The sequence below is a fragment of the Chromobacterium sp. FG89 genome, assembly GCF_057808735.1.
Genome location: NZ_JBMDIQ010000031.1, coordinates 1 through 55473, shown reverse-complemented (window position 1 = coordinate 55473; position 55473 = coordinate 1). Strand labels below are relative to the sequence as shown.

Genomic DNA, 55473 nt, shown 5'->3' with positions numbered 1-55473 from the left:
AACGAGATTCGGCGGTTGAAACGGCAACAACGCTTGATCTCTCCCCCTCACGGGAGAGAGGCTTTGGATGGCGACGTTGACGAGTGACTTTAATCAAACGAGATTCGGCTATTGAAACGGCAACAACGCTTGATCACTCCCCTCTCCCCTCGCGGGAGAGGGGCTGGGGGAGAGGGGCCGACCATGAAAGAGCACCATGTTCAATAAAATACTCATCGCCAACCGCGGTGAAATCGCCTGCAGGGTGATCAAGACCGCGCGCGCGCTCGGCATCGCCACCGTCGCCGTCCATTCCGACGCCGACGCCGACGCCCGCTTCGTCAAGCTGGCCGACGAGGCCTACCGGCTGGGGCCGGCCCCGGCGGCAGATTCCTATCTGCGCGGGGACTTGATCCTGGACATCGCCCGCCGCAGTGGCGCACAAGCCATCCACCCCGGCTACGGCTTTCTGTCCGAGAACGAGGACTTCGCCGCCGCCTGCGAGGCCGCCGGCATCGCCTTCATCGGCCCGCCCGCCTCCGCCATCGCCGCGATGGGCAGCAAATCCGCGGCCAAGGCGCTGATGGAGCAAGCCCGGGTGCCGCTGGTGCCCGGCTATCACGGCGAGCACCAGGAGCCGGACTTCCTGCGCGGCCAGGCGGACGCCATCGGCTACCCGGTGCTGATCAAGGCCAGCGCCGGCGGCGGCGGCAAGGGCATGCGCATCGTGGAAGCCTCCGCGGACTTCGAAGCGGCGTTGGCCTCCTGCCAGCGCGAGGCGCGCGCCAGCTTCGGCGACGACAAGGTGCTGGTGGAGAAATACCTGCCGCGCTCGCGCCATGTGGAAATCCAGGTGTTCGCCGACAGTCACGGCCAATGCGTGTATCTGTTCGAGCGCGATTGCTCAGTGCAGCGCCGCCACCAGAAAGTGCTGGAGGAAGCGCCGGCGCCGGACTTGCCGCCGGCCACCCGCGAAGCGATGGGCGCGGCCGCCTGCGCCGCCGCGCGCGCGGTGGGCTATGTCGGCGCCGGCACCGTGGAATTCATCATGGAAGTGCTGGCCGACGGCCGCCCCGGCCGCTTCTTCTTCATGGAAATGAACACCCGGCTGCAGGTGGAGCACCCCGTCACCGAGATGATCACCGGCCAGGACCTGGTGGCCTGGCAATTGGCCGTCGCCAGCGGCCAGCCGCTGCCGCTGTCCCAGGAGCAGCTCAGCATCAGCGGCCACGCCATCGAGGCGCGCATTTACGCTGAAGACCCGGACAAGGGCTTCCTGCCCGCCACCGGCACCCTCTACCACCTGCGCGCGCCGGCGGAATCCGCCGTCGTGCGCATCGACACCGGCGTCGTCGCCGGCGACAGCATCTCGCCCTTCTACGACCCGATGATCGCCAAGCTGATTGTCTGGGGCGAGGACCGCCGCCAGGCGCTGCAAAGGCTGGACGCGGCGCTGGCCGATTACCAGGTGGCCGGCGTCACCACCAACATCCCCTTCCTGCGCCGCATCGTCCAGCACGCCAGCTTCGCCGGCGGCCAGGTGGACACCGGCCTGATCGCCCGTCACCACGACGCGCTGCTGCCGCCGCCCGCCGCGCCGGACGCGGAGCAATTGGCGCTGCTGGCGCTGGCCGAGGCGCTGGCCGCGCCCGGCGGCTTCCCGGTGGCCGCCGGCTGGCGGCTCAACGGCGCGCTCAGCCGCAAGCTCGTGTTCCACATCGCCGGCCAGGACTATCCGGTAACGCTGCGCCATCTGGGCGACGGCTGCGAGATCGCCGCCGCCGGCAGGCTGTTCTCCGCCAGCGGCCGCCTGGACGGCGGAACGCTGCGCGCGCGGCTGGGCGATCAACAACTCGAAGCCGTCGTCGCCCGCAGCGGCCCGCAACGGGTGTTGTTCGCCGCCGGCAGCCGGCTGGAAGCGCAGTGGCTGGACCCGCTGGCGGTGGCCGCCGAGGAGGTTCACGGCGAAACCCATTTGAAAGCGCCGATGCCGGGCCGCATCGTCGCCCTGCTGGCCGCCACCGGCGTCAAACTCAACAAGGGCGACCCGCTGCTGATCCTGGAGGCGATGAAGATGGAGCACACCATCCCCGCGCCGGCGGACGGCGTGGTCAAGGCTTTCTATTTCGGCACCGGCGAGCAGGTCAACGACGGCGACGAGTTGGTCGACTTCGAAGCGGAGTGACACCTATGGACCCTATCATCATCAATCATCCCGGCCTGAATCTGGCCGGCTACAGCATCGCCACCCAGATGGAGAACGGCGACAATCTGCGCCAGATTCCCGAATTCTGGGGCGAATACACGGCCACGCTGCGCCAGCCACTGCTGGCGGCGCTGGGCCGCGCCGACGCCGCGGAATACGGGCTGATCCACGACTTCGACCCGGACAGCGGCCGCTTCGGCTATATGATAGGGATGGAGTGCGCGCAGCCCTTGCCGCTGCCGCCCGGCTGCGCGCGGCTCAGCACGCCGCCGACCAAGTGCGCGGTGTTCACCACCCAGCCGGCCGGCAGCGACGCCGAGTTCGGCCAGGCGATCCAGGCGGCCTGGCGCTACATCATGCAAGACTGGCTGCCGGCCTCCAAGCAATGGGAGCAAGCGCCGCTGGGCTCCTTCGAGCGTTACGACGGCCGCTGCGCTCCGGGGCTGCCGCAACGCCAGATGGACATTTACATCCCGGTGCAGCCGCGCCGCCGCTAACGGAGAGCCGAAGTGCCGCAAGTGAAGATAGTGGAAGTGGGTCCGCGCGACGGGCTGCAAAACGAAAAACAGCCGGTGAGCACCGCCGTCAAGCTGGAGCTGATCCGCCGCCTGGCCGCCAGCGGCCTGCGCACCATAGAAGCCGGCGCCTTCGTCTCGCCCAAATGGGTGCCGCAGATGGCCGGCAGCGCCGAGGTGCTGGCCGGCCTGGACCTAGCCGGGCCGGTGTCCCACCCGGTGCTGGTGCCCAATGAGCAGGGACTGGACGCGGCGCTGGCGGCCGGCGCGCGCGAAATCGCCGTGTTCGGCGCCGCCAGCGAAAGCTTCAGCCAACGCAATATCAACGCCAGCATCGCCGAAAGCCTGCAGCGCTTCGCGCCGGTGATGGCGCGCGCGCAGGCGGCCGGCGTGCCGGTGCGCGGCTATGTGTCCTGCGTGGCGGGCTGTCCCTACGAGGGCCGCATCGCGCCGGCCAAGGTGGCGGAGGTGGCCGCGCGGCTGCTGGACATGGGCTGCTACGAGATTTCTCTGGGCGACACCATAGGCGTGGGCACGCCGTCCAGCGTGCTGGCGATGCTGGAAGCGGTGAGCAAGACTGTGCCAATGTCGCAGCTGGCCGGCCACTTCCACGACACTTACGGCATGGCCATCAGCAATATTCATGCGTGTTTGCGCGCAGGAATGATGACATTCGATTCTTCGGTTGCCGGTCTGGGCGGCTGCCCTTATGCTCAGGGAGCTTCCGGCAACGTCGCCACCGAGGACGTGGTCTATCTGCTGCAGGGCGAAGGCTTCGACACCGGCGTCGACCTGGCCGCGCTGGTGGACACGGCCTGGTTCATCGCCGGCGCGCTGGGCAAGCTGCCGGCCTCCAAGCTGGCGCACGCCGTCGGCGACAAGCGCCGCGCCAGGCCGGAGCAATAACAAGCCGCCGCCCGTCCATGGGCCGGCGCGCGGAGAAAATATCAGGAGAAAGCATGACCCCCGACACGCCCATCTGGACCCCCTCCGCCGGCCGCCTGGCCGGCGCCCACCTGACCGCCTTCGCCAAGCTGGCCGAACTGTCCTACGACCGCAAACTGAACGGCTACGCCGAACTGTGGCGCGCCAGCGTGGCCGACCCGGCGCGCTTCTGGTCCTTGGTCTGGGATTACTGCGGCGTGATCGGCGACAAGGGCGCCACCGCGCTGAGCGACGGCGACAATATGCTGGCCGCCCGCTTCTTCCCGGAGGCGCGGCTGAGCTATGCCGAAAACCTGCTGCGCCGCGACGACGACGGCGACGCGCTGGTGTTCTGGGGCGAGGACAAGCTGCAGCGGCGCTGGAGCTGGCGCGAGCTGCGCGCCCAGGTGTCGCTGCTGCAACAAGCGATGCGCGGCGCCGGCATTCAGGCCGGCGACCGCGTGGCGGGCTTCATGCCCAATATGCCGGAAACCATCGCCGCGATGCTGGCCGCCAACAGCCTGGGCGCGGTGTGGACCAGCTGTTCGCCGGACTTCGGCGCGGACGGCGCGGTGGAACGCTTCGGCCAGACCGAGCCCAAGCTGCTGTTCTGCCCGGACGGTTATTGGTACGCCGGCAAGGCGGTGGACATCCGCACCAAGATGGCGGCGCTGGCCGAGGCGCTGCCCTCGGTGCGGCAAATCATCGTGGTGCCCTATCTGGGCGAAACCGGCGTGTTCGCGGAAAACGTGCCCAAGGCCATCACCCTGACGGACTTCACCGCCGCGTATCAAGCGCAAGCGCTGAGCTTTGAACGGCTGCCCTTCCGGCACCCGCTGTTCATCCTGTATTCCAGCGGCACCACCGGCAAGCCCAAGTGCATCGTCCACGGCGCCGGCGGCACCTTGCTGCAGCATCTGAAGGAACAGCAGCTGCACGGCGATGTGCACCATGGCGACCGCCTGTTCTACTTCACCACCTGCGGCTGGATGATGTGGAACTGGCTGGTGTCCGGCCTGGCGTCCGGCGCGGCGCTGATGCTGTTCGACGGCTCGCCCTTCGTCGGCGAAGGCCGCACGCTGTGGGACTACGCCGAGCGGCAGCGCTTCACTCACTTCGGCACCTCGGCCAAATACATAGACGGCCTGCGCAAGAGCGGCATCGCGCCGGTCCGGGAATGGAAGCTGGATTCGCTGCGCGCGGTGTTCTCCACCGGTTCGCCGCTGGTGGCGGAAAGCTTTGACTGGGTGTACGCCAACATCAAGGCCGACATCAATCTGGCCTCGGTGTCCGGCGGCACCGACATCGTGTCCTGCTTCGCGCTGGGTTGCGCCAGCCTGCCGGTCTACCGCGGCGAGCTGCAATGCCGCGGCCTGGGCATGGCGGTGGACATCTACAACGAGTACGGCCGGCCGGTGCGCGGCGAAAAAGGCGAGCTGGTGTGCACCCGCCCCTTCCCGTCGATGCCGGTGGGCTTCTGGAACGATCCCGACGGCGGCAAATACCGCCAGGCCTATTTCGGCCGTTTCGACAATATCTGGTGCCACGGCGACTACGCCGAACTCACCGCCCACGACGGCATGATCATCTACGGCCGTTCCGACGCGGTGCTCAATCCCGGCGGCGTGCGCATCGGCACCGCGGAGATCTATCGCCAGGTGGAGGCTTTCGACGAGGTGCTGGAAAGCATCGCCGTCGGCCAGCAGTGGCAGGACGACGAGCGCGTGCTGCTGTTCGTGCGCCTGCGCGCCGGCGCGCGGCTGGACGAAGACCTGCAGCAGCGGATCAAGGCGCAGATCAAGACCGGCGCCAGCCCCCGCCACGTGCCGGCCAAGATCATCGCCGTCGCCGACATCCCCAAGACCATCAGCGGCAAGATCGTCGAGCTGGCGGTGAAGAACGTGATCCACGGCCAGCCGGTCAGCAACCTCACCGCGCTGGCCAATCCGGAAGCGCTGAAGCTGTTCGAGAACCTGGACGAACTGCAAAGCTGAGCCCACGCGCGGCCCATGAAAAATCCCCGCATTGATTGATGAATGCGGGGGTTTTTAGCCTGCTTAACAAAACCCGGTTTTACCGCTGGGGCAAGGCGCGCCACGCAGCGTCAGGGGGTTTGCTCGCCGCTCTTATTGCTCATGCGGATGAATGCGCCGCAATAGCGCGAACATCATGTTCTGCTCGCGCGGCCGGGAGCCGTACCACAGCACTTCCCAACCCGGCTCGGCGATGCCCTCGTCCTCCGAGCGCACCACCAGCTGGTAGTCGCAGGGCGAGGCGTTGCCCGCCGGATAGGACACCAGGTCCAGGCCGGCGTAATAGCGCCAGCTGATCAGCGCCAGCTGATTGCGGCTCTCGGTCGCCACGCAGGCGGCGTTGGCCGGCAGCGCCTTCATCATCCGCTCCACCACCGGACGGTAGCTCTTGGCGGCGTCGAACCACGGCAGCCACAAGGTCATGCCCAAACCCCACAGCAGGGTCAGGCCCGCCGCCCAGTTGCTGATGGCCTGGCGGCCGCGCAAATGCTTGCGCGTCAGCGCCCACAGCCATACCAGGGTGGCGATCACCGCGCACACCGCGGCCAGGCTGGACACGTGCTCCTGATAATACGGGCTGAAATACTGGGCTCGCCCGGCCAGGCCCCGCGGCCAGCCGAAGTTCATCGCCGCCCAGCCGGCCCACACCAGGATAGCGAAGAAGCCGAAGGTCATCAGGCCGAACCAGTTGAGGAAGGCCGCCGCGCCGCGCTTGAGATTGTCCAGCTCCACCGCCGCCAGCAAGGACAGCGGCAGCAGCAGCGGCATCGCGTAAGTCATATTGGGACGGCTGGACAAGGTCAGCAGGATCAACACCACGGCGAAGAACATCAGCGGCAGTTGCAAGCGCGCCTGGTCCAGCCGTTCCCGGTTGCGGTACAAGGTCCAGCCGGCCAACGGCCAGGCCGGGAAGGCAAACCACAGGGCGTTCAGGCTGTAGTAGCCGAAGTCGTGGAACAGCTGCACCCGACCAAAACCGTTGAGCTGGCCCAGCGAGTACTCGTTCCACCACAGATTGAACGCGTCCGGATGGCTCTTGGCCAGCGCCAGCGGCCACACCAGGGAGGTGGGCGCGGCGATCAGCAAGGCCAGCAGCACGGTGATCGCGTATTGCTTGCTGCGCCAGGCGGAGAAGGCCGGCAGCAGCAAGACCACCATCCACAGCAGCAAGAGCTCCATCAGGCTGGCGCTGAGGAAGATGGCCGCGCTGGCCGCGCCCAGCAAGGCGCCGGCCAGACCGGGCGAACGCAGGGTCAGCGACAGCGCGTAGAAAGCGGCGGCGAAGCCGGCGAAACCGGCCACCACCGAGGTCAGCTGATGGCCGGTTTCCACCAGGCCGACGCAGCCTATCAGCACCATCACCACGCTGCGGCCGTGACGACGGCCGATCAGATCGCGGCCGGCCATGCCGGCCAGCAGCAAGGCCAGCGCCATGAACAAGGGCGTGGCCAGCCGCGCGGCATCGTGCGCCGCCAGCAGCCAGGGAGACAGCAGCTTGACCATGAAGGCCGCCACCCAGTAATACAGCGGCGGGCTATCCAGATAGGGCGCGCCTTGCACCGTGGGCAGCAGCCAGTTTCCGGTGTCCAGCATGCCCTGCACCGCCGCCAGCACGAAGGGCTCGTCCGGCTTCCACGGATCGTGGCCCAAGATGCCCGGCCACAGCCAGACAAAACACAGCAGCAGCAGAATCCACGGTTTTTCCGTGGGCTTGGCCAGGGTTTGGGATTGTTCCGAATAAGTGAGCATGAGTCTCGTTCAAACAGTTTCAGGGGAGCTCGAAAGATCTACCGCGCAGCCCGAGCGCTGCGGCGCGCCTTGCTCTCGAACCGCTCGCGACGGTTGTTCGAGGCCCCTTTCAATCAGCCGACGGCAAAGCGCCGCGCAAGCGAGCGATCAGAATGCGCCAATCCACCTTGCGCTTGGCGATGGAGTTGCGCAACTTGTTGCGACGGCGCTGGCGCTTGTGATCGGGATCGGCCTGTATCGTCTTCAGCCTCGCCTCATCCCAGGCGAATTCGCCGCAGTACTCGGCCTGGCGCGCCACATCCCAGTCCGGCGCCATGCCGGCGAACACTTCAGCCAGGTAGAGCGGCGCCTCGTAACTGTAGTTCCAGTAGTGGTGCAGCGCATCCCCCAGCGCCAGCGGCTGGCGGCCGTCGCAGGCCACCAGCGACCACGCCAGTTGCTCGGTCCAGTTGCGCGCTTCCACGCGCGGCAGCAGGAAATCGTTGATGTGCAAGGCGGTTTCAAAGAAGGGCACCATGCCGGCGGAGGCGCCGACCACGCCGGCGTTCCACATCGCCAGGCCCTGGGTGTCGGCCACCCCCATCTTGCGCAGTTCGGCGCCGTGCTTGTCCACCGCGGCCAGATAGTCCGGGAAGAAGCCGGGACCGAACACGCCCTCGTTGACGTGCATGCAGCTGGCGTTTCCTGCTTCCAGCCGGGCGAACAAGTCGTCCGGCACCCGCAGCCAGCGGGTATCGCAGTCCACGTACAAGACGGCGGTGCCCAGTTCGCGCGCCGCCTTCAGCATCACTTCCAGCTTGATGCGGTGCACATAGTCGAACTGGCCGCGATACGCCTGCAACTGCGCCCGGCTCAGGGTCTCGGTGCGGACCAGGGGATGCGCGGGCACGCTGTCCGGCGCGTCGGTGTACACCATGATCTTCACGTCCTGCCGCTGCTGCTTCAGCAGCAAATGCAACAGGCTCAACACGGAAAAGCGGGTCTGGTCGTAGTATTTCTTGCCGCCGTGGGACAGGTAAACGATGTGGATCGCCATGGCCTCAACCTTGCAGATATAGGTACGCGCGCCGCCGGCCGGAATCTGCCAAACCCTGCCGCCGCCGCGCCGGAATCATAGAAAAAAGGCAGCCTGAGCTGCCTTTTTCTGGGTGTCCAACGTATCCTCGGCGCTTAGCGCTTGAAGAAGCCGCCGAACTTTTGGTTGAACTTGTCAACGCGACCGGCGGTGTCGACGATCTTTTGCTTGCCGGTGTAGAACGGGTGGCAGTTGGAGCAAACTTCAATGCCGAACGCGTCCTTGGACATGGTGGACTTGGTCACGAACTGGCTACCGCAGGAGCAGGTAACGGCCAGGTCTTTGTAAGTCGGGTGAATATCGGTTTTCATGTGTCTTCCTTTCAAATCGGGTACAGGGGATTTGCCTGTACTGCTTGCGAAACTATCGATTATCCGCGCTTTGCCGCCGCTTGACAAGTGCCAAATCCACTGTCAACGGCGGCTCCTGCGGCTCAGGCGCGGCGCCAGACCGTGCCCTGGGCGCTGTCTTCCAGCACGATGCCCTTGGCGGTCAACTCATCGCGAATGCGGTCGGACTCCGCCCAGTTCTTGCCGGCGCGCGCATCCTTGCGCGCCTGAATCAAGGCTTCCACCGCCTCGGCCGACAACTCCTCGTCGCCGGCGCCGCCCTTGAGGAAGTCTTCCGGGTCGCGCTGCAGCAGGCCCAGCACGCCGCCCAGATCCTTCAGCAGGCGCGCCTGACGCGGATCGCGGCTCTTGTTGACTTCGCCGGCCAGCTCGAACAACACCGCCACCGCTTCCGAGGTGTTGAAATCGTCGTTCATCGCGGTCTGGAAGCGCGCGGCGAACGGGTCCTTCCAGTCTATGCCGGCGGAGGCCGGCAGCTCCAGGCCGCGCAAGGCGGTATAGAGCCGGGTCAGGCCGTGCTTGGCGTCGACCAGGATGCTGTCGGTGTAGTTCACCGGGCTGCGGTAATGACTGCGCACGATGAAGAAGCGGATCACCTCGCCGTCGAAATGGCCCAGCACGTCGCGGATGGTGAAGAAATTGCCCAGCGATTTGGACATTTTCTCGCCGTCGACATTGATGAAGCCGTTGTGCAGCCAGTAATTGACGTACTGGTGGCCATGGGCGCCCTCGGACTGGGCGATTTCGTTCTCATGGTGCGGGAATTGCAGATCCTCGCCGCCGCCGTGGATGTCGAAATTCTCGCCCAGATGATGACAGCTCATCACCGAGCACTCGATATGCCAGCCCGGACGCCCCGCGCCCCACGGGCTGTCCCAGGACGGCTCGCCCGGCTTGGCCGCTTTCCACAGCACGAAGTCCAGCGGATCGCGCTTGTGCGGGTCCACTTCCACCCGTTCGCCGGCGCGCAGCTTGTCCAGGGTGCGGCCGGACAATTTGCCGTAGCCCTCGAACTCGCGTACCGCGTAATACACATCGCCGTTGTCCGCGGCGTAAGCCTTTCCGTTGGCGATCAGCTTTTCGATCATAGCCACCATGCCCGGCACATGCTGGGTGGCGCGCGGCTCGAACGTCGGCGGCAACAGGCTCAGCGCGGCGGCGTCCTGGCGCATGTCGGCGATGGTCTCTTCCACCAGCTGCTGCGGCAGAATGCCGCGCTCGGCGGCGCGCTTGATGATCTTGTCCTCGATATCGGTGATGTTGCGCACATAGGTGACGTCGTAGCCGGACGCGTCCAGCCAGCGATAGATCACGTCGAAGGCCGCCAACATGCGCGCGTGTCCGATATGACAGAGGTCGTAGACCGTCATGCCGCACACGTACATACACACCTTGCCGGGCTCGATGGGTTTGAACTCTTCTTTCTGGCGGGTCAGGGTGTTATACACGGTCAACATGATGGAAACCTATTGGAGGTTGGGTCAAAAAAGAACGATTGTAACAGAGCCGTCAAGCCCTCCGCATCGTGATTGCGACGCGCCGCGCGGCCGGCGGTGCGCTGGGCCGCCAGATGGCGGATAATGGGCTTTTCTCCCTAGCCCTGGTCCGCCATGAGCCATACCCCGCTTTCCGACGCCGACTACCAACGCCTGGCCGCCACCCTGAACCGCTTCCTGCCGCAGCAAGGCATGAATCTGGAACATCTGGACGGCTTCTTTGCCGCCCTGCTCTGCGGCCCGGAACCGATCAAACCGACAGAATGCCTGCCCGCCATCATCGGCGACGCCTTCGACGACGATGCCGCCTTTCCCAGCGACAAGGCGCTGGAACAGTTCGCCAAACTGCTGATGGGGCATTGGCTGGACGTCTCCGCCGCGCTGCGCGAGGACGACGCCTTCCAACCCTGGCTGGAAGCGGACGCCGCCGGCGAGATCCGCGGCAACGACTGGGCCGAAGGCTTTTCCGAAGGCATGCAATTGCTGAACGAGGACTGGGGCCTGCTGTTCGACGATCCGGAGCAGGCGCCGCTGCTGGAGCCCATCCTGACCCTGGCTTTCGAGCGCAATCCGGACCCGGAAGTGCAAATGCCCGCGCTGACGCCCGAGCGGCGCCAACAATGCCTGGCCGAGCTGTCCGAATCCGTGCACGGCATCCACCGCTTCTTCTCCGCCATTCGCCGGCGGCTGGAAGAGGAGGAACAAGCGCTGGAACGCCGGCAGCGCAACTGAGCCGGTCAACCGGTCCGCGGCGGCGGCGTTGATAAGCAGGCCGGCGCAAGCCGCCTCCCACCGCCACAGGACCCGCCATGAACCCTATCGAAGCCCTGCTGTTCGCCGTCATCCAGGGCGTCAGCGAACTCTTTCCCGTCAGCAGCCTGGGCCACGGCGTGCTGATACCAGACTGGCTGCATTGGTCCATCAACCGCATGAGCCCGGATTTCCTGCCCTTCATGGTGGTGCTGCACCTGGGCACCGCCGCCGCGCTGCTGCTGTACTTCCGCCGCGATTGGCTGCAACTGACAGGCGGCTTCCTCAAGGCCGGCGGCAAGGCCTCCAATCCGGACGCCCGGCTGATGTGGCTACTGATCGCCGGCACCATCCCCGCCGGCTTGCTGGGCCTGCTGCTGGAAAAACAGCTGCGCGCGCTGTTCACCAGCACCACCGCGGTGCTGATCTTCCTCAGCCTGAACGGCTTGCTCCTGCTGTGGGGTGACCGCCTGAAACGGAAGCAAGCCCATCTGGACCTGGAGCGGCTCAGCTTCTCCGGCGCGATCAAGATAGGCGCGGGCCAGGCCCTGGCCCTGCTGCCCGGCTTCTCCCGCTCCGGCGCCACCCTGGTGACCGGCCTCGCCCACGGCCTGGACTACGCCTCGTCCGCGCGCTTCTCCTTCCTGCTGGCCACCCCCATCATCGCCGCCGCCGGCGTGCTGGAAGTGCCCAAGCTGGCGCACAGCCAGGTTTCCGCAGGACTGCTGCTGGCCTGCGGCCTGCTGTCCGGCGCCTGCGCTTACGCCAGCACCGCCTTCCTGATGCGCTACTTCAAGAAAAGCGAAATCGAGTCGCTGCGCCCGTTTGGCTACTACTGCCTGCTGGTGGGTCTGGGCGGTTTATTGGCCAAACTGCTTTGAGCGCGGAAACCGCATGGTTTCAATTTGAATGGCTGAACGATTTATCTCATTCAAATCAGATATATGAGTAAATTTTGAGCACAGCTTATTGGACTGATCGGTCTAGTGCTTTAGAATGGAAAAATAATATCCAGGGCCACTCTCGCCGGTGGCCCTAACTAATTTTTTTGAAGAATGAGTGTTTTGGAAGAAAAAAGAAACGAGCGCCTGCCGGCGGACCTGGCCAGGCGCGCAACCGCTATTATCGAACTGCCCGACGGCGTGCTGGTCACCGCGGCCAAAGGCGGCCGCTACAATCTTCCCGGCGGCAAGGCCGCCCGCGGCGAACTGCGTTCCCAGGCGCTGATCCGCGAAGTGCGGGAAGAAACCGGCTTGCGCATCAACTCCATGCTGTATCTGTTCGATCACATCACCCCGTTCAACGCGCACAAGGTCTACCTGTGCATCGCGCAGGGCCAGCCGCGCCCGCAGGGGGAAATCGAACGCATCGCCTTGGTGTCCTCGCCGGACACCGACATGGACCTGTTCATAGAGGGCCGCGCCATCCTGCGCCGCTACGCGCGGCTGCGCGGCGAAGTCACCGCCAAGGGCGACGCGCTGCGCGCGCTGCTGGGCCTGGCCCGCTACATCGCCAAGGTGGATTGAGCGCGCCGGCCCGTTCACGCGCCCTCCATGCAAAACAGGACATGCCTTGGCATGTCCTGTTCTTTTTTCAGCCTGCGGCTCAGATGCCGCTTGCGGGCGCCGAGCTCTCCGCTCCACGCGCGGCGTCGGCCACGCCGGCGGGCAAATCCACCCAGCCCGCCGCCGAACCCAGCGACAAGGCCCCGGCCAGCAAGACCATGGCCACCGGCGCGAACAACAACACCCCCAGCGCCACCCGCAGCCGGTGAATGCCCGACACCACGGCCAGCGCGTTGACCAACACCAGAATGCCGAAGATGGACAACACCCCGTTGACCGCCAGCGCCGCGTCGTCCGGCAGCCAGCTGGTCAGCGGTTCCACGAACTGCAGGCCGCTGGCCACCGCCACCAGGCCGAACAGCGAACCATGGCCGTCCCACTTGGCAAAACGCAGCCATAGGCCGATGAAGCCGGCGAAACACAGGGTTTCCGCCAGCGTGAACAACACCATGAACAGCATGCGGCCGGTCAGGTTGTTGCCCAGCTCAGCGGTGTCGGCGCTGGCCACCAGGCCCAGCGCGATCAGGAACAACAGGGTCTGCCAGCGCGGATACTGATACTCGCCCAGGGGCTTGACCCGGAAGCGCAGCAAATCCACCACATCGTCAATCAGCAGGCGCATGTCCGCTCTCAGTCAAAGACTACCGTCTTGTTGTTATAGGACAGCACGCGGTTGTCCATATGCCAGCGCACGGCGCGCGACAACACCACTTTTTCCAGGTCGCGGCCTTTCTGGATCAGGTCGTCCACTTCGTCGCGGTGAGAAATGCGGGTGACTTCCTGCTCGATGATCGGGCCCTCGTCCAGATCCTCGGTCACGTAGTGGCTGGTGGCGCCGATCAGCTTCACCCCGCGCGCAAACGCGCGGTGATAAGGCTTGGCGCCGTCGAATGCCGGCAGGAAGCTGTGATGGATGTTGATCACCCGGTCCGGATAGCGCTCGACGAAACCCTGGGACAGGATCTGCATATAGCGAGCCAGCACGATGAAGTCCACGCCGGCCTCTTCCAGCAGGCGGAACTGCTCGGCCTCGGCCTCTTCCTTATTGTCCTTGGTGACCTTGATCACATGGAAGGGAATACCGTTGAACTCCACCAGCCGGCGGCAGGTTTCGTGATTGGAAATCACCAGCGGGATCTCGCAGTCCAGCTCGCCGATGCGCCAGCGGTGCATCAGGTCCACCAGGCAGTGCTCGTACTGGGACACGAAGATGGCCATCCGCGGCTTGCGGGTGGACAGCGACACCTTCCAGTTCATCGCGTGTTCGTCGGCAATCGGCTGGAAGGCGGCGGCGAAGTTCTCCATCGGCAGAGTGAAGCCGTCCACATCCCACTGCACCCGCATCAGGAACAGGTTTTCGCTGGTGTCCTGATGCTGGTCCGCGTGCATGATGTTGGCGTTGTAGGTCATCAGGAAGTTGGCGATGGCCGCCACCAGGCCCTTCTTGTCCGGCGCGCTGATCAACAGCGTGGCCGATTGCTTGTCTTGACTCATGATCGGATTTGCTTACTGCGAACTAAAACCGTCGATTTTACGATAGCCGGGCCGCCAGCGTCTCGCTTTGTTTGCAAGCGCCGGCCCTATCGCGCGCCGATAAAACAAAAACGCCGCCGCCGCGGAAGCGGCGATGGCGTTTTGGGCTGAACGGCGCGCCGTTCAAGCGTGCATATTGGCGGAGTCCAGAGTGTTCTGCAGCAAGGTGGCCACCGTCATCGGGCCGACGCCGCCCGGCACCGGGGTGATGAAGCCGGCGCGCTCGGCCGCCGCGGCGAACTCCACGTCGCCGCACAGCTTGCCGCTGTCCAGACGGTTGATGCCCACGTCGATCACCACCGCGCCCGGCTTGATCCACTCGCCCTTGACGAAGTTGGGGATGCCCACCGCGGCCACCACGATGTCGGCGGCGGCCACTTCGGCGGCCAGATCGGCGGTGGCGCTGTGGCACACCGTCACCGTGGCGCGCGCCAGCAGCATTTCCAGCGCCTGCGGACGGCCGACGATATTGGACGCGCCGACGATCACCGCTTTCTTGCCCTTGGGATCGATGCCGTATTCTTCCAGCAGCGTCATCACGCCGCGCGGGGTGCAGGGACGCAGCAACGGCATCTTGATCGCCAGCCGGCCCATATTATAGGGATGGAAGCCGTCGACATCCTTTTTCGGGTCGATGCGCTCGATCACCGCCTGCGGGTCGATCTGCTTGGGCAGCGGCAGCTGCACCAGGATGCCGTCCACCTCAGCGTCCGCGTTCAAGCGATCGATGATGTCCAGCAGCGCCTGTTGGCTGGTATCGGCCGGCAGATCATAGGCCAGCGAACGGATGCCGGCTTTCTCGCAGGAGCGCTTCTTGCTGCCCACGTAGACCGCGGACGCCGGGTCCTCGCCCACCAGGATCACCGCCAACGCCGGGGCGCGCTTGCCCGCGGCCAGGCGCGCCTGCACGCCCTCGCCCACCTTGGCGATCAGTTTTTCCGCTACCGCTTTGCCGTCAATCAGTTGTGCTGCCATGGGCCGGTTCCATAATAGAGGCTGAAAAAGAAGGCGCATATTCTCGCATTTTTCGGCGGCCTCCGAAATGCCGCTGCGCAACAAAACTTACTTAAGATCAAGATAAATAAAGGGAAGTGCCGCCCAGCCCGCCGCCCGGCCAATATCGCGCCCCTGGCCGGCCGCAATTTAATTACAAACAGGTGTTGACAGTCCAAATCGCCATCCGTATAGTTGCGGTCTCTGTCGTCGGGGCGTAGCGCAGCCTGGTAGCGCACCTGATTTGGGATCAGGGGGTCGCGAGTTCGAATCCCGCCGCCCCGACCAGCAGTAAGGCGAAGCCCGACCGAGCGCCCGTAGCTCAACCGGATAGAGCACCGGCCTTCTAAGCCGGGGGTTACAGGTTCGAGTCCTGTCGGGCGCGCCAAGTAATTGTGGTACAATGCAGTGCTTGTTTTCAGTGGTGGATGTAGCTCAGTTGGTAGAGTCCAGGATTGTGATTCCTGTTGTCGTGGGTTCGAGCCCCATCATCCACCCCAAATCTTAAAAAAACCCGGCCAAACGCCGGGTTTTTTCATTTTAGCGACTCATAAGGTCAGTTTTGGGCCTTGTCTGACAGTTCAAGCTCCGTATAATCGAATACATTTGCATGACACCGCTTGACTGACGACGACACCCACCACCATGACCACCATGCAGCCGATCAAGCGCCAGACGCTCACCAGTGCCGTAACCGAATCCCTGCGCCAGCGCATTCTCTCCGGGGAGTTCGCCGATGGCCAACAACTGCGCCAAGAGGCGCTGTCCAATGAATACGGCGTCAGCCGGGTGCCGGTGCGCGAGGCGCTGCGCCAGCTGGAAGCCGAAGGCCTGATCCAGATCATCGACCACAAGGGCGCGCTGGTGTCCAAGCTGTCGCTGGAAGACGTGCTGGAGCTGCTGGAAATCCGCGCGATGCTGGAAGGTTCGGTGCTCAAAGCCGCCATCCCCTGTCACACCAAGGCCGATCACGATCTGGCCCAGCAAACCCTGCGCGAATTCGAACAAGCGCTGCGCAACAACGACGTGCGCCACTGGGGGGAATTGAACTCCCGCTTCCACCTGGCCTTGTACCGCGCCGCCAAGCGGCCCAACACGCTGGCGCTGATCGAGCAGCTGCACAACAAGACCGACCGCTACACCCGGATGCAGATCCTGTTCACCCGCACCATGGAGCGGGCGCACGAGGAGCACAGCAAGCTGCTGGAACTGTCCCGCCAGGGCAAGGCCGACGAGGCGGCGGAATTCATCCGCTTCCACATCCTGTCCGCCGGCCACGCGCTGGAAGACTATCTGCGCGGACAGAGCCAGCAAGCCGCCCTGAGTTGAGGCCGCTGCGCGTTCAGATTTTTTGAATCTGACGCGCAATTCTTTGCGCTATCAAGCGCGTCGGCGGCGCGCAATAATCCGGCCATGTAAACCGCCGGACGCCAGTCCGGCCCCACAGGGAGACATGGCCATGCAACACCCATTCATCAGCCGGGAAGCGGAAGGCCTGGTCAACGGCCAGGCGGTGTCGGACGGCGCAGGCGTGCGCCTGCTGCGCGTGCTCGGCTCCGATCTGCAAAGGCGGCTGGACCCTTTCCTGATGCTGGACGAATTCCGTTCCGACAATCCCGACGACTACATCGCCGGCTTTCCCAGCCATCCGCACCGCGGCTTCGAAACCATCACCTATATGCTGGCCGGCCGCATGCGCCACCGCGACAATACCGGCAACGAAGGCCTGCTCGGCCCCGGCGGCGTGCAATGGATGACCGCCGGCCGCGGCATCGTGCATTCCGAACTGCCGGAACAAGAGGATGGCCTGATGCACGGCTTCCAGCTGTGGCTGAACCTGCCGGCGGAGCGCAAGCTGTGCGCGCCGTGGTATCGCGACATCCCCGCCGCCGAGATTCCGTCTGCGCCGGCCCAAGGCGAGGCCCGCCTGATCGCCGGCCACTGGCGCGGCCAGGCCGGCGCGGTGGAACGCGAAGCCACCGAACCGCTGTACCTGGACCTGCGTCTGGACGCCGGCAGCGAAGAGACGCTGGAAATCCCCGCCGGCCACAACGCCTTCCTCTATGTTTACCAAGGCGAGATCGCCGTCGGCGCGCAACAGCGCGGCGTCAAGGCAAGGCAGATGGCGGTACTGGACAACCGCGCCGACAGCGACGGCGTCAGCCTCCGCGCCGCGGCCGACAGCCGCTTGCTGCTGATTGCCGGCAAGCCCCTGGGCGAACCCATCGCGCAATGGGGCCCCTTCGTGATGAATACGCGCGAACAAGTGGAAGAAGCGATAGCCGATTTTCGGGACGGCCGCTTCTGACCCTCAAACCCTAAGCTGGAGCCGCCATGCCGCTGCTTACCCAAACCATCGCCAGCCTGGACCGCGACATCGGCTTTCCGGTGCGCCGGCTGCTACCCACCCGCCAGGCGCGCCGCGTCGGCCCCTTCGTGTTTCTCGATCACATGGGCCCGGCCCGTTTCGCCGCCGAAGGCAGCGCCGGCGATGTGCGGCCGCATCCTCACATCGGCCTGGCCACCGTCACCTATCTGTTCTCCGGCGCGATGATGCATCGCGACAGCCTGGGCACGGTGCAGCGCATCGCGCCCGGCGCGGTCAACCTAATGACCGCCGGCAGCGGCATCACCCACTCCGAGCGGGTGCCGGCCGACATCCGCCAGCAAGGCGTGGCGGTGGAAGGCATGCAGCTGTGGCTGGCGCTGCCGGATGAACTGGAGGAATGCGAGCCGGCCTTCGCCCATTACCCGGCCGAGGACTTGCCCCACTGGAACCAAGACGGGGTGGAACTGAACCTGCTGATGGGCGAAGGCTGGGGCCGTCGCTCGCCGGTCGCCTATCCGCTGCCGGTGTTCTACGCCAGCGCCGCCATGCCGGCCGGTGCGCGCTTGGCGCTGCCGCAAGGCGTGGACGAACTGGCCGCCTATGTCGCCGCCGGCGAACTGGACGTGGACGGCGCCGCGCTGAACGCCAACGAATTGGGCCTGCTGCGAACCGGCCAGGGCGGCGAACTGATCGCGCGGCGCGACAGCCGGGTGATGCTGCTGGGCGGCACGCCGCCGGCCAGCCCGCGCTATCTGGACTGGAACTTCGTGTCCAGCCGCCGCGAGCGGCTGGCCCAGGCGCGCGCGGACTGGATCGCCCAGCGTTTCCCGATGGTGCCGGGCGAGACCGAGTTCATTCCCCTGTAATAACAGCCACTCCAAAACAAAACCCCCGCCAGTTGCCCGGCGGGGGTTTTCGCTTGGATCAAGCGTCTTACTTGCTCTGGATGCCGCCTTTCACCACGGTCGGCGTATTCTCATGCTCGGCGCGGATCAGCGGCGCCTTGCCGGAAGTCACGTCGCTGACCGCCTGCTTCAGGATGCCGGACGGGGTGCTGTTCAGCTTGACCCCGCCGCCGCCCTTGTAGCGCTCGGTGGCGATGTCAGCGGTTTCCACCTTGGAATCGCCCAGGTCCACCTTGCCGTTGGCGGACGACACGGTCGCGCCGGTCAGCTGGGTCTTGCCGCCCACTTGCAGGGTCACGCCGTCGGCGCCGGCGATGCCGGTAACGACGCCCACCGAGTTGTCGCGCTTGACGCTGACGTCCACGTCGGCCTTCAGCTCGGTGCCCTTGTCCTGGGCGTTCAGCAGCTTGTCCTTCAGCGTATTGCCGCCTTTGCGCGCCAGCGTGTCCAGCGTGCCGGACTTGGCCGGGCCGGAAGTCGGCTGCTCGGGCAGGGTGACGGTTTCGCTGTTGGCGTTGAAGCTCACCGCATTGGTGGTGTCTTCCTTCAGGCCCTTGTTGAAGGCCAGACTGTCGTACTTCTCCTTCACCTTGTCGGACGCGGCGTTGACCAGTTCGGCGCCCTTCTCCTTCACCTTATCCTTCAGCGGGCCGGCCTTGTCGGCGACCTGATCGACCAAGCTGGCCTCCTTGCCGTTGGAGCTGTTGACGCCCAGCGCCACGTCCACCTTCACGCTGTTGTCGCGATCCTGACGGCTCTCCAGCGCCAGCTTGCCGCCCACCTGGCCAGTGACGGTCTTGCCGCTGACATTGGCGCCGGCCAGGGTGGCGTTGCCTTCGGCGTTCAGTTCCACTTGCTGCTTGGCGGTCACGGCGGCGTTGGCGTTGCTCAGCTTGTCCTGCTGATCCACCTTCACCTCCAGGCCGGCCTTGATGTCATGCACGTTCTTGGTGCTGTCAGGCTTGATCTGGCCGTTTTCCTTGTCGCTGCCGGCCTTGTTGCCGCCGCCGATATTGCCGGCCACGCTCCAGTTGTTGCGTTGGTTGCTGGACTGCGCCGACTCCAGGCGGATATCGCCCTGGCTGTCCAGCTTGGCGCTGTCGCCCTGCACCTGGGTGCCGCTCAGGCGGATGCCGCCGCTGCCGGCCGCTATGCTGGCTTTGCCGCCGCTGACCACGCTGCCGCCGGTCTGGCTGCGGCTGGACTCGTCGGTGCTGGCGTAATTGCCGCCGGCGCCCACATTGAAGCCCTTGCTCGCCTTTTCCTGACCATTGCTCTGGCTGCCTCCGGCCTTGAGATCGAAGCCCCACTGGCTGCCGGACTTGTCGGCGCTGGATTCGGCGGCCTTGAACTCCACCTTGTCGCCCTGCAGCGTCACGTCGCCGCGGCTGGCGATCTTATCGCCCTGCAGACCCAGCTTGCCGCCGGCCGTCAAGCTCACGCCGGCGTCGGCGTCCACGCCGCCGGTCACGGCGGTGCTGGACTTGGCTTGCTGCTTGTCCACGTTCACCGCCACCGCGCCGCTGCCGCCGACATTCTTGCCGCCGCCCTCGATCGGACTGGTGGTGATGGCCAGATTGGCCTTGCCGCCCACGGTGCGCTGCTCGCTGCTGCTGCTGTTGTTGGCCTGGCTGAAGCTCAGATCGCCGCCCGCGTTGACGCTGGCCGCGCCCTTGCCGCCGGCGATGGCCACGCCCTGGTAAGCGGCGTTGTTGTCCACGTCCACCTTGACGCCGTTGCCGGCGCGGATGCCGCCGGTGACCGCGGTGGAGCTGGACGAGGCGCTCGTCACCGTGCTGCCGCTGCCGGCCGCCTTGACGTTCACATCCTCGCCGGTGGTGGTGTAGACGCGCACGCCGACATCCGCCTCGGTCTTGCTGCCACTCTGGCTCTGGGTATTGGCTGCGGCGCTGAACTGGTGGCTGTCCGCCTTGATCTCCACCGTGTTGCCGGCCTGATACTGGGTGCCTTGATCGCTGAGCCCGGCCTTGGCGTCCACCTTGATATTGCCGCCGTTCAGGCTGCTGGCCTGCGCGGTGCTGGATTGGCGGGTCTCCGAGCCGACGCCGGCCTTGACGCCGACATCCACGCCCAGATTGGCCGCGCCCAGATCGCCGGCGGCGCCGGCCGCGCCGATCACATCGCCCTTGGCCACTTTTTCGCCGGCCGCCACCAGCGGACGGGTCACGCCGCTGTAATCGGCGTTGACGCCCACTTCCACGCCCCAATGACTGCTGTCGGAGGTGGTTTTCTGGGTGCTGTTGGCCGCCTGATTGTCGATGCGGCCGCCGGCCAGCTTGATGTCGCCATCAGCCTTGACCTGGGCGCCCTGGTTGCGGATGTCGCCGTCGCCGTTGCCGGCGACGATGCTGACCCCGCCCTTGGAGTTGATCGCGCTGACCTGAGCCGTGCTGCTGTCGGACTGGCTGCGGCTGTTCTTCTGGTCCACGCCCAACGCCACCCCGGTCTTGTCCAGGCCGGCGTCGATATAGAGGCCGCCGCCGGTGACGCTGCTGCTCTTGCTTTCCTTCACCGTGTCCTGCGCCGCGTTCAGGCTGACGTTCTGGCCGCTGAGGGCCGCGCCGCCGGCGCCGGCGTTCAGCTTGGAGCCGGTCACCGTCAGATCGCCCTGAGCATTGAGCGCCACCTTGTCGCCGGACAGCGTCGCCGCCTGGTTCTGGGTCGCGTCGCGGTCCACGCTGCTGCTGCTGTGCTCGATGCGCACGCCGCCGCGGTACTGCTTGTCGCCGGTGATGTCGCCGACGCCGCGCAGCGCCAGCTCGGTGTCCTTGCTCTTCACCGTGTCGCGGGTCTGCGACGCCGCCACCTTGATGTCGCCGTTGGCGGCCACGTTCAATTCGCCGCCGGCGCGCACCTGGCTGCCGCTGATCGCCACGTCCTTGGCGGACTGGATGCTCAGATTGGTGTCGGACTTCAGCTCGGCGTTGACCGCCTGCTGCTGGCTGGCATTGCCCTTGCTGCTGCTCTTAGTAATGTTGAAGGCGGTGCCGCTGCGCTGATCGGTGCGGGTTTGCGATTGGTTGACCACGCTGTCGATGCTGATGTCGCCGTTGCGGCTGATCGCCACCGCGTCCCGCTCGCCGCGGGCGCGGCTGCCGGCGATGGCCACGCTGTCGCCGCGCAGCGTCAGCTTGCCGCCGGCGGTCAGATCGCTGCCGGTGTTAACGGTGTCGGTCTTGCCGTTGTCGCGGTTGCCGCCGCCGCCGATGCCGCCCCAGTACACCTGGTCGTTGCGCTGGCTGTTCTGGTTCGTCGTCTGCTGCACGCCCAGGCCGAGCGCGCCGCCCGCGTCCAGGGAGGCGTCGCGGCCGGCGGCCAGCTTGGCCGCCTTGGCGTCGATATCGCCGCTGGCGCGGATATCCAGATCGCGGCCGGCGCGCAGCTGGCTTTGCACCAGGCGTTGCTCGCTGGACGCATGGTCCCAAGAGCCGGTTTCCAGGCTGGCGCCGTCGTTCTTGCGATTGCCCCTATCGCTGCGGGTATCGGTTTCCGTCACGCCGCTCAGCTTCACGCCGCCGTCGGCCTGCAAGCGGATGTCCTGGCCGGCGCTGACGCTGCCGCCGCGGATGGCGATCTGGCCGCGCGGCTGCGCGCCGTCCACCGCCTGGTTGTCCGCCGCCGCCGCCGCCGCGGTCAGCGTGGCGTCCTGCTCGGCGCGGATGCGCACGCCTTCCTGACGCTGGCTGGTTTCGCTTTGGTCGCGGTTATAGGCCCAGGAGTTTTTCCAGGCGTGATTGCTGTTGCTGGACGCGCTGTCCGCCACTTGGCTGTCCAGCGTCAAATCCTTGCCGCTGAGCGCCACATTGCGGCCGCTGATGTCGGTGGCGGCCAAGGTCGCCGCGTCGCCGGCGCTGAGGCTCACATCGTCGCGCGCGCTGATGACGCTGCGCTTGATGCGGGTATCGCTGCCATTGCTGGCGGTATTGGTTTCACCGGTTTTCCAGATGAACCAGCTCTCATCGTGGCCGCTGTCTTGGGTGGTGGAGGTTTCCGCCCGGCCGCGGCTGTCGATCTGGCGCGCGGCCAGGGCCACCTTGCCTTCGCTGGCGCGGATCTGCGCGCCTTCCAGCGCCAGTTTGCCCTGGCGCGCGTCCACCGACACTTCCTGCGCGCCGTTCAGGCTGCCGCCCACATTGACGCCGGCGCCGTCGGCGGTGCTGATGATATTGATGCGGCCGGCCTGCATCGCGCCCAGGAACACGCTGTCCAGCGAGCCCACGCCTTCCGGCGCCTTATCGCTGCGCAACACCTTGGCGTCCTGACCCTGGTAATCCACCAGGTTGAAGCCGGCGCGGACATTGAGTTGCTCGCGCGCGGCGACATTGCCGCGCACATCGATGCGCGGCGCGATCAGGTCCAGCACGTTGACGCCGCTCAGACCGGCGCCGTTGACGCTGAGCGCGTTGCCGTTCATCGCCGCCTGCAAGGAGGCGATGGCGCCGTTTTCGATATTGGCGTTGCCCACCAGCAGCGAAGCGCGCGGCGTGTTGATGAAGCCGCAGCCGCTGCAGGTGATGCCGTTGGGGTTGGCCAGCACATAGTCGGCGGCCTTGCCGAACACTTCCTGCTTGCCCAACAGCAAGGACGGGTTGCGGCTGATCACTTCGTTCAAGATCACGCTGGCTTCGCGCCCGCCCAGCAAGGCGTTGGCGCCCAACTGGCCGGCCAGCTGCGATTGGCCGCCGGCGGCGGAGTTGTTGAACACCGCGCCGGGCTTGCCGACGTTGAAATCCTGGTATTGGTTATGCGACAGGCCCGCGGCGCTGGGCGCCACGATATTGACCACCGCCGCGCCGTTGGCGGCATTGCTCACCTGCGGCTGCGCGCCGTTGCCGCCGGCGACGATGCCGGCCGCCATCGCGGCTTCCACCGCCCAAAACGCCAGAGTCAGCGCCGCGGCCACTTTCCCCGTTACCGATAAGCCGAAATTTATTTTTTTCTTCATGATTTGAGTCCCGTTCATTCAGAGAACAAGCAGATCCGGTCCAAAACCGTCTATCCAAACGCCCCATGTTTCGTGGGCCTCTCCAGCCTGCCAGCCGGATCCGCCCACAATGAAACATACGTTTGATTTCGAATCTACGTCTCTTTTTAAATCAATTCAAATGAAATACTGCCAATATCGCTTAGTCGCTTTCGCAGCTAATTTCTTTCAAAAAATATTCACGACAAAAAATAAATGCCAAAAGCATCACCAGGACAGCGCCAGCTTGGCGAACAGCTGATGGCCTTCCTGCTGCCAGCCGGCGGGCTTGTACAAGGGCCGGCTGTATTCCAGGTCCAGGCTGGCCTTGCGGTAGCTGAAAGCCAGGCCCAGGCTGGCGCCGGCAATGCTCTGCCATTGCTGGACCGAGCGATGCGGCAGCACCCGGCCGCCGTCCAGACCGATACGCGGCGTCACGCCGACGCCGGCCAGCTCAAAGCGGCGCGACAAGGTATTGCGCCAGGACCAGGCGGTTTCCCCGGCCAGGGTGTTGCGGCGGAAACCGCGCACCGCGCTGGCGTCGGACACGTCCATCTGCTCGACGCCGGGCAGATAATCGCGGCTGGTCTGGCCGGTCAGCGCGCTATTGAGCTGATACGGTCCGCCGGGCAGGCCCAGGCTTTGAAACCAGTTCAGCGAAGCCTTCCACTTGGTGAACTGCGGGTTGGGTCCGTCCGGCGCGCGCGGATCCGGCGCGCTGGCGCCCAGCCAGCGCGTGCCGCGCTGCACGCCGGCGTCCGCGATCAACACGCCGCCGCTGAGCAATTGCAGCCGGGACAGGCCCAGCTCGGCCACGCTCAGCGTGGGGCTGGTGATCTCGATCTCGCTGTCGAGAAAGTAATTGCGCACCCGTTTATGCGTCAGTTGCGCCGTCAGCGAGGTGGTCTGGTTCTGGCCGCGGCTCACCACCCGGTCCACTCGCAGGCCGCTCTGGGCGGTGCGGCCGGACAAATTCACCGCGTTGCGCTGCAATTGCAGCGGGTTCAGATAATCGGCGCGGCTGGCGAAGGCGCTGAACGTCCAATAGCCGTAAGGCAGGGAGTAAAACAGCGATTCGCTGCGGCTGTGCCTCACCGCGTTGTCGTTACTGGTGCGTTGCGCCGACACGCTGACGAAATCGGACAAGCCCAGCGGGCTGTCCCAGGACAGGCCCACGCCGGCCTGCACCCGGCCGGTGCTGTCGCGGCCGGTGTTGTCGGCGTTGAAGTTCAAGCGCCAGGGCGCGTCCTTATTGTTGCGCAGGCTCAGAATGGAGCCGCCCACGGTTTCGCCGGGCAGGATGTCCAGCGTCGCCTTGCTGGACGGCAGGCGGTTGGCCTGGTCCAGGCCCTGATCGGCGTCGTGGATGTTCAGCGGCCGGCCGACCACGCCGGGAAACAAGGTGGCCGGATTGCTGCGCCGGTCGTCGCTGACGATCTTCTCCACCCGCCCTTCGTGCACGCGCAAGGTCAGCACGCCCTGCTCGTCCGGCCCTTCGGCCGCCACGCGCGCGGCGATATAGCCCTTCTTCAGATAGAGCTGGGTCAAGCCGCGGCTGAAGCGGTTCAACTCTTCATTGTTCAGGCAGTCGCTGGCCAGTTCGCCCAGCGAGGCCACTTCCTTGCGGCTCAACAGCTTGATGCCGGCCAGACGCACGCCCTTGACGCGCAGGCAGTCCAGCTCGCTCATATCGGCCGCTTGCGGCCTCCGCATCATATTGCTGTCCGGCTGCATCTGCCGCAGCCGCTGCTGCTGAATGATGGCGTCGAAACGGCGGCTGTTGTCCTGCAACAGGCGCCGCGAATCGTTTTCCATTTGCTGATGCATGCTGCCAGACATGCCGGGCACTTCCGCGGCCTGCGCCGCCACGCCCCAACAAACGATCCCCGCCATCCGCCAGAGCCGAGCTGGAGATGGTTTTTTATATTTAATCATCATCGGATTCGTAACTATTTTTAAATAAAGGAAAACAGAAATTCCATGACGCGTCCAGACTAATGAGAATAATTATCAAATAATGACACTATTACCCAGACTTGATGCCAGCCTTGCGGCCTTAGCGCAACATAAAATTCAATACGAATAAAAAAACCCGGCCAATGGCCGGGCTTTCCGCTTAGTCGTTTGATTCTGAAATATCTTTCAGAAGATCAGAAAAAACTTATTCGAACACAAAGTGGGCGCGCTTGATATTGCACAGCAATTCATAGGAAATGCTGCCGGCGGCGGCGGCCACCTCGTTGACCGACACCGCGTCGCCCCACAACTCCACCTCGCTGCCGATGCCGGCGGCGGGCAAGTCGCTCAGGTCCACGGTGATCATGTCCATGGACACCCGGCCGATGATGCGCGAACGGCGGCCGTCCACCGCCACCGGGCTGCCGCTGGACGCCAGCCGCGGATAGCCGTCGGCGTAGCCGCCGGCGATCAGGCCCACCCGGGTCGGCCGTTCGGTGACGAAGTTGTCGCCGTAGCCGATAGGCTCGCCGGCAGCCAGCTCGCGCACGCCGAAGATGCGGCTGCTCAGCCGCATCACCGGTTTCAGCTCGTCGCCCTGCGGGAAGCCCGCCGGCAACGGGCTGGCGCCGTAAAGCAGGATGCCGGCGCGGCCCCAGTCGCGGCGCGAACGCGGATGACACAGGATGCCGGCGGAATTGGCCACGCTCTCCTCCCCCGGCAGGCCGGCGGTGGCGGCGTCGAAGCTTTCGATCTGCGCCAGGGTCATCGGCACCGTCGGCTCGTCGGCGCGGGCGAAGTGGGTCATCTTGACGATGCTCTCCGCCTTGCCGCTGGCCTGCAAGCGCTCCCAGGCCGCGCGGTAATGCCGCGGCAAAAAGCCCTCGCGGTGCATGCCGCTGTCCAGCATCAGCCAGACGCGGAACGGCGCGGCCGGCTGGGCCTCTTCCAGCATGCGCAGCTGTTCTTCGCTCTGCACCACCAGCCACAGCCGGTGGCGCTCGACTTCGGCCAGCTCGGCCGCCTCGAACACGCCTTCCAGCAGCAGGATGGGCGCGCTCACGCCGGCGGCGCGCAGGTGCAGCGCCTCCTCAAGACAGGCGACGGCGAAACCGTCGGCGACATCGGCCAGCGCCTGGGCGCAACGCGCCGCGTCGTGGCCGTAGCCGTTGGCCTTCAGCACCGCCAATACCCGCCCGCCATGCTGGCGCTTGGCCAGCAGATAGTTGTCGCGCAGGTATTGGGTGCGGATGGTGGCGATCAGCGGCCGCATGCTCAGGCGCCCGCCACGGCCGGCCGGGCGGCCGGCACCACCAGGGTTTCGCCCTGTTTGGCGTAGCGCTGCATGGACAGGCCGTCCAGGCTGATCTCCGGCTTGGCGCCGGTGATGATGTCGGCCAGCACCTTGCCGGAGCCGGCGCCCATGGTCCAGCCCAGGGTGCCGTGGCCGGTGTTCAGCGACAGATTGGCGAAGCGGGTGCCGCCGACGATGGGCGTGCCGTCCGGCGTCATCGGCCGCAGGCCGGTCCAGAAGCTGGCGGCCGGGATGTCGCCGCCGTTCGGGTACAGATCGCCCACCACCATTTCCAGCGTTTCGCGGCGACGCGGGTTCAGCGACAGATCGTAGCCGGACAACTCGGCCATGCCGCCGACGCGGATGCGGTCGTCGAAGCGGGTGATCGCCACCTTGTAAGTTTCGTCCAGCACCGTGGATACCGGCGCGCCGGCCGGATTGGTGATCGGCACGGTCAGCGAATAGCCCTTGACCGGGTAAACCGGAATATCAATGCCCAGCGTCTTGACCATGTCGCGGGAGAAGCTGCCCATCGCCACCACATAATGGTCGGCGGTCAGCAAATCGTCGCCGACGCGGACGCCGGTGATGCGCTTGCCGTCGCTCTCGATGCCGTCCACGCTTACGCCGAAGCGGAACTCAACGCCCTTGGCGCGCGCCATCTCGGCCAGGCGGGCGGTGAACAGATTGCAATCGCCGGTTTCGTCGTTGGGCAGTTGCAGGCCGCCGGTCAGCTTGTGCTTGACGCTGGCCAACGCCGGCTCCACCTCGGCGCAGCCGTCCCGGTCCAGCACTTTGAAATCCACGCCGCACTCCTTGAGCACGGCGATATCCTTGCTGACGCCGTCCACCTGGGCCTGGCTGCGGAACAGCTGCAGCGTGCCGCCCTGGCGCGCCTCGTAGCCGATGCCGGTTTCGGCGCGCAGCTCTTTCATCTTGTCGCGGCTGTATTCGGCCAGACGCATCATCCGGCTCTTGTTCACCGCGTAAGCGTCTTCATTGCAGTTGGCCAGCATCTTGGCGATCCACTGCAGTTGGTACAGGCTGCCGTCCGGCTTCACCGCCAGCGGCGCGTGGCGCTGGAACAGCCATTTGGCCGCCTTCAGCGGAATGCCCGGCGCGGCCCAGGGCGTGGAATATCCGGGGGAAATCTGGCCGGCGTTGCCGAAACTGGTTTCCAAGGCCACGCCTTCCTGGCGCTCCAGCACCGTCACCTCGCAGCCCGCCTTGGCCAGATACCAAGCCGTGGACACGCCCAGAACACCGCCGCCCAGCACGATCACCTTCATTTTCTCTCTCCGTTTGCAGCACTACATGGCTATAGTGATTTTGCGTAGTATATTAATGAAACACTGGGTTTTTTCACCAAAGTAGCGTCAGACTACAGATTTTTAAACTGCAAACTTTCATAGACATAGTGAAAACATGAAGAAAAGTTCAAGCGGCGACAAAGCGCTGGATAAAACCGATCTGAAAATCCTGCGCCTGCTGCAGAAAAACGGCCGCATCTCGATGACGGAACTCTCTGAAAAGGTGGGACTTTCCACCACGCCGTGCACCGAGCGGGTGCGGCGGATGGAGCGCGACGGCATCATCGAAGGCTATTACGCCCGGCTCAATCCACACGCGATGGGCGCGGCGCTGCTGGTGTTCGTGGAAATCAAGCTGGAAGCCAAATCCGGCAATATCTTCGACGCCTTCCGCCGCGAAATCATGCGCATCCCGGAAATACTGGAATGCCACCTGGTCTCCGGCGAATTCGACTACCTGATCAAGGCCCGCATCCCGGACATGTCGATGTACCGCAAGCTGCTGGGCGACATCCTGCTGCAACTGCCCTCGGCCAAGGAGTCCAAAAGCTATGTGGTGATGGAAGAGGTCAAGGAAACCTTGCTTCTGCCGCTGGGAGAATAAATTAGCCGTTTAAAATCACACCCTTGCCTTTGATTTAAATCAAAAAAGGCTTGCATTCCCCTCCCGCCTCAGCCAAACCACAAGCAGCTGTTGCTAGCGTAAAACTACCTAGGCGGGAGATGAGGATGTTCGGCTTCATGAAGGCGGTCGACAAGACCGCGGACGCGGCGCGGCAGGTGCGCCAACTGGAAAGCGTGCTGGACCACGCGGACAATCTGATCATGCTGTGCGACACCAGCCGCGACAACGCGATCTTCTATATGAACAAGACCGCGCGCGACATCCTGAGCCGGCATCGAGAAATGATGAACCAGAAATTCCGCGCCGGCGTCGACGTCAACCACGCCCACGGCCACAGCATCCACCAATTCCACCGCGATCCGGAGTACAACCGCCGCATCCTGGCCGACCTGGCCAGCCGCAAGATAGACCAGCATATCGCGATGATTCCGGTGGGCGAAGTCATGTTCAAGACCAAGGTGTTTCCGATCTGGGACTCCGCCCACCCCGATCAACTGCTGTGCTTCATGGCCAGCTTCCAGGACGTCTCCGCCGAAATGCTCGCCCAGCAATTGCAGGACCAGGGCAATCAGCGCCGCGACTTCCTGGAGGTCCGCATCAACGAGTTGTCCGAAAACATGCAGGCGATGAGCGCCACCATCCAGAACGTGGCGGTGCAAACCGCCGCCGCCTCCGAATCCTCAGAGCTGATGCTGGGCGAGGCCAAAAAGAGCATGGCCATCGTCAGCGACACCAATCAGGGCATGCAGCAGGTGGGCGCCATGGTGCGCCAGACCGCGGACAGCCTGGTCTCGCTGGGCCAGCGCTCGGAAGCCATCGGCCACATCGTCAACGTGATCAAGGACATCGCCGATCAGACCAATCTCCTGGCCTTGAACGCGGCGATCGAGGCGGCGCGCGCCGGCGAGATGGGCCGCGGCTTCGCCGTGGTGGCGGACGAAGTGCGCAAGCTGGCCGAACGCACCACCAAGGCCACCCAGGAAATCGGCGACATGATCCGCGCGATCCAGGGCGAGGTGCAGCAAAACGTGCGCGCCATCGAACAGGGCCGCGAACAGGTTCAAACCACGGAAAACGACTTCCAGCGCGCCGAGGGCGCCCTGCAAACCATCGTCGGCGAGATCAACACCATGCGCAATTTCGTGGTGGAAATCGCCAACGCCTCGGAAGAACAGGCCGCCACCTCGCAGGATATCGCCGATAAGCTCAGCGACATCACCCGGCAGGACTGAAGTAAAAACGCTTCACAAGCAAAGGATGGGGCGGAATAATGAAACGCTCCACCCTTCGCTTCGAGGCCAGACATGAGCTTAGCGTCCGTCCAGGCGTTTTTCGCCGCCCGTCAGCTGGACATCCCCATCATAGAACTGGAAGTCAGCACCGCCACCGTGGCGGAAGCCGCCGCCGCCCACGACGTGGAGCCCGGCCGCATCGCCAAGACCCTGGCCTTCCGCCTGAACGACGGCCGCGACGTGATCCTGGTGGCGCGCGGCGACGCCCGCATCGACAACCGCAAGTTCAAGGACGCCTTCGGCAAGGGCAAGATGCTGCCGCCGGACGAGGTGGAGGCCATCACCGGCCACCCGGTGGGCGGCGTCTGCCCGTTTGGCCTCGCCACCGATCTGCCGGTCTATCTGGATGTGTCGCTGCAAGCCTACGACGAAGTGCTGCCGGCCGCCGGCGCCGTCCACAGCGCGGTGCGGCTATCACCGCAGCAACTGCACCACATCACCCAGGCCGACTGGGTGGATGTGTGCCAGGCTTTTGCCTAGGAAGCGGTTTACGCTCCGCTGCGCGTCATGAAGCGCAGCAGACTTTGAACAGGTTCTCAGCGTTTTTTTGCCTCGCCTCTGCTCGCAGAATCGCCTACAGACTTTGAGCCCATGCCAAAAGCCGTTGTTTGGCGGCAAACAACGGCTCAAACATTCCCACCGCCGGGGCGGCCCGGCTTAGCCTTGCCGCGCCAGACCAGCATGCTTAAGCCCCATTTTGCCCCCCCAAGAACAAGCCGAACCGGCATGCAAAGGCATTTTAGGAATATTCCTATAGCGTATTTTTCACCCATCTGCTTAATGTATGCACTTTATGTTGCACGCATGGAGCCGCGTCATGCCGCCGCAAATCCTCTCCCGCCCAAGAAAGCCTCAATCAGGCGTCGCCTTAGGAGTCGTCGCCAGCCTCAGCTCTAACTCCGCCATCAGCCGCGCCACGCAAAACTTCCGCGACCATTACCAAACCCTGAGCGGTGGCTCCGCCGCCCCAGGCAAGGGGGACCCGACATGAGCACCACCTACGAACCGCCGGTGATCACCATCCCGATGCGATTCAAGGACAGCCGCACCGTGCAGGCCCACGCCAGCTGGTTCATCTGCGGCACCGAATACCCGCCCGACTTCGCCAACTACACCCCCCTCGTCAACGGCGAGCGCGCCTTCGCCGCCGTACACCAGGCCATCGCCAACGCGCAACGCTCCGTCGACATCGTTTGCTGGGGCTTCCAGCCCTCCATGCACTTCGTCCGCGTCGGCAGCGCGCCCGCCATCGGCGCCCTGCTCGAACAAAAGGCCCGCGCCGGCGTTCAGGTCCGCGTGCTGGGATGGACCCTCGAACCCTTCGGCATCAGCGTCACCGGCGCCGTCGGCGAAGCCAATATGCCCGGCAAGAACCCCATCGCCATCATGGACCGCCGCCAAAGCACCGAACTCGATCCCGATGAGCAAAGACAGGCGCAGCAAGAGTACGACGCCCAGCTCCAGACCGACCGCGCCTGGTTCCGCGCCTACGACCGCAAGCAGCCCGCGCTGCCGCTGCGCTTCGTCGGCCGCGGCTTCAGCCTCAAGGACCGCATCAAGATCTTCAAGAACGTCAGCCGCGCCGACCTCAAGGCGCTGGACGACGATAGCAACACCCTGGACCGCGACCTCGGCCTATTCAGCCGCCTCGTCATGGCCGGCGTCCCGTCCCACCACCAAAAAATGGTGCTGGTCGACTATGAGGACGACACCGCCGCCATCGGCTTCGTCATGGGCCACAATATGCTGGACGGCTACTGGGACAACGACGCCCACAGCCGGCAGCGCCAGCCCCATAACCGCGGCCGCAACGGGGCCTATCCGATGCAGGACCTCTCCTGCCAGCTCAGCGGCCCCATCCTCGAATACCTGCATCTCAACTTCGCCCAGGCCTGGCAGAAGGAAACCGGCGAGGATTTGCTCGGCGAGCGCGACGCCCAAACCGTCGGCGAGTGCCTGGAGCGCGTCTTCCGCCAACAAAAGCTGCTCACCGCCAACAGCGTGATGGCCCAGATCCTGCGCACCCAACCCCAGGAAAACGTCCAGGACATCGAAACGCTGTATCTGCACACCGTCGGCAACGCCACCCAATACATCTATATCGAGAACCAGTACTTCCGCTGGCCGGTGCTGGCCGAGCGCATCCTCAAAAATGTGCGGACCCAGACCGAGTGCGGCCGCGACTGCACCCAGCACGGCCAGCTGCACCTGTTCGTGGTCACCAACGCCAGCGACGACGGCATGGGCCGCGGCGGCGTCAACACCTACCGCATGCTGGACGCGCTCGGCCGCGCCGACACCCTGCCCGCCGTCGCCCGCACCAAGCAGCTGGAGCAGCTGGAACAACGGCTGGAAGCCGCCCGCCAGGCCGAACGCGCCGGACAGACCCTGCCGCCCGGCCAGAGCGCCGCCGACCTGGCCGCGCAACTGGAAGAAGCCCGCCAGGCCAAGATCGACGAAGTGAGCGACAGCCAGGAAATCCAGCAGCTGGAGCGCGCCTGCGAGCGCGCCGCCGCCGCCGAGCGCGCCGGACAGACCCTGCCGCCGGGACAAAGCTACGACGAACTGCGCGAACGCCTGAACCGGGCGCGGCGCGAACAGGCCGACCCCGCCGATCCGGAATCGCGCAACCCGATCCGCCCGCGCGACATCCCCGGCCTGCGCATCCACGTCTGCACGCTGGTGGCGCCCGACGCGCTGGACGCCGCCGGCTGGGAAGCCATGATGCGCCGCAACCAGCGCGAGGCCGACCGCCCCGCCGCCGCCGGCCAGGGCTATGACTGGCCCTTTGTCTACATCCACAGCAAGCTGATGATCATCAACGACGTGTTCATGACCCAGGGCTCGGCCAATATCAACACCCGCAGCATGCGCGTCGACAGCGAGCTGAACATCTGCCACGAACGCGGCGACATCAGCGCCGGACTGCGCCGCGAGCTGTGGTCCTTGCACACCCGCGACCCGGAAACTGGAGAGGTGATGGGCTTAGAAGACACTAGTCTGCCGTTTGATGAGCAGATGGTGCATGCGTTTGATAAGTGGACCTACATTCTTGGTCAAAACAAGATACGCAAGCGCGAAGGGCAATCCCCACTGGCCTCCTTGGTCGAATTCCGCCGCGACAGCGCCAAGCTGTCCAATCTGGATTAAGCCGATGCGCGCCCTATTCTTGGTTGCCCTCCTCACCTCAGCGGCTGCCGCCGCCCAGGAGCCCCGCATGAGCACCCTCAGCCCCAAACAGCAAGAGGCCTTGGCCTTCCGCTGCGTCCACCAGCAATTGCCGACGCCGACGCCGGACGCGGATCAGCTCTTCCTCTACGCCCGCCATCTGCAAAAAAACAATCTGTTGCGGCGCAAGCCCGATGTCACGCTGCAAGTGCAGCGGCTCTACCGCATCGCCGCTGCTCATGGCCACGTCAAGGCCAATATCAATTTGCAGAATGGCCTGACCGACGGCGACTTCGCCGGCGGCTTCCGCGAAGTGCTGGCGCTGAACGACAAGCTGATGGACTTGAGCCCCGCCCCCGGCTATTACAACCTCGCCTATTACACCAGCCGCGGCTACGGCAATATCAAGCGCGACCGCGAGCTGGCGCTGCGCTATTTCCGCAAAGCCGCCGACCTGGGCAATCCGGAGGCGCAGTTCTATGTTGCCGAGTTGCTCAGTCCCTACGACAAAGCACCGGAAATTGCTGCAAAAATGTATCAATGTGCAGCGGAGCAAGGCCATGCCGAGGCGGCACTCAATCTTGGCCTAACCTTTAAAACCAGAAAGCAATACGCAGAGTCCCTACCGCTATTTCAATTAGGAGTCAAAGCGGGCAACTCGACCGCTGCTCTTGCTTTGGAAAGTGGCTTCAATGCCCCCCCCCCAATAGCCGACTGAATTACCTGGGCCTCGCCCAAGACCCCGAACGTAAACGTCGTTACCAGCAAATCCGACAATTCCTGTCCTCCCACTCCTACCTGCAACCCACGGTAGAAGACGTCGACCAGATCGTGCCGCTGCCGCCGGCCCCCTTGCCGCCCTGGGACGGCGGCTTCCGCTGGCTGAAGGCCTTTCGCGGTCCCGGGCCGGCTCAGCCCAGCGAAGAACTGATCCAGCAGCTGGCCGAAGCCAAGCAGCTCGACCCCGCCACCGGCCTGTTCGATCCCAAGCGCAAGGCCGCCGCTGAAGCCGAGGCCAAAGCCGCCCGCGAACAAGCCGAGCTGACCCCGCCCTTCGCCGGCGCGCTGCCCATCGGCGCGCTGCGCCGCAGCGGCGACGTGCCCAATGTCAACGCCCATTGGCGGCCGCGGCCGCCCAAGGGCTGCGTGCCCTGGGGCAGCACCCATCCCACCCGCTACTGCACCGCCGGCCAGCCGCTGCCCTTACTCGATGTCGCCTTCCCGCTGCCGTGGTGGCAGCAATGGCTGAGCAAGGAATGGAAGGTCTACCGCGCCACCGAGGTGGAATGGGAGCTGGTGCGCTACCAACTGCCGCCCGAGGCTTGAAAGGAGCCCCCGATGTTCAGCCACGCCAGCACGCGCCAGAACCCGGCAAACCGCCCGCTGATCCAGCAGGCGGCCGTGACCTTGTGGCTGACGGCTGTAGCCGTGTGCATCGCCACCCCGGCCCTGGCCCAGGAGCCCCTCATGAGCACCCTCAGCCCCAAACAGCAAGAGGCCCTGGCCTTCCGCTGCGTCCACCAGCCACTGCCGACGCCGACGCCGGACGCGGATCAACTCTTCCTCTACGCTCGCCACCTGCAAAAGCACAATCTGCTCAAGCGCCAGCCCGACGTCACGCTGCAAGTGCAGCGGCTCTACCGCATCGCCGCCGCTCATGGCCACGTCAAAGCCAATATCAATTTGCAGAATGGTCTGACCGACGGCGACTTCGCCGGCGGCTTCCGCGAAGTGCTGGCGCTGAACGACAAGCTGATGGACCTGAGCCCCGCCCCCGGCTATTACAAGCTCGCCTACTACACCCGCCGCGGCTACGGCAATATCAAGCGCGACCGCGAGCTGGCGCTGCGCTATTTCCGCAAGGCCGCCGATCTGGGTAATCCCGAGGCGCAGTTCTATGTCGCCGAGCTACTCAGCCCCTACGACAAAGCTCCTGATATCGCAGTGAAGATGTGGCAATGTGCTGCAGAGCAAGGACATGCCAACGCGGCAAAAACATTGGGAATTCGACAAAGTGCGCTAAAACGATACTCTCCAGCATTGCAGGCCTATCAGCTCGGTGTCAAAGCAGGGAGCTCGGGTGCGGCCAGCTTTTTAGAAAATGGCTTCAAAACCTCGCCTCCCGACGACGGCATGTATTACATGGCGCTGAAGCTGGATCCCGAGCGCAGCCGCCGTTATCAGCAAATACGGCAATTCCTGTCCTCACACTCCTACCTGCAACCCACGGTAGAAGAAGTCGACCAGATCGTACCGCTGCCGCCGGCCCCCTTGCCGCCCTGGGATGGCGGCTTCCGCTGGCTGAAGGCCTTTCGCGGTCCCGGGCCGGCTCAGCCCAGCGAAGAACTGATCCAGCAGCTGGCCGAAGCCAAGCAGCTCGACCCCGCCACCGGCCTGTTCGACCCCAAGCGCAAGGCCGCCGCTGAAGCCGAGGCCAAAACCGCCCGCGAACGGGCCGAGCTGACCCCGCCCTTCGCCGGCGCGCTGCCCATCGGCGCGCTGCGCCGCAGCGGCGACGTGCCCAATGTCAACGCCCATTGGCGGCCGCGGCCGCCCAAGGGCTGCGTACCCTGGGGCAGCACCCATCCCACCAGTTACTGCACCGCCGGCCAGCCGCTGCCCTTACTCGATGTCGCCTTCCCGCTGCCGTGGTGGCAGCAATGGCTGAGCAAGGAATGGAAGGTCTACCGGCCCACCGAGGTGGAGTGGGAGCTGGTGCGTTATCAAAACCGCCAGGTCTCAACGCTTGATAGGCTCAGAGCGGGTCGTAAAAACGCCCGGCAAGCCGGGCGTTTCGCATCCATCCAGACAAAGGCGCTCAGTAGCCCAGCCCCATCGCTTCCTTGACGTCCTGCATGGTGGCGCGCGCCACTTGCTCGGCCTTGGCGTTGCCGGCGGCCACCACTTCCTTGACCAGCTTGGGATTGCTCAGATACTGCTCGGCGCGTTCAAACATCGGCTGCTGTTCGCGGAGTACGCCGTCTATCACCGGTTGCTTGCAGTCCAGGCAACCGATGCCGGCGCTGGTACAGCCCTGCTTCACCCATTCGCGGGTATCGGCGTCGCTGTACACCTGGTGCAGCTGCCATACCGGGCATTTGTCCGGGCTGCCCGGATCGGTGCGGCGCACGCGGGCCGGATCGGTCGGCATCGCCCGCACTTTTTTGGTGACGGTGGCCGGGTCTTCGCGCATGGTGATGGTGTTGCCGTAGGATTTGGACATCTTCTGGCCGTCCAGGCCCGGCATCTTGGACGCCTCGGTCAGCATCGCCTCGCATTCGGCCAGAATGCTCTTGCCCTTGTTCTCCAGCCAGCCGAACAGCCGCTCGCGGTCCGCTGCGCCCAGATTCTGGCTGGCGGCCAGGATTTCGCGCGCGCCGGCCAGCGCCTCGGCGTTGCCGTCTTGCAGATAGGCGGTGCGCAGGCGGTCGAATCCCTTGCCGGCCTTGCCTATCTTCTTCACCGCGGCGCGGGCCAGTTCTTCGAAGTTGGGCTCGCGGCCAAACAGGTTGTTGAAGCGGCGCGCCACTTCGCGGGTCAGTTCGATGTGCGGCACCTGGTCTTCGCCCACCGGCACCAGGCCGGCCTTATAGATCAGGATGTCGGCGGCCTGCAGCAGCGGGTAGCCGAGGAAGCCGTAAGTGCCCAGGTCCTTGGTGGACAGTTTTTCGATCTGGTCCTTGTAGGTGGGCACGCGCTCCAGCCAGGACAGCGGGGTCACCATGGACAGCGCCAGGTGCAGTTCCGCGTGCTGCGGCACTTTGGACTGGATGAAGACGGTGGCCTGTTCCGGGTCCACGCCGGCGGCCAGCCAGTCTATCACCATGTCCCACACGCTCTTGCCGATGATGGAGACGTCGTCGTAATTGGTGGTCAGCGCATGCCAGTCCGCCACCATGAAGTAGCAGTCGTGAGTGCTTTGCAGCTGCACCCAGTTCTTGATCACGCCGTGGTAGTGGCCAAGGTGCAGGCTGCCGGTGGGGCGCATGCCGGAGAGAATGCGGTTGGCGAACATGTTTGAATTCCGTTTCAGAAAATATGCGCGACCGCGCCGGAAACGAAGTCCGGCGCGTCAGGATTGGGGGGAGCCGGGCGCTTCAGAGTCGGTTTACGATCTGCTGCGCGTCGTGGAGCGTTACACGGGGAATACGCCTTGTCTCGCTCTAGCTCGCAAGATCGTAAACACACTCTTAGATCAGGGCGCGCACCAGGCCGTACATCAGGCCGTAGAACGGCCGCAAAATGGTGGTCAGCAGGCCGGTGAAGATCAAGGCCAGCAGCACCCACATGCCGTAAGGCTCCAGCTTGGCGTATTTCCAGGCCATGCCGGGCGGCAGAAAGCTCTCCACGATGCGGCCGCCGTCCAGCGGCAGGATGGGCAGCAGATTGAGCAGCATCAGCGAGATATTGATGCCGATGCCGGCCTGGCTCATCAGCGCCAGCGGCTCGCTGTAGCCGGTATCCATGCCGATGGCCAGTTTGAACAGCAGCACCCACATCAGCATCATCAGCAGATTGGAGGCGGGCCCGGCGGCGGCCACCAGCCGGCCGTGCTCGCGCGGCTTGCGCAGCGCGCCGAAGTTGACCGGCACCGGCTTGGCCCAGCCAAAGATGAAGCCGCCCAGCGTCACCGACAGCAAGGGCAGCAGCACGGTGCCGATCGGGTCGATGTGCTTGAGCGGGTTCAGCGTCATCCGCCCCATCATATAGGCGGTGCTGTCGCCGAAACGGCGCGCGGCGTAAGCGTGGGCGGCCTCGTGCAGGGTGATGGCGAACAGCACCGGCAGCGCGTAAATGGTGATTTTCTGGATCAGGTTAATGTCGCCCATGATGTCTCTTGTAGGTTGAAAACGGTGTCGGGAGGCAAAAGCGGAGTTTATAGGCCAAACGGCGACGGGTCGCCCTTGCCGCGACGCAGCAGCTCCACGCCCTCGGTCATGTCGATCACGGTGGTGGGCTCGGTGCCGCACCAGCCGCCGTCTATCACCGCGTCCACCGCGTGCTCCAGCCGCTCGCGGATTTCATACGGGTCGGTCAGCGGTTCCTCGTCGCCGGGCAGCATCAGGGTACAGGACAGGATGGGTTCGCCCAGCTCTTCCAGCAGGGCCAGCGCCACCTTGTGGTCCGGCACCCGCAGCCCGATGGTGGAGCGCTTGGGGTGCAGGGTGCGGCGCGGCACTTCGCGGGTGGCTTGCAGGATGAAGGTGTAGCTGCCGGGGGTGGCGGCCTTCAACATGCGGAACTGGCTGTTGTCCACCTTGGCGTAATTGGCCAGCTCCGACAGATTGTGGCAGACCAGGGTCAGGTGGTGACGCAGGTCCAGCTGGCGGATCTCCAGGATGCGCTCCATCGCCGGCTTGTCGCCCAGCATGCAGCCCAAGGCGTAACAGGAGTCGGTGGGATAGACCACCACCCCGCCCTCGCGCAGGATTTTCACCGCTTCGCGCACCAGCCGCGCTTGCGGATTGTCCGGGTGGATCATGAAAAACTGTGCCATGTGGGTCAGCCTTGTGCCGGGTCCGCCGGCCGGATGATGCGCGCGGCCAGCGCGTCCCAGATGGGTTTGCAGATCGGCGGCAGGTCGTCGGTGCGGCCGACGTCGCGGCCGCCCTCGCCTGGAGCGTGGAAATCGCTGCCGGCGCTGGAGTACAGTTCGTGGCGGTCCGCCAGCAAGGCGAACTTGTGCATATCGTCCAGGCTGTGGCTGCCGCTGGCCACTTCGATGCCGCGGCCGCCGGCCTGCTTGAAATCGTTGATCAGCCGCTCGATCAGGGTGCGGCCCATATCGTAGCGGCCGGGATGGGCGATCACCGCCTCGCCGCCGCCGGCCAGAATCCAGCCCACCGCGTCTTCCAGGCCGGCCCATTCGTGCGCCACGTAGCCGGGCTTGCCCGGCGTCAGGAATTTGCGGAACACGGTGCGCACGTCCTTGACCTGGCCGCTATTGACCAGGAAGCGGGCGAAGTGGGTGCGGCCTATCATTTCCGGGTTGTCGCACAAGGCCATCGCGCCGTCGAACGCGCCCTGAATGCCCACCTTGACCAGTTCGTCCGACATCTGCCGCGCGCGGTTGACGCGTCCGTCGCGGATGGATTGCAGCCCGGCGGCCAAGGTCGGCTGGTCCGGGTCTATGCCCAGGCCGACGATGTGCACGGTGTGCTTGCCCCAGGTAACCGAGACTTCGACGCCGTTGAGGAAGGCCAGCCCCTGGCGCGCCGCCTCGGCCCGCGCCGCGGCCAGGCCGTGGGTGCAGTCGTGGTCGGTCAGCGCCACCAGGGTGGCTTCGCGCTCGGCGGCGCGCGCGATCACCTGCTCCGGCGGCAAAGCGCCGTCGGAGGCGTGGGAGTGGAAATGCAGATCGATGCTGGCCATGCTTATTGTCCGTTGGCGGCGGCCTGGCGCGCGGCTTCGCGCAACTCCCAGGCGGCCAGTTTGGCGCGGTATTCCGTCATCAGGGCGTTATAGCTGTCCCAGATGCACGGGTCGCAGCCGCTGCCGCAGCAAGCGTCGTCCGGCGGGGGCTCGGGCGCTTCCGGCGGCGGGTCGAAGTCGTCGTCGTTCATGCCGCCACGACGCGGATGGAAAAGCCTTCGCCGCTGACCTGCTGGCCGGCGCGGATCTTGCAGGTCTTGCGCAGTTCCTCCTGGCCGTCCACTCGCACATTGCCTTCGGCGATGAAATGTTTGGCGGCGCCGCCGGAATCGCAGACATTGCAGATTTTCAGCAGGTCGCACAAGGCAATGTATTCGCCGCTCAATTCAAAGGTTTCGTTCATTTTTGCACACTCGATTGGGACAGGGCTGTGAGCGGGCTGTGGACAAGAACCGCAGCGCCTTCATTTTTCACGCCTTTTTACTGTCGCTTATTTTTTAATCTATCGCCGACAACTATCCACGCCATGGCAGGACAAGCTTGTGGGCCTGTTGTGGATAATTGCGGCAATTTGCTGAATTTCCAGCGCTTTATTCTTTGCGCTCAAAATTTAGGCAACTCGCCCGGCCAGAGGGCGGCCAACGCCGCCCGCGCCTGGGCCATGCGCCTTTCATGCGCGCCGCTCACCCGCGTCGCGTCAACGCCCGCGTCTTGCAGCGCCTGCCGGTAGAGGCCGAACAGCCAATCGCGCTGGGTCGGGTGGCTGCGCAGCGGGTCCGGCTCCCAGGGGATGTCCGGCTCGGCCAGCAGGGTCAAGGCGTAATCGCCGGGCCGACACAGCGCGAGCAAGCCGGGGCTGCAATGCCCGTGCGCCACTTCGCTCCAGATCTTGCAATTCAAGGCGGTGGTGTCGCACAACAAAACTTGGACGCCGCCGGCCAAGGACTGTTCCGCCGCCAACTGTCCACGCGCCACTTCCTCTATGATTTCCGGCGTGGCGCGGTACGGCCGCGCGGCGAAATAATCGCGCGCGTATTCCGGCACCCAGGCGGCGGCGATGCCCGCCTCGTTCAGCGCCGCCGCCAGCGCGCGCGCCAGCGTGGTCTTGCCGCAGGACTCCGGCCCCACGATGGCGATCTTCAACGGCCGCGCCGCGCCTTCTGACATCCGGCTGCTCTCAAAATACGGAAAAGCGGTCAATTATACGCCGCTTGCCGCGCTATCAACAGCCGGGCCGCTGTTCTCAACAAGCAAAGGGGACAGCCCTGTGCGCCAGCTGTGGACAAGGAAGCTAAGCCCTTGCCGCGAAATGGATTTGACCGTGAAGATCAAAAAATAGGCAGACCGATGGATTACCCACATCCAGCGTGAAAAGCCATGTGGGACAATTGTGGATAAAGCGGCCAAGTCCTTGTTCCGCCAAGCGCATTTTCTTTTGCTTATTTTTTAATCAAAAATCAGCGCCAACTCAAGACGACGGCATGCGCCGCACGCCGTCCATCGCCAACCCGGCCCCGTCGCGCCCATTTTCCCGTTTGCCCACACCCAAGGTGCAAAGCCGTGTGGGCGAGTTGTGGACAAGCGCGGCAAGACTCTGAAAAACCGGCACAAAAAAAGGCCGCTCAAAAAATGAGCAGCCCGGGTCGCGCACGGCGTCTTAATGCGCGCTCATCTCGCCGCGCAAGGGCTTAGCCAATTGCGCCGCCAGTTGCTGTCCGCTGAGACCGGCGGACAGCAGCACGTGCAGCTTGGCCAGCGCCGCTTCCGGCGTCAGGTCCGCCCCGGCCACCGCGCCGGCGCGCGCCAGCGGCTGGCTGGCGGCGTAAGCGCCCACCTCCACCGCGCCGCGCGGCGCCTGGGTGATGTTGAGCACGGCGCCGCCTCGCGCGGTCAGGGCCTTCACCCCGTCCAGCAGCGCCGGATCGGCCGGCGCGTTGCCGCTGCCGTAGCTCATCAGCACCGCCGCGTCCAACATCGGGTCCGCCATCAGGCGGCCGGCCAGCGCAGCGCCCTGCCCCGGGCTCAGGAACAGGCAGGCGATGTTCAGGTCTTCGCGCAGCGCCTTGGGCTGGAATTCGCCCTGCCCCGGCAACCAGGCGGCCTTGTTCCAGTGCGGATGGATGGCGAAGCGGGCCAGCGGTTCGGCGTTGGGCGAGCCGAAGCCGGCGAAATGCTCCACATCCAGCTTGCGGGCGCGGCTGCCGCGCAGCAGCAGGCGGTCGAAGGCGATGACGACTTCGCGCAACTCAGGCTGGCAGGCCGCCTCCAGCGCGTCGGCGACATTGTTCCAGCCGTCGGAGCGCGGGTGCAGCAGCGGCAGCTGCGCGCCGGTCAGCACCACCGGCTTGCCCAGCCCGCGCAGAGCGAAGGCCAGCACGCCGGCGGTATAGGCCATGGTGTCGGTGCCGTGGATGACGACGAAGCCGTCGTAGTCGCCGTAACGCTCGGCCAGCGCGGCGATGATGCGGTTCCAGTGACGCGGCTCGATGGCGGAGGAGTCGATCAACTCGTCGAACTCGACCACGTCGAAATCCAGGCCGGGCCGGCGGAAACGCTCCAGCAGGCCGGGCAACAGGCCTGGAGACGGCGCCAGGCCGTCCGGGGTTTCGGTCATGCCTATGGTGCCACCGGTGTACAACACTAAAACGCGGCTCATGCGATCTCCTGCAAACAGTGTCCAATGCCGCGATGGTAGCTCAATTCGCCGCGACCGCGGCAGGACTGTCCACGCGCAGACGCACCGCGTCGTGCCGCCAGTACTCGTAATCGCAGTCCAGCGTCTCGCCGGCGGCGTCTCGATTGATCCGGCGCACCAGCAGAACGGGGCTGCCCTCGGCCAGCATCAGCGCTTGCGCCACGCGGCCTTGCGCCGCCGCCGGCAGAATGTCGAAAGCCGCCGCCGCGTATTCGATGCCGTAATGGCGGCGGTACAAACCGGTCAGCGATTGACTCAAATCCAGCTCCTGGATGTCCGGGAAGCGCTCCGGTTTCAGGAAGTGCTCCACGTATAGCGCCACCCGGCCGTCCAGGCTGCGTTGACGGCAGATTTTCCACAAGGAGCTGAGCGGCGGCACGGCCAGCGCCCGGCACAGCTCGGGCGAGGCCAGCACGGTTTCCACGCTCAAGAGCCGGGTTTCCGCCGCGCGCTGCTGGGCGTCGGCCATGCGCTGGAAATGATTGCCGTAAAGCGGCGCGTATTCCAGCCGCGGAAACGCGAGAAACCAGCCGCGCCGTTCTTCGCGGTAGACCCGCCCTTCGGCCTCCAGCACGCCCAGGGCCTCCTTCAAGGTGATGCGGGTGGTGGCGAACAACTCCGCCAGCGCGCGCTCCGACGGCAGTCGGCCGCCCGGCCGCAGCAGGCCGCCGTCGATTTGCTGCAATAAGGCGGCGCGGATGCGCGCGGCCTGGGAAAGCGGTTTCGATTCAGGCATCAGGACTAGTCCAACAATCAGGTCTCCGCCGGCTTTTTACCAAGAAAAAATGACAAGGAAATGACTGGCCGCCAGCACCGCCGGCCGGCCTTGCGCCGATTTGTCACCGACATGCAATCAAACTGCCATGCGAGCTAAACCGGAATGTCATCTACACGGAATACCATCAGCATCGCTTTTATTTGACCTAGTCCAAAGGGATGGATGCCATGAATACACCGTTGCGCTGCGCCGTTCTGGGCGCGCTGGCCCTGCTGGCCAACACCGCTTTCGCCGATAATCTGAGCGCGCTGATCCAGGCCGCCAAGAAAGAGGGCGAGCTGAACGTGATCGCCCTGCCCCACGACTGGTGCGGCTACGGCGGCGTGATCGCCGGCTTCAAGGCCAAGTACGGCATCAAGGTGAACGAACTCAATCCGGACGCCGGCTCCGCCGACGAACTGGAGGCGATCAAGGCCAACAAGAGCAATAAGGGTCCGCAAGCGCCGGACGTGATCGACGTGGGCCTGTCCTTCGGCCCGCAAGCCAAGGCCGCCGGCCTGTTGCAGCCGTACAAAGTCTCCAACTGGAAAACCATTCCGGACAGCGTCAAGGACAAGGACGGCTATTGGTACGGCGATTACTACGGCGTGCTGGCCTTCGAGGTGAACAAGGATCTGGTCGCCAAGACGCCGACCGACTGGAGCGACCTGCTGAAGCCGGAGTACAAGAACGCGGTGGCGCTGGCCGGCGACCCGCGCGCCGCCAACCAGGCGATCCAGGGCGTGTTCGCCGCCGGCCTGTCCCAGTCCAAGGGCAATGTGGCCAAGGCCGCCGACGCCGGCCTCAAGTTTTTCGCGCAGTTGAACAAGAGTGGCAATTTCGTGCCTGTGATCGGCAAGGCGGCTTCGCTGGCCCAGGGCAGCACCCCCATCGTGATCCGCTGGGACTACAACGCGCTGGCCGACCGCGACACCTTGAAGGGCAACCCCAAGGTGGAAGTGGTGGTGCCCAAGAGCGGCGTGGTGGCCGGCGTTTACGCCCAGGGCATCAGCGCTTACGCGCCGCACCCCAACGCCGCCAAGCTGTGGCAGGAATACCTGTTCTCCGACGAAGGCCAACTGGCCTGGCTCAAGGGCTATTGCCACCCCACCCGCTTCAACGATCTGGCCGCGCGCAAGAAAATCCCGCAGGACTTGCTGAGCCGGATGCCGGACGCCGCCGCCTATAAGAAGGCCCTGTTCCCCACGCTGGAACAGCAAGAGGCTTACAAGGCGGTGATCACCAAGCAGTGGGACGGCGTGGTGGGCAGCAACGTCAAGTAAGCCGGCCTTATCCCCTTGGCGCGCGGCGCTGTCGCCGCGCGCGGGCTCTCTTTGGAAACACGCCCTCATGTCCGCATCTTCCGACTCTCTCGCCGGCCGTTCCGGCCCGGCGTCGCCGCGCCGCGCCGGCGGCGGCTTCGTCTCGCTGTCCTGGCTGGGCGTGGCGCCGTTCTTCCTGTTTGCGCTGCTCTTCCTGCTGCTGCCCACCGCCCGCCTGCTGCTGGGCGCCTTCCAGGACGCCGACGGCCATTTCACGCTGAACAATATCGCCCGGCTGTTCGAGCCGGCGATTCTCGACGCCTACAAGATCAGCCTGCAGATCAGCGCCGCCTCCGCGCTCTTGGGCGCGGCCTTCGGCCTGTTGCTGGCCCTGGCGGCGATCCGCGGCCGGCTGCCGGACTGGATCCGCCCGACGCTGGCCACCTTTTCCGGCGTGGCGTCCAACTTCGCCGGCGTGCCGCTGGCCTTCGCCTTCCTGGCCACGCTGGGCCGCATGGGCCTGGTGACGGTGTTGCTGCGCCGCTATCTGGACTTCGATCTCTACGCCGGCGGTTTCAGCATTCTCAGCTTCAGCGGCCTGACGCTGACCTATCTGTATTTCCAGATTCCGCTGATGGTGCTGATCGTCAGCCCGGCCATAGACGGCCTTAAAACCGAATGGCGCGAGGCCTGCGACAGCCTGGGCGGTTCCGCCTTCGCCTACTGGAGCCGCATCGCGCTGCCGGTGCTGTGGCCCAGCATCCTGGGCGCGGCGCTGCTGCTGTTCGCCAACGCCTTCGGCGCGGTGGCCACCGCCTACGCGCTGACCGGCAGCTCGCTCAACATCGTCACCATCCTGCTGTACGCGCAAATCCGCGGCGATGTGCTGCACGACCAGAACCTGGGCTACGCGCTGGCCTTGGGCATGATCGTGGTGACCGGCCTGTCCAACGCCGCCTACATCTGGCTGCGCGGCCGCGCGGAAAGGAGCCGGGCATGAAACGCCAGCCTGTCCACAAACCGTCGTCGCGCCTGGGCGCCTGGATCGCCGTCGTCGCCGGCGGCCTGTACTTCTTGCTGCCGTTGTTGGCCACCTTCGAGTTCAGCCTGAAGATGCTGCGCGAAGGCTATAGCTTCGAAGCCTACAAGCTGGTGCTGCAAGACCCCGGCTTTCAGCAAAGCTTCGCCTATTCCGCGCTGATGGCCGTGTTCACCATCGTCATCGGCCTCCTGCTGGTGGCGCCCACCGCCTTCTGGATCCAGCTCCGCCTGCCGCGGCTGCGTCCGCTGGTGGAGTTCATCACCTTGCTGCCGCTGGTGATTCCGGCCATCGTCATCGTGTTCGGCTATCTGCGCCTGTTCGGCAGCGACGCCTGGCTGCCCCTGACCGGCAGCGAGCGCGGCACCGATCTCTTGCTGGTCTGCAGCTATGTGACGCTGGCCCTGCCCTATCTATACCGTTCCATCGACGCCGGCCTGTCCGCCATCGACGTGCGTTCGCTGGCCGAGGCGGCGCAAAGCCTGGGCGGCGGCTGGCGGGTGATTCTGCTGCGGGTGATCTTCCCCAATATCCAATCCGCGCTGCTGTCCGGCGCTTTTCTGACCTTCGCCATCGTCATCGGCGAATTCACCATGGCCAGCTTGCTGGCGCGGCCGGCCTTCGGCCCTTATCTGCAATTGATCGGCGCCAACCGGGCCTACGAGCCGGCAGCGCTGGCCATCATCGCCTTTTTGATCACCTGGGCGGCCATGGGCCTGCTGCAGGTGGCAGGCCGTCACCGTCGCGCGCTGCGCGAGGCGTCGGCGACAGAATAAGAGAGACCCCATATGGCATACCTGGACATCCGGCACCTCAACAAGCGCTACGGCCAGCACACGGTGGTGCACGACTTCAATATGCGGGTGGAGGCCGGCGAGTTCGTCACCTTCCTCGGCCCGTCCGGCTGCGGCAAAACCACGGTGCTGCGCATGATCGCCGGCTTCGAAACCCCCAGCGGCGGCGCCATCCGCCTGCAGGGCGAGGACATCACCGCCTGCGCGCCGCAAAAACGCGGCATCGGCATGGTGTTTCAGAGCTATGCGCTGTTTCCCAATATGAACGCCGGCGAAAACATCGCCTTCGGCTTGAAGATGCAGAAGCGGCCGGCCGCCGATATCCGCCGCAAGGTGGCGGATGCGCTGGCGCTGGTGGAGCTGTCCGGCAAGGAGGGCCACTACCCGCATCAGCTCTCCGGCGGCCAACGCCAGCGGGTGGCGCTGGCGCGCGCGCTGGTGGTGGAGCCGCGCATTCTGCTGCTGGACGAGCCGCTGTCTGCGCTGGACGCGCGCATCCGCAAGAATCTGCGCGAGCAGATCCGCGACATTCAGCGCCGGCTGGGACTGACCACTATTTTCGTGACCCACGACCAGGAAGAAGCGCTGACCCTGTCCGACCGCATCTTCGTGATGAATCAGGGCAAGGTGGAGCAGGAGGGCGCCGCCGAAACCATCTACACCCAGCCGGCCACCGAATTCGTCGCCCGCTTCATGGGCAATTACAATCTGCTGTCCGCCGGCGACAGCCGGGCGCTGTTCGGCCTGGACATCCAGGGCCATCTGGCGATCCGCCCGGAGTCCATTCAATTGCTGCCCGGCGACAGCGCGGAAACGGACAGCCTGCCGGCGGTGGTGAAGCAGCGCCAGTTGCTGGGCAATGTCGTCCGTTATCAGGTGGAAAGCGCCGGCGCGCTGCTGCAGGTGGACCGGCTGAACCGCAACCCGGCGGATTTGCTGGCCGACGGCGCGCCTGTGCGGCTGCGCGTCCAGCGCGACGATATGCGCGAAGTGCGCTAAACGTCGGTCGGCCGCCGGAAATAGGCCATTTGCCGGCGCAGGCTGCCGGCCCGCTGCGACACTTCCTGCGCCGCCGCCGACAATTGCTCGCTGGCGGCGGCGTTGCCCTGGGACAGCTGGCTCAGGCCCTGCATCACCTGATTGATGCCGCCCACGTGCTGCGCCTGGGCCACGGCCTCCTTGGAGATGTCCCGCACCAGCTGCCGGGTTTGCTGGCTGGATTCGACGATGGCGCTCAGGCTCTTGCCGGCCTCTTCCGCCAGCCTCACGCTGCCGGCCGCCACCTGGCCGATCTCCTTGGCCGCGGTCTGGCTGCGCATCGCCAGCTTACGCACCTCGTCCGCCACCACGGCGAAGCCGCGGCCCAGCTCGCCGGCGCGCGCCGCCTCGATGGCGGCGTTGAGCGCCAGCAAATTGGTCTGATAGGCGATGTCGTCGATGATGTCGGTACGCTGGGCGATCACATGCATCGCCTCTATGGTTTCGCCGACAACCCGCCTGCCCTCCTCGGCCTGACGCGCGGCTTCGCTGGCGACGTCGCCGCTGCGGCTGGCGTCGCGAGCCATCGCGAACATCTGCCCGGCGATCTCGTCCACCGCGTGGCTGGTTTGCTCGATGTCGGAAGACGTGCGGCAGGCGCTGTCGGACAGGCCCTGCGATGCGCTGTTCAATTGCAGCGAGGCGTTGGCCACCGCGTCCGCGTCCTGCTGCACCTGCAGAATCACCCCGCTCAGCTTCCGCCCCATCTGGCGGATGTGCGCGGCCAGGCTGTTGTCGTCAGACGAAGCCAGCCGCAGCCGGAAGTCCAGTTGACCGCCGGCCAGCTCCCGCATGCCCTGCGCCACCTCGTCCGGCTCCGCGCCCAAGGTCCGCAGGATGCTGCGCGCCAGCAGCAGCGCGGCGGCGATGGGCAGCAACACTCCGGCCAACACCGCCAACGCCAGCCAGCTTTGCCAGCGCGCGGCGGACTGCTGCGCCGCCAGCGCGTCGCGGATCCGGATCAACACCGCGTTCTGCACCTCCAGCAAAGCATCGATGCGCCGGCTGGCCACGTCGAACCACTCTTCGCTGGACAAGCTCTGCATCGCGCCCGGGCCGCGCGCCAGCACCGCGTCACGCAGCGACTCGTACGCCCCGCTCGCGTCCATCGCCTGGGCCAGCAGACGTTCGTCGCCGTCGTTCTGCCGGTACAGGCTGCGGCACAGCGCCTCCTGCGACACCATGCCGCTGGCCAGGCGGAACTCGTTGATATTGAAACTGCCCACCGCCAGCACTCCGCCGATCAAGCCGCGGGCGCGGCCGGTGTACTCCGTCTGGCAATGCAAGGCGGACCATTGCTGCACCAAGGCGCGCACGTCCTCGCTTTGCGAATAGAACAGGGTGATGACCTTGGAGAGCCGCTCGATGATTTCGGTGTAGCGTTCAAACGCCGGCAGCGGCGAAATATGGCGCTGCGCCACATCGCGGCGCAAGGTCGAGAGCAGCTCCGCCGCCGGCAGTTGCTGGGAAAGAAACAGGCCGGCCTTGCGCGACAACTCGTCGCCCGGCGGCTGGCGCAAGCGGGTCAACAGCGCGTCGGCCTGCGCCTTTTGCCGCGGCAAGGCGGCCGGTATCGGCTTATGCTCGTTCAGATAGCGGTTGCTCAGGCCGCGCTCGATCTGCAAGGCGTGAATCAGCGCCCCCACTTGCTGCACATCGTCCACCAGCGCCTGGTCGCGCTGCAAAGCCTGTACCGTCCGCCACTGCGTAAAGGCAAACCACAAGGCCCCGCACAGCAAGAGCAGCACCAGCGGAGCGATCAACAAGGCCAGCTTGTGCACCAGCTTCAGACGGAAGTGCATCGGGTATCCTGTTCGCAAGCCATGGACCAAGGACCGCCGGAGCCCAACCCTGACGCAGCGGCCAACCGCTCTAACTATAGGCAATGGCTGGACAAGGCAAACACAGTGGCATGAGACGCGCGCCGACAGAGCGAACGCGCAAAGAAAAACCCGCCGCGAAAGCGGCGGGTTGCGGGGAGGCAGCGATCAGGCCGCGCGCAGGCTGGCGATCATGATCCAGCCTATCAAGGCCGGCGCCATCGCCATGCAGAAGCCGCGCATCAGGCGCATGCCGCGGCCGGCGCCGTCGCCGCTCAACTCGCGGCGCACCACAGGCCAAGCCTTCCAGCCCACGAACAAGGCCAGCAACAGCTCGCCCACCGGCATCAGCAGCTTGGACGTGAGGTAATCCAGAAAATCGAAAAAGCTCATGCCGAACAGCAGGTAATCGCTCCACACGCCCAGCGACAGCGAAGCGGGAATGCCCAGCAGGAAAATGCCCAGCGTCATCACCCAGGCGGATTGGGTGCGCTTGAGGCCGAACTCGTCCATCGCGAAGCTGGTCACCACCTCCAGCAAGGACACCGAAGACGTCAGCGCCGCCAGCAGCAGCAGGCAGAAGAACATCACCGCGAACACCTGCCCCAGCGGCAGGTGGGCGAACACCGCCGGCATGGTGATGAAGGTCAGGCCCGGACCCGCCGAGGGGTCGAAGCCGAAGGCGAACACCGCCGGCAGCACCATCAGGCCGGCCAGGAAGCAAGTGGCCACCGTCAAGGCGATCACCCATAGGGCCGAACCCAGCAGATTGGACTCTTTGCTGACGTAAGAACCGTAGGTGATCATGATGCCCAGGCCCAGCGACAGCGAAAAGAAGGCCAGCCCCAAGGCGTCCACCAGCATGGCGCTGCTGACCTTGGAGAAATCCGGCGCCACGAAATACTTGGCGCCCTCCCAGGCGCCCGGCAGCGTCAGGCCGCGTGCGATCAGCACCAGCATCAGCACGAACAAGGCCGGCATCAGGAACTTGGACAGGTTTTCAATGCCCTTCTGCACGCCGCCGGCCACCACCCACACCGTCAGCAAGGCGAAGCCGGCGTGATAGGCGATGGGCTCCAGCGGATCGCTGATGAAGCCGCTGAAGATGGCGCCCAGAGTCTTGGCGTCCGACGTCATGATGCCGCCGCCCAGCGCCTTGACGATGTAGGCGATGGTCCACCCCCCCACCACGCTGTAGAAGGACAGGATCAGGAAACACACCAAGACGCTCATATAACCGATGACGGGCCAGCCGCCGCCGGCCAACTGCCGGAAAGCGCCGACGGCGCCGGCCTTGGACGCGCGCCCCAAAGCCATCTCGGCCAGCATCAGGGCCAGGCCCAGCGTCAGGCAAATGCCCAGGTAAATAAACAGGAAGGCGCCGCCGCCATTGGTGGCGGCGACATAGGGAAATTTCCAGATCGCCCCCAGCCCAATGGCCGAGCCGGCGGCAGCGAGGATGAAACCGAGGCGCGAGCCCCATTGTGATCTTGCCATGATGCAGTCTGCTTCTTTGTCCGAATATTTGTTCTTGAATCGCCGAGATCGACGCCCGCGCCCAAACGCGATCGCCGCAGCGGCAAAGGTGCTGTTTTGCGCCGGTAAGGCGCGGCTCGCGCCAGGCCAGATCATGAAGCCCGGAAGCGAACGGAAGGGACCCGGCAAGCCGGGCAAGGGAGAGAAAACCGCCGTGTGGGCGGGCCGAAAGCCGCGTCAGGGGTGGCGACGGGCTACGGTTCTCGCTAGTGTATTTTGCGTACAAACACGAATTTACCATGATTGATGGCAATTTCCAGCGTACGCAGGCAATTAATTCCGACTCCCAGCGCAAGTACGGTCATTTCCCGGCAAAGATGGGCATGACAATCCACTCTCAATTAAGTTGAGCATGAAATATCTGTACTCAGGGAATACACTTAGAGCGGCGGACAAAAAACAGTTCCACGCGGCAAGCAAGGCGCGCCGGCCGGACAGCGCAAGCAAGACGGCGAGCCGATGCCACGCGGCGCCTGGAGTTTGTCAGCCGCTTTAAGACCAGCGGCCCCACTGCTACGCGCCTGGCCACGCCAGGAGCGAACTCGCCGGCCTCACGCGACTTACGGAGAGCCCCTATGGCGATACTGCAAGCCTTCCAATCGCTGATCGACACCGTACAGGGCGCCTTGATCATCGCGCTTCCCGCAGACGGCCAGATCGTCAGCGCCAACCAGTTGGCCGCCATCCTGCTGGCCACTCCGCACGGCGATCTGATTGGCCAGCCCTTCTCCCGCTTTCTGCCGGATCCCGCGGACAGCGAACTGCTGGCCGGCGAACTGCGCCGCACCAGCATGATCTACAACCGCTCGCTCTCCTTGCAAGCCAGCGGCGGACGCCGCTTCGAGGTGCAGATGTCGCTGCGCGAGGTGGAGCTGGAAGGCGCGCTCATGCTGGTCTACAGCTTCAGCGACCGGACGGAAACCAAGGTCATGAGCCAGCTGCTGGATTTTGAGCGCAATCTGGTGGAGCGCTCGATCAGCCTGATGAAAAGCCTGCGCGCGGAAGACAAGCAAGCCGACGACGACAAATTGACCGGCGTGGCCGGCATGCACCGCCTGCTCTCCGCCGCCCATGCCGAAACCGGCCGCGCGCGCCGCTACGGCGGCGCCGTCTCCGGCCTGATCCTCAGCCTGATGAACGTGCCCGAGCCGATGCCGGAGCTTGACGAAGGCTCGGCGCACCGCCACTTGCTGCGCCTGGCCGGCAGCCTGTGCCTGCAAAGCACGCGCGACAGCGATCTGGTGGCCCAGCGCGAAGACGACGCCTTCATCATTCTGCTGCCCAACACCGGCGTAAGCGGCGCCAACGAACTGGCGCGCAGGCTGATCAAATCGCTGCGCCAGCTCAGCTTCGTCTACCAGGGGGAAGAGCGCAAGGCGGCCGCCTGCGTCGGGCTGAGCGCTCTGCGCGGCAGCGAAAACACGCCCAAACCCATGCTGGAACGCTTGAACGAAGCGCTGCAAAAAGCGCGGGAAGGCGGTCCCAACTACATCGTCAAACTGCCCTGAAGCGTCTGTCCGGCTAGGCAGGAGCGCCGCGCTCCAGCCAGACGGCTTCAGCCCGATAAACAACAAACCGGCGAGGCATCGTCTTGACGCCTCGCCGGTTTCGTTTCCATCGGCCGTTTAGCCTGTCAGCAACTCACTTCCGCGTTCTTGCGCGCATAGAACCACCAGCACAAGGCGATGCAGCTGATATAGAAAACAATGAAGCACAACAGCGCCGGCTCCGCGCCGCCGGTCGCCTTCATGGACGCGCCAAAGCTCTGCGGAATGAAATAGCCGCCGTAAGCGCCAATGGCGCTGATGAAGCCGCCTGCCGCGGCCGACTCCTTGACCCCGTCCGCCTCGGCCTGCTTGCGCGCGTCTTCGCCGCGACCGGCCGCCGCGCGCAGCCGCCCGGTGGTGAAGATGGTCGGAATCATTCGGTAAGTCGAACCATTGCCCACGCCGGCCATGGTGAACAGCAAGAGGAACATGGCGAAGAAGCCGGCAAAGCTGCCGCCGCTCAACTGCCCGGCCGCGTCATGCGCCGGCAGGAAGTGCAACACCCCCACCACCGCCAAGGCCATCACCGCGAACACCCACATGGTCACCCGCGCGCCGCCGAGCTTGTCCGAGATCACGCCGCCTATCGGGCGCACCAGGGCGCCGAGCAAGGGACCGATAAAGGCGAACTTGGCCACCGGCACCTCCGGAAACTGCGTCTTGGTCAGCAGGGCGAAAGCGCCGGCAAAACCGATGAAGCTGCCGAAAGTGCCGATGTACAGCCAGCACATCAGCCAATTATGCTTGCGGCGGAAAATCACCGCCTGCTCTGTGAACGAGGCCTTGGCGTCCGCCAGATCGTTCATGCCGAACCAGGCCGCCGCCGTGGCCAAAACAATGAACGGCACCCAGACGAAGCCGGCGTTCTGCAGCCACAAGCTCTTTTCCACCCCATCCTTGACATAATGCTGCGCATCGCCGCCGAAGGCGCCGAACATGCCGCCGGTCACCACCAGCGGAATCACGAACTGGGCCAAGGACACGCCGAGGTTGCCGAAACCCGCGTTCAAGCCGTTGGCCGCGCCCTTCTGCGCCTTGGGGAAAAAGTAAGCGATATTGGCCATGGAGCTGGCGAAATTGCCGCTGCCCAGCCCGCACAGCAAGGCGATCGCCAGCATCACCGGATAAGACGTCGTGGGATCCTGCACCGCAAAGCCCAGCCATATCGCCGGAATCAACAGCGAGGCGGTGGACAAAGTCGTCCATTTGCGCCCTCCCACTATGGACGGCATGAAGGAATAAAAAATGCGCAAGGTCGCGCCGGACAGCGCCGGCAGCGCCGTCAGCAAAAACAGCTGATCCTTGGTGTAATTGAAACCCGCGTTCGGCAGGTTCAAGGTCACCACGCTCCACAATACCGAAATGACGAAAGCCAGCGTCAGACACGGAATCGAAATCCACAAATTGCGCCGCGCAATGCTCTGGCCTTCTTGTTGCCAGAACTCGGCGCTTTCCGGCTCCCACCGTTTGATGACATAAGACATGACTCAACCCTCCCCGCCGGCCCGAGTCATGGCCAGACCAGCGCTATTTGACAATCTTTTAAAGGCGGCGCGCGTCAAGGCGCCGCCATGCAACTCAAACTCAACGACTGGCGGCGGCCAGACGCAAACGCTCCGCGGCCACCGGCTTGAACGAGTAATGCATCCAGACCAGGCTGACGCAGACCGTGCCGTACAGCAGCATGAAACAGCTGGAACGCACCCCGGCGAGGTCCACCAGCGCGCCGAACAAAATCGGCAACACGAAACCGGCCAGTCCGCCGGCCAGGCCCACCACGCCGGACACCGCGCCGATATTGTCGGGAAAATCATTGGCGATGAACTTGAACACCGAAGCCTTGCCCACCGCCATCGCCACGCCGGCGATGAACAACACCGCGGTGAACAGCACCGAGTTCAAACCGATATGCAGGCTCCACGCCCCCTTGACGGTGGCCACCACCATCTCAGTCTGCGGATAGGACAAGACGAAGAAGCACACCCATAACACCCACATCACCCACCAAGTGGTCCGGTACGCGCCGAAGCGATCCGACATCCAGCCGCCGATCGCGCGCAGTACGCCGCCCGGCAAGGAAAAACAGGCGGCGAGAAAAGCCGCGGTTTTCATATCAAAGCCGTACTCGCCGACAAAATACTTGGTCAGCCACAGCGACAAGCCGACATAGCCGCCAAACACCACCGAGTAATACTGCGAGTAGCGCCAAACCCGGGGATCGCGCATCACTCGCAGTTGATCGACGAAGCGCTGGCTCCCTCCGCTCAAGTGCGCTGGATTGTGATAACTGCAAAACCAAAACAGCAGCGCCGCAGCCAGCATCACCCCGGCGTAAACCTGGGGCACCAGCGTCCAGCCGCCCAGCGCGATCAAGGCCGGCGCCACGAATTTATTCACCGCCGCGCCGGAATTGCCCGCGCCGAACACGCCCATCGCCATACCCTGATGCCGCGCGTCGAACCAGCGCGCCACATAGGGCGTGCCCACCGAAAAACTGCCGCCCGCCAAGCCGATGAACAGCCCAATCAGCAAGAAATGCCAATACTGGGAGGCGAACTCCATCAGATAAATCGGCAGCACCGCGCTCAGCATCAGGCAGAACAAAACGATGCGGCCGCCATAGCGGTCGGTCCAGATCCCCAAGGGCACCCGCACCAGCGAACCCGACAACACCGGCATCGCCACCAGAATGCCGAACTCGGTTTCGTTCAGCCCCAGTTGCTGCTTCACCGGAATGCCCACCACGCCCATCATCATCCACACCATGAAACAGACGGTGAAAGCAAAAGTGCTGACGGCCAGCACTGAATACTGCTTGTACGCCGCGGATGTCATCTTTCCTCCCTCAGCGGCCTGGCGGCCGGTCAGTCCAACTCCATACTCACACCATACTGCTCGCGCGCCGGGAAACCCATTCGCCAGACGTGGGCAAGACCGAGGAAAAACGATCTAATCGAAATAGTTCTTTTGGGTGGTATTCAGGACAGCGGCGATGCCGCAGAAGGGATGGAAGGCGGCGTAGCCGTCCGGCTTTGCGCCAATGCAAGTTACAGCCCCGGCGACATTGGCTAAGATAGGCGCATTGCCAACAAGGGAGCCTCCCCCATGAATGCCGCCAAGAAGATTCGCCGTTTCATCGAAGAAGGACATGACCCGCAGCAAATGCAAGTGCTCAAGGAACTGGCGACCGCACTGGAAATGGGCCGCTCTTTCGACCTCAGCCTGCTCTACGATATCGACATGCGCTACTTCGACGTCGCCATCGACCTGCTGAAAGACTGGCGTTTCGACCATCACATCGCCTCTCGCAGCAAGCTGCTGGAGCAGTTGCTGACCGAGATCGCACCGGACAGACAGGCGAAAGCGCAGGAAGCCCCAGCAGTCAAACCGGCGGCGAGCAAAGCCGCCAAACTCAAAAAGTAAGCGGACAGCGGACGCAACAAAGCCTCCCTTTGGGGAGGCTTCCATGTCGCCGTTCAACAGCACAATGCATAAAGCCCAGCTCGTGTGAGCTGGGCTTTGCAATGGGGCGTCTGGCGGTGTCCTACTTTCACATGGCGAATGCCACACTATCATCGGCGC

48 protein-coding genes and 3 tRNA genes are annotated in these 55473 nt (G+C 64.8%); 27 read left to right on the top strand and 24 right to left on the bottom strand.

From position 1 onward, the window contains the following. Window positions 1-196 precede the first annotated feature (196 nt). Genes ACODRW_RS22160 through ACODRW_RS22145 form a run of 4 tightly spaced genes read left to right on the top strand, consistent with a single transcriptional unit; the run spans window position 197 to window position 5618 of the window. On the top strand, window positions 197-2164 hold the full coding sequence (locus tag ACODRW_RS22160) for an acetyl/propionyl/methylcrotonyl-CoA carboxylase subunit alpha (RefSeq protein ID WP_488906706.1): 1968 nt from the start codon (window positions 197-199) through the stop codon (window positions 2162-2164). Window positions 2165-2169: 5 nt separating this feature from the next. After that, entirely contained in the window at window positions 2170-2682 is a 513-nt protein-coding gene (locus ACODRW_RS22155) for a GyrI-like domain-containing protein (protein ID WP_488906705.1), read from the top strand. A gap of 12 nt (window positions 2683-2694) precedes the next feature. After that, complete coding sequence (locus ACODRW_RS22150; protein ID WP_253315254.1) at window positions 2695-3606, top strand: hydroxymethylglutaryl-CoA lyase; 912 nt, start codon at window positions 2695-2697, stop codon at window positions 3604-3606. Window positions 3607-3659: 53 nt separating this feature from the next. Continuing rightward, the gene (locus tag ACODRW_RS22145) at window positions 3660-5618 is read left to right on the top strand and encodes an acetoacetate--CoA ligase (RefSeq protein ID WP_488906704.1); all 1959 of its coding nucleotides are present in this window, start codon (window positions 3660-3662) and stop codon (window positions 5616-5618) included. A gap of 132 nt (window positions 5619-5750) precedes the next feature. Here the strand turns inward: ACODRW_RS22145 and ACODRW_RS22140 are convergent, their stop codons facing one another. From ACODRW_RS22140 to cysS, 4 genes are all read right to left on the bottom strand, one after another. Beyond that, window positions 5751-7406: an ArnT family glycosyltransferase gene (locus ACODRW_RS22140; protein ID WP_107799961.1), complete on the bottom strand. Its 1656-nt coding sequence runs from the start codon at window positions 7404-7406 to the stop codon at window positions 5751-5753. Between the two features lie 109 nt (window positions 7407-7515). After that, window positions 7516-8442 carry a hypothetical protein gene (locus ACODRW_RS22135; protein ID WP_488906703.1) on the bottom strand — a complete coding sequence of 309 codons (927 nt, stop codon included), beginning with the start codon at window positions 8440-8442 and terminating at the stop codon, window positions 7516-7518. 134 nt (window positions 8443-8576) lie between these two features. Continuing rightward, the gene (rpmE, locus tag ACODRW_RS22130) at window positions 8577-8792 is read right to left on the bottom strand and encodes a 50S ribosomal protein L31 (RefSeq protein WP_488906702.1); all 216 of its coding nucleotides are present in this window, start codon (window positions 8790-8792) and stop codon (window positions 8577-8579) included. Between the two features lie 122 nt (window positions 8793-8914). After that, window positions 8915-10288: a cysteine--tRNA ligase gene (gene cysS / locus ACODRW_RS22125; protein ID WP_488906701.1), complete on the bottom strand. Its 1374-nt coding sequence runs from the start codon at window positions 10286-10288 to the stop codon at window positions 8915-8917. Window positions 10289-10441: 153 nt separating this feature from the next. On the opposite strand from cysS, the gene ACODRW_RS22120 reads away from it, so the two are divergent. The 3 genes from ACODRW_RS22120 (at window position 10442) to ACODRW_RS22110 (ending at window position 12603) form a co-directional block, all read left to right on the top strand. Continuing rightward, on the top strand, window positions 10442-11059 hold the full coding sequence (locus tag ACODRW_RS22120; RefSeq protein WP_107799964.1) for a UPF0149 family protein: 618 nt from the start codon (window positions 10442-10444) through the stop codon (window positions 11057-11059). A gap of 77 nt (window positions 11060-11136) precedes the next feature. Beyond that, on the top strand, window positions 11137-11958 hold the full coding sequence (locus ACODRW_RS22115) for an undecaprenyl-diphosphate phosphatase (protein WP_227107330.1): 822 nt from the start codon (window positions 11137-11139) through the stop codon (window positions 11956-11958). 174 nt (window positions 11959-12132) lie between these two features. Then, the gene (locus ACODRW_RS22110) at window positions 12133-12603 is read left to right on the top strand and encodes an NUDIX hydrolase (RefSeq protein WP_048414591.1); all 471 of its coding nucleotides are present in this window, start codon (window positions 12133-12135) and stop codon (window positions 12601-12603) included. Between the two features lie 79 nt (window positions 12604-12682). Here ACODRW_RS22110 and ACODRW_RS22105 read toward each other — a convergent pair whose 3' ends face one another. From ACODRW_RS22105 to folD, 3 genes are all read right to left on the bottom strand, one after another. Then, complete coding sequence (locus tag ACODRW_RS22105) at window positions 12683-13264, bottom strand: hypothetical protein (RefSeq protein ID WP_107799966.1); 582 nt, start codon at window positions 13262-13264, stop codon at window positions 12683-12685. Window positions 13265-13272: 8 nt separating this feature from the next. Next, on the bottom strand, window positions 13273-14136 hold the full coding sequence (gene purU, locus ACODRW_RS22100; protein ID WP_048410466.1) for a formyltetrahydrofolate deformylase: 864 nt from the start codon (window positions 14134-14136) through the stop codon (window positions 13273-13275). Between the two features lie 162 nt (window positions 14137-14298). Beyond that, window positions 14299-15150, bottom strand: coding sequence for a bifunctional methylenetetrahydrofolate dehydrogenase/methenyltetrahydrofolate cyclohydrolase FolD (gene folD, locus ACODRW_RS22095; RefSeq protein WP_227107328.1), 852 nt, complete (start codon window positions 15148-15150; stop codon window positions 14299-14301). A gap of 229 nt (window positions 15151-15379) precedes the next feature. On the opposite strand from folD, the gene ACODRW_RS22090 reads away from it, so the two are divergent. The 6 genes from ACODRW_RS22090 (at window position 15380) to ACODRW_RS22065 (ending at window position 18363) form a co-directional block, all read left to right on the top strand. Further along, a tRNA-Pro gene (locus ACODRW_RS22090) sits at window positions 15380-15456 on the top strand. 23 nt (window positions 15457-15479) lie between these two features. After that, window positions 15480-15556 (top strand) — tRNA-Arg (locus tag ACODRW_RS22085). Between the two features lie 36 nt (window positions 15557-15592). Then, window positions 15593-15668, top strand: a tRNA-His gene (locus ACODRW_RS22080). 145 nt (window positions 15669-15813) lie between these two features. After that, the gene (locus ACODRW_RS22075; protein WP_107799968.1) at window positions 15814-16497 is read left to right on the top strand and encodes a GntR family transcriptional regulator; all 684 of its coding nucleotides are present in this window, start codon (window positions 15814-15816) and stop codon (window positions 16495-16497) included. Between the two features lie 130 nt (window positions 16498-16627). Continuing rightward, complete coding sequence (locus ACODRW_RS22070) at window positions 16628-17476, top strand: pirin family protein (RefSeq protein WP_488906700.1); 849 nt, start codon at window positions 16628-16630, stop codon at window positions 17474-17476. Window positions 17477-17502: 26 nt separating this feature from the next. Further along, window positions 17503-18363 carry a pirin family protein gene (locus tag ACODRW_RS22065; protein ID WP_488906699.1) on the top strand — a complete coding sequence of 287 codons (861 nt, stop codon included), beginning with the start codon at window positions 17503-17505 and terminating at the stop codon, window positions 18361-18363. Between the two features lie 67 nt (window positions 18364-18430). On the opposite strand, the gene ACODRW_RS22060 is transcribed toward ACODRW_RS22065, so the two are convergent. The 4 genes from ACODRW_RS22060 to ACODRW_RS22045 form a co-directional block, all read right to left on the bottom strand. Further along, a complete protein-coding gene (locus tag ACODRW_RS22060) occupies window positions 18431-23368 on the bottom strand; it encodes a hemagglutinin repeat-containing protein (protein ID WP_488906698.1) in 4938 nt (1645 codons plus the stop codon). 246 nt (window positions 23369-23614) lie between these two features. Further along, window positions 23615-25225 carry a ShlB/FhaC/HecB family hemolysin secretion/activation protein gene (locus tag ACODRW_RS22055; RefSeq protein ID WP_227107324.1) on the bottom strand — a complete coding sequence of 537 codons (1611 nt, stop codon included), beginning with the start codon at window positions 25223-25225 and terminating at the stop codon, window positions 23615-23617. Window positions 25226-25547: 322 nt separating this feature from the next. Next, window positions 25548-26615 carry an alanine racemase gene (gene alr / locus ACODRW_RS22050; protein WP_107799973.1) on the bottom strand — a complete coding sequence of 356 codons (1068 nt, stop codon included), beginning with the start codon at window positions 26613-26615 and terminating at the stop codon, window positions 25548-25550. A 2-nt stretch (window positions 26616-26617) separates the two neighbouring features. Beyond that, entirely contained in the window at window positions 26618-27925 is a 1308-nt protein-coding gene (locus tag ACODRW_RS22045) for a D-amino acid dehydrogenase (protein WP_488906697.1), read from the bottom strand. Between the two features lie 136 nt (window positions 27926-28061). Between ACODRW_RS22045 and ACODRW_RS22040 the strand changes: the two genes are divergently transcribed. The 7 genes from ACODRW_RS22040 (at window position 28062) to ACODRW_RS22010 (ending at window position 35878) form a co-directional block, all read left to right on the top strand. Next, window positions 28062-28550 (top strand): Lrp/AsnC ligand binding domain-containing protein, encoded by a 489-nt coding sequence (locus tag ACODRW_RS22040; RefSeq protein WP_107799975.1) that lies wholly within the window; start codon window positions 28062-28064, stop codon window positions 28548-28550. Between the two features lie 125 nt (window positions 28551-28675). Then, a complete protein-coding gene (locus tag ACODRW_RS22035; RefSeq protein WP_107799976.1) occupies window positions 28676-29803 on the top strand; it encodes a methyl-accepting chemotaxis protein in 1128 nt (375 codons plus the stop codon). Between the two features lie 72 nt (window positions 29804-29875). Then, a complete protein-coding gene (locus ACODRW_RS22030; RefSeq protein WP_486636746.1) occupies window positions 29876-30343 on the top strand; it encodes a YbaK/EbsC family protein in 468 nt (155 codons plus the stop codon). A 507-nt stretch (window positions 30344-30850) separates the two neighbouring features. Then, a complete protein-coding gene (locus tag ACODRW_RS22025; RefSeq protein WP_488906696.1) occupies window positions 30851-33013 on the top strand; it encodes a hypothetical protein in 2163 nt (720 codons plus the stop codon). 67 nt (window positions 33014-33080) lie between these two features. Further along, window positions 33081-33749, top strand: a complete 669-nt coding sequence (locus ACODRW_RS22020) for a tetratricopeptide repeat protein (RefSeq protein ID WP_488906695.1) — start codon at window positions 33081-33083, stop codon at window positions 33747-33749. Continuing rightward, the gene (locus ACODRW_RS22015) at window positions 33641-34357 is read left to right on the top strand and encodes a DUF6396 domain-containing protein (RefSeq protein WP_488906707.1); all 717 of its coding nucleotides are present in this window, start codon (window positions 33641-33643) and stop codon (window positions 34355-34357) included. The genes ACODRW_RS22020 and ACODRW_RS22015 overlap by 109 nt, the downstream gene beginning before the upstream one ends. 12 nt (window positions 34358-34369) lie before the next feature. Beyond that, entirely contained in the window at window positions 34370-35878 is a 1509-nt protein-coding gene (locus ACODRW_RS22010; RefSeq protein ID WP_488906694.1) for an SEL1-like repeat protein, read from the top strand. On the opposite strand, the gene ACODRW_RS22005 is transcribed toward ACODRW_RS22010, so the two are convergent. The 7 genes from ACODRW_RS22005 to ACODRW_RS21975 all read right to left on the bottom strand — a co-directional run bounded on the left by ACODRW_RS22005 (window position 35850) and on the right by ACODRW_RS21975 (window position 40546). Then, window positions 35850-37046: a tryptophan--tRNA ligase gene (locus ACODRW_RS22005; RefSeq protein WP_488906693.1), complete on the bottom strand. Its 1197-nt coding sequence runs from the start codon at window positions 37044-37046 to the stop codon at window positions 35850-35852. The genes ACODRW_RS22010 and ACODRW_RS22005 overlap by 29 nt on opposite strands. A 175-nt stretch (window positions 37047-37221) precedes the next feature. Continuing rightward, window positions 37222-37860: a site-2 protease family protein gene (locus ACODRW_RS22000; protein WP_488906692.1), complete on the bottom strand. Its 639-nt coding sequence runs from the start codon at window positions 37858-37860 to the stop codon at window positions 37222-37224. Between the two features lie 47 nt (window positions 37861-37907). Beyond that, the gene (locus tag ACODRW_RS21995) at window positions 37908-38528 is read right to left on the bottom strand and encodes an L-threonylcarbamoyladenylate synthase (RefSeq protein ID WP_107799980.1); all 621 of its coding nucleotides are present in this window, start codon (window positions 38526-38528) and stop codon (window positions 37908-37910) included. A gap of 5 nt (window positions 38529-38533) precedes the next feature. Next, entirely contained in the window at window positions 38534-39403 is an 870-nt protein-coding gene (locus ACODRW_RS21990; protein WP_227107281.1) for a 3',5'-nucleoside bisphosphate phosphatase, read from the bottom strand. Between the two features lie 2 nt (window positions 39404-39405). Then, complete coding sequence (locus ACODRW_RS21985; RefSeq protein WP_019101808.1) at window positions 39406-39594, bottom strand: oxidoreductase-like domain-containing protein; 189 nt, start codon at window positions 39592-39594, stop codon at window positions 39406-39408. Then, on the bottom strand, window positions 39591-39806 hold the full coding sequence (locus tag ACODRW_RS21980) for an RNA-binding S4 domain-containing protein (RefSeq protein ID WP_107799982.1): 216 nt from the start codon (window positions 39804-39806) through the stop codon (window positions 39591-39593). Before ACODRW_RS21980 ends, ACODRW_RS21985 begins: the two co-directional genes overlap by 4 nt. A gap of 200 nt (window positions 39807-40006) precedes the next feature. Then, window positions 40007-40546: an AAA family ATPase gene (locus tag ACODRW_RS21975; protein ID WP_488906691.1), complete on the bottom strand. Its 540-nt coding sequence runs from the start codon at window positions 40544-40546 to the stop codon at window positions 40007-40009. Between ACODRW_RS21975 and ACODRW_RS21970 the strand changes: the two genes are divergently transcribed. Further along, window positions 40533-40742, top strand: a complete 210-nt coding sequence (locus ACODRW_RS21970) for a hypothetical protein (protein WP_199226054.1) — start codon at window positions 40533-40535, stop codon at window positions 40740-40742. The two genes, ACODRW_RS21975 and ACODRW_RS21970, sit on opposite strands and share 14 nt — an antisense overlap. A gap of 318 nt (window positions 40743-41060) precedes the next feature. Here the strand turns inward: ACODRW_RS21970 and ACODRW_RS21965 are convergent, their stop codons facing one another. Continuing rightward, a complete protein-coding gene (locus tag ACODRW_RS21965) occupies window positions 41061-42059 on the bottom strand; it encodes an asparaginase (RefSeq protein WP_107799984.1) in 999 nt (332 codons plus the stop codon). Window positions 42060-42099: 40 nt separating this feature from the next. Continuing rightward, on the bottom strand, window positions 42100-42834 hold the full coding sequence (locus ACODRW_RS21960) for a UTRA domain-containing protein (RefSeq protein WP_488906690.1): 735 nt from the start codon (window positions 42832-42834) through the stop codon (window positions 42100-42102). Between the two features lie 209 nt (window positions 42835-43043). On the opposite strand from ACODRW_RS21960, the gene ACODRW_RS21955 reads away from it, so the two are divergent. The 4 genes from ACODRW_RS21955 (at window position 43044) to ACODRW_RS21940 (ending at window position 46949) form a co-directional block, all read left to right on the top strand. Next, complete coding sequence (locus tag ACODRW_RS21955; protein ID WP_235089663.1) at window positions 43044-44138, top strand: ABC transporter substrate-binding protein; 1095 nt, start codon at window positions 43044-43046, stop codon at window positions 44136-44138. 67 nt (window positions 44139-44205) lie between these two features. Further along, entirely contained in the window at window positions 44206-45117 is a 912-nt protein-coding gene (locus ACODRW_RS21950; RefSeq protein ID WP_107799987.1) for an ABC transporter permease, read from the top strand. Then, window positions 45114-45932, top strand: coding sequence for an ABC transporter permease (locus ACODRW_RS21945; RefSeq protein ID WP_253315635.1), 819 nt, complete (start codon window positions 45114-45116; stop codon window positions 45930-45932). The genes ACODRW_RS21950 and ACODRW_RS21945 overlap by 4 nt, the downstream gene beginning before the upstream one ends. A 12-nt stretch (window positions 45933-45944) precedes the next feature. Beyond that, window positions 45945-46949, top strand: a complete 1005-nt coding sequence (locus ACODRW_RS21940; RefSeq protein WP_486636740.1) for an ABC transporter ATP-binding protein — start codon at window positions 45945-45947, stop codon at window positions 46947-46949. On the opposite strand, the gene ACODRW_RS21935 is transcribed toward ACODRW_RS21940, so the two are convergent. Further along, window positions 46946-48790, bottom strand: coding sequence for a methyl-accepting chemotaxis protein (locus tag ACODRW_RS21935; protein ID WP_488906689.1), 1845 nt, complete (start codon window positions 48788-48790; stop codon window positions 46946-46948). The two genes, ACODRW_RS21940 and ACODRW_RS21935, sit on opposite strands and share 4 nt — an antisense overlap. 186 nt (window positions 48791-48976) lie before the next feature. After that, window positions 48977-50305 (bottom strand): sodium-dependent transporter, encoded by a 1329-nt coding sequence (locus tag ACODRW_RS21930; RefSeq protein WP_488906688.1) that lies wholly within the window; start codon window positions 50303-50305, stop codon window positions 48977-48979. A 614-nt stretch (window positions 50306-50919) separates the two neighbouring features. Between ACODRW_RS21930 and ACODRW_RS21925 the strand changes: the two genes are divergently transcribed. Then, complete coding sequence (locus ACODRW_RS21925; RefSeq protein WP_107799991.1) at window positions 50920-51852, top strand: PAS domain-containing protein; 933 nt, start codon at window positions 50920-50922, stop codon at window positions 51850-51852. 125 nt (window positions 51853-51977) lie between these two features. Here the strand turns inward: ACODRW_RS21925 and ACODRW_RS21920 are convergent, their stop codons facing one another. Beyond that, window positions 51978-53375 (bottom strand): NarK family nitrate/nitrite MFS transporter, encoded by a 1398-nt coding sequence (locus ACODRW_RS21920; RefSeq protein WP_107799992.1) that lies wholly within the window; start codon window positions 53373-53375, stop codon window positions 51978-51980. Between the two features lie 100 nt (window positions 53376-53475). Beyond that, window positions 53476-54726, bottom strand: a complete 1251-nt coding sequence (locus ACODRW_RS21915; RefSeq protein WP_488906687.1) for an MFS transporter — start codon at window positions 54724-54726, stop codon at window positions 53476-53478. A gap of 270 nt (window positions 54727-54996) precedes the next feature. Between ACODRW_RS21915 and ACODRW_RS21910 the strand changes: the two genes are divergently transcribed. Next, window positions 54997-55314, top strand: coding sequence for a hypothetical protein (locus ACODRW_RS21910; RefSeq protein ID WP_227107267.1), 318 nt, complete (start codon window positions 54997-54999; stop codon window positions 55312-55314). Window positions 55315-55473 lie beyond the last annotated feature (159 nt).

What these genes read in the sequence shown, in the direction of transcription:
- ACODRW_RS22160 (WP_488906706.1), top strand. Translation starts at nt 197, where the DNA reads ATGTTCAATAAAATACTCATCGCCAACCGCGGTGAAATCGCCTGCAGG.
- ACODRW_RS22155 (WP_488906705.1), top strand. Translation starts at nt 2,170, where the DNA reads ATGGACCCTATCATCATCAATCATCCCGGCCTGAATCTGGCCGGCTAC.
- ACODRW_RS22145 (WP_488906704.1), top strand. Translation starts at nt 3,660, where the DNA reads ATGACCCCCGACACGCCCATCTGGACCCCCTCCGCCGGCCGCCTGGCC.
- ACODRW_RS22140 (WP_107799961.1), bottom strand. Translation starts at nt 7,406, where the DNA reads ATGCTCACTTATTCGGAACAATCCCAAACCCTGGCCAAGCCCACGGAA.
- ACODRW_RS22135 (WP_488906703.1), bottom strand. Translation starts at nt 8,442, where the DNA reads ATGGCGATCCACATCGTTTACCTGTCCCACGGCGGCAAGAAATACTAC.
- rpmE (WP_488906702.1), bottom strand. Translation starts at nt 8,792, where the DNA reads ATGAAAACCGATATTCACCCGACTTACAAAGACCTGGCCGTTACCTGC.
- cysS (WP_488906701.1), bottom strand. Translation starts at nt 10,288, where the DNA reads ATGTTGACCGTGTATAACACCCTGACCCGCCAGAAAGAAGAGTTCAAA.
- ACODRW_RS22120 (WP_107799964.1), top strand. Translation starts at nt 10,442, where the DNA reads ATGAGCCATACCCCGCTTTCCGACGCCGACTACCAACGCCTGGCCGCC.
- ACODRW_RS22115 (WP_227107330.1), top strand. Translation starts at nt 11,137, where the DNA reads ATGAACCCTATCGAAGCCCTGCTGTTCGCCGTCATCCAGGGCGTCAGC.
- ACODRW_RS22110 (WP_048414591.1), top strand. Translation starts at nt 12,133, where the DNA reads ATGAGTGTTTTGGAAGAAAAAAGAAACGAGCGCCTGCCGGCGGACCTG.
- ACODRW_RS22105 (WP_107799966.1), bottom strand. Translation starts at nt 13,264, where the DNA reads ATGCGCCTGCTGATTGACGATGTGGTGGATTTGCTGCGCTTCCGGGTC.
- purU (WP_048410466.1), bottom strand. Translation starts at nt 14,136, where the DNA reads ATGAGTCAAGACAAGCAATCGGCCACGCTGTTGATCAGCGCGCCGGAC.
- folD (WP_227107328.1), bottom strand. Translation starts at nt 15,150, where the DNA reads ATGGCAGCACAACTGATTGACGGCAAAGCGGTAGCGGAAAAACTGATC.
- ACODRW_RS22075 (WP_107799968.1), top strand. Translation starts at nt 15,814, where the DNA reads ATGACCACCATGCAGCCGATCAAGCGCCAGACGCTCACCAGTGCCGTA.
- ACODRW_RS22070 (WP_488906700.1), top strand. Translation starts at nt 16,628, where the DNA reads ATGCAACACCCATTCATCAGCCGGGAAGCGGAAGGCCTGGTCAACGGC.
- ACODRW_RS22065 (WP_488906699.1), top strand. Translation starts at nt 17,503, where the DNA reads ATGCCGCTGCTTACCCAAACCATCGCCAGCCTGGACCGCGACATCGGC.
- ACODRW_RS22060 (WP_488906698.1), bottom strand. Translation starts at nt 23,368, where the DNA reads ATGAAGAAAAAAATAAATTTCGGCTTATCGGTAACGGGGAAAGTGGCC.
- ACODRW_RS22055 (WP_227107324.1), bottom strand. Translation starts at nt 25,225, where the DNA reads ATGTCTGGCAGCATGCATCAGCAAATGGAAAACGATTCGCGGCGCCTG.
- alr (WP_107799973.1), bottom strand. Translation starts at nt 26,615, where the DNA reads ATGCGGCCGCTGATCGCCACCATCCGCACCCAATACCTGCGCGACAAC.
- ACODRW_RS22045 (WP_488906697.1), bottom strand. Translation starts at nt 27,925, where the DNA reads ATGAAGGTGATCGTGCTGGGCGGCGGTGTTCTGGGCGTGTCCACGGCT.
- ACODRW_RS22040 (WP_107799975.1), top strand. Translation starts at nt 28,062, where the DNA reads ATGAAGAAAAGTTCAAGCGGCGACAAAGCGCTGGATAAAACCGATCTG.
- ACODRW_RS22035 (WP_107799976.1), top strand. Translation starts at nt 28,676, where the DNA reads ATGTTCGGCTTCATGAAGGCGGTCGACAAGACCGCGGACGCGGCGCGG.
- ACODRW_RS22030 (WP_486636746.1), top strand. Translation starts at nt 29,876, where the DNA reads ATGAGCTTAGCGTCCGTCCAGGCGTTTTTCGCCGCCCGTCAGCTGGAC.
- ACODRW_RS22025 (WP_488906696.1), top strand. Translation starts at nt 30,851, where the DNA reads ATGAGCACCACCTACGAACCGCCGGTGATCACCATCCCGATGCGATTC.
- ACODRW_RS22020 (WP_488906695.1), top strand. Translation starts at nt 33,081, where the DNA reads ATGAGCACCCTCAGCCCCAAACAGCAAGAGGCCTTGGCCTTCCGCTGC.
- ACODRW_RS22010 (WP_488906694.1), top strand. Translation starts at nt 34,370, where the DNA reads ATGTTCAGCCACGCCAGCACGCGCCAGAACCCGGCAAACCGCCCGCTG.
- ACODRW_RS22005 (WP_488906693.1), bottom strand. Translation starts at nt 37,046, where the DNA reads ATGTTCGCCAACCGCATTCTCTCCGGCATGCGCCCCACCGGCAGCCTG.
- ACODRW_RS22000 (WP_488906692.1), bottom strand. Translation starts at nt 37,860, where the DNA reads ATGGGCGACATTAACCTGATCCAGAAAATCACCATTTACGCGCTGCCG.
- ACODRW_RS21995 (WP_107799980.1), bottom strand. Translation starts at nt 38,528, where the DNA reads ATGGCACAGTTTTTCATGATCCACCCGGACAATCCGCAAGCGCGGCTG.
- ACODRW_RS21990 (WP_227107281.1), bottom strand. Translation starts at nt 39,403, where the DNA reads ATGGCCAGCATCGATCTGCATTTCCACTCCCACGCCTCCGACGGCGCT.
- ACODRW_RS21985 (WP_019101808.1), bottom strand. Translation starts at nt 39,594, where the DNA reads ATGAACGACGACGACTTCGACCCGCCGCCGGAAGCGCCCGAGCCCCCG.
- ACODRW_RS21980 (WP_107799982.1), bottom strand. Translation starts at nt 39,806, where the DNA reads ATGAACGAAACCTTTGAATTGAGCGGCGAATACATTGCCTTGTGCGAC.
- ACODRW_RS21970 (WP_199226054.1), top strand. Translation starts at nt 40,533, where the DNA reads ATGGCGATCTTCAACGGCCGCGCCGCGCCTTCTGACATCCGGCTGCTC.
- ACODRW_RS21965 (WP_107799984.1), bottom strand. Translation starts at nt 42,059, where the DNA reads ATGAGCCGCGTTTTAGTGTTGTACACCGGTGGCACCATAGGCATGACC.
- ACODRW_RS21960 (WP_488906690.1), bottom strand. Translation starts at nt 42,834, where the DNA reads ATGCCTGAATCGAAACCGCTTTCCCAGGCCGCGCGCATCCGCGCCGCC.
- ACODRW_RS21955 (WP_235089663.1), top strand. Translation starts at nt 43,044, where the DNA reads ATGAATACACCGTTGCGCTGCGCCGTTCTGGGCGCGCTGGCCCTGCTG.
- ACODRW_RS21950 (WP_107799987.1), top strand. Translation starts at nt 44,206, where the DNA reads ATGTCCGCATCTTCCGACTCTCTCGCCGGCCGTTCCGGCCCGGCGTCG.
- ACODRW_RS21945 (WP_253315635.1), top strand. Translation starts at nt 45,114, where the DNA reads ATGAAACGCCAGCCTGTCCACAAACCGTCGTCGCGCCTGGGCGCCTGG.
- ACODRW_RS21940 (WP_486636740.1), top strand. Translation starts at nt 45,945, where the DNA reads ATGGCATACCTGGACATCCGGCACCTCAACAAGCGCTACGGCCAGCAC.
- ACODRW_RS21935 (WP_488906689.1), bottom strand. Translation starts at nt 48,790, where the DNA reads ATGCACTTCCGTCTGAAGCTGGTGCACAAGCTGGCCTTGTTGATCGCT.
- ACODRW_RS21930 (WP_488906688.1), bottom strand. Translation starts at nt 50,305, where the DNA reads ATGGCAAGATCACAATGGGGCTCGCGCCTCGGTTTCATCCTCGCTGCC.
- ACODRW_RS21925 (WP_107799991.1), top strand. Translation starts at nt 50,920, where the DNA reads ATGGCGATACTGCAAGCCTTCCAATCGCTGATCGACACCGTACAGGGC.
- ACODRW_RS21920 (WP_107799992.1), bottom strand. Translation starts at nt 53,375, where the DNA reads ATGTCTTATGTCATCAAACGGTGGGAGCCGGAAAGCGCCGAGTTCTGG.
- ACODRW_RS21915 (WP_488906687.1), bottom strand. Translation starts at nt 54,726, where the DNA reads ATGACATCCGCGGCGTACAAGCAGTATTCAGTGCTGGCCGTCAGCACT.
- ACODRW_RS21910 (WP_227107267.1), top strand. Translation starts at nt 54,997, where the DNA reads ATGAATGCCGCCAAGAAGATTCGCCGTTTCATCGAAGAAGGACATGAC.